We start from the raw sequence: 45,854 nt of genomic DNA, 5'->3' as shown, positions 1-45,854 counted from the left end.
CACCCGTCCGCCGCTCGTCGGCAAAGTAGCAAGCTACTCCCCGTTACCGCTCGACTTGCATGTGTTAAGCCTGCCGCCAGCGTTCAATCTGAGCCATGATCAAACTCTTCAATTCAAGTTCAATCGCTCAATGAATTTCTGACTATAATTTTGAAACTCCAAAAAGTTTCATTATGAATTTACTATCAGCACTCATTAAGACTTTAGTTTATTTTTTACGTCCTACTGAAACTCAGTAAGACTTCACCAATGTCTTGCACAAGTGCCCACACAGATTGTCTGATATATTGTTAAAGAACAGTTTTCCACATTTCCATTTTGAAAAGCGGAAAGGATTGATATTCTACCGAATCCTTATTTTTCGTCAAGAAGTTTTTGCAAACTTTTTGCTAAAATTTTCTGACTTAAACCATGTATTCACATTGTCGTTGTCAGTGGGTGCGCATTATAGGGGGCTTATATTTTTTCGCAAGATCTTTTTTCCGAAAAAGGGATCTTTTTTAAAAAAAGTAACCCACATGGTAACTAATTAAGCAAGTTGTTTATTTTATTCGCTATTTTAGCGCTTTTTATATACCAGCATTTAGTCAAGATATTTTAGTTCACTGAAGCCGTAACGTTGCATCATATTATTAAATCCAAAAATATTTCCGATGGCTGCGGTTGCAAAAATAAGATTTTGCTGATTATGGTTCATTTCTGCCGTTGTAGGATAGGCTTTTTCTTCCAGCAAAAATTTGACCCGCTTCGCAACTGCTTTCCCCGAATCAACAAAATATTTTACATGTGGTAAACAAAGTTTCAGTTCATTTTCTAGTAGGGGGAAATGTGTACAGCCCCAAATCACAGTATCCAACTGTTTCAGTTCAATCCATGGTTTGATGATATTACGCAATTTGCCCAAATCCACCGAATCACCGCGCAATTTGTTTTCAGCCAACTCTACCAATTCGGTAGTGCCTATTTTTTCCACTTGGCAATCTGTGGCATAAGCCTTGATCAACGCTTCGGTATAGGCGCGTTTCACCGTACCTTTGGTTGCCAACAGCCCGATATGTTTAGTTTGTGAAATTTTTGCTGCCGGTTTTATTGCCGGTACGGTGCCGACAATGCTGATATGTGATGGCAAATGCTGGCGTAATGTCGGCAGCACTACAGTACTTGCGGTATTGCAAGCTATCACCACCAAATCTATCGGGTATTGTTCAACCAATTTGCGACAAATTAACAAAGTGCGGTCAATAATCTGCTGTTCGGTTTTTTCTGAGTACGGAAAAAACGCATTATCCAAACAATAAAAATAGTGGTTATTCGGCAGTAATTGCTTGATTTCATGGTAAACCGTCAGTCCGCCGACACCTGAATCAAATACTAAAATAGTGGGTAATTTTGTTGCTTTATTCATGTAAATAACCAAAATCCTTTAAAAACAGCTCTGTCACCAACAATCCCAATGGTGGCTGAATGATATTGGTTTCACCACCGGTTTGGGCGTAAAACAAAGAGCGCCTGGCGGATAAATTTTTGCTTTTGCTCCATTGTAATCCGCTACGCCCGAGCTGTTGCTCGAACAGAAATTCACCTAACGGCTTTGCTCCCAATTGCATTAATTGCGGAAATTGGCGACAAAGCTGCTGTGGAATCACTGTGCGGGCGAACACCCAACGCTGCCGATCACCGTGCAAAAACACTTCACGAATTAAATATGATTGATCTGCCGGCAAAACCGCACTTTCATTTGTTGCTAAATCTTGCTGCCAATTTTGAGATAACAATTCGACCTCAAATTGCTGACACTTTGCTTTCAGTTTTGCCGTCAGCGAATCCGAACACAACAGCCACTCCTGCTCGGCGGTCGTCAATGGTGCGATTAATGCTTCATCTTGCCAGACCGCACTTTGGATGAAAGTGCGGTATTGTTGCACCACATCAAGCATTGCCATACATCGTCCGTTGATCTAACCAGCGCTTAATCAAGCCATCGACGCAGCTCGGATAGTCTTCAATAATTTTACGTGCATTATGTTGCACCAGCGGAATCAGTTTACGATCACGCATTAGGCTGGCAATTTTAAATTCGGCAATTCCGGTCTGTTTCGTGCCTAGCACTTCGCCCGGTCCACGAATCTGCAAATCTTTTTCGGCAATCACAAATCCGTCCTGACTGTCGCGCAACACTTGCAAGCGCTGACGCGAAACCTTGCCGAGCGGCGGTTTATACATCAGCACACAGTAAGAATCGATACTGCCGCGCCCGACCCGACCACGCAATTGGTGCAGTTGCGACAATCCTAAACGTTCGGCATTTTCAATAATCATTAAGCTGGCATTGGGGACATCAACCCCGACTTCAATTACCGTGGTTGCTACCAACAAATTTAGCTCTCCGTCCTTAAACAGCTGCATAATCTGTTGTTTTTCTTGCGGTTTCATTCGCCCATGCACCAATCCGATGGCTAAGTGCGGTAACGCCCGCTGTAGATCCTGCATGATCGCTTCCGCTGCCTGTGCTTCCAACACTTCGGATTCCTCAATCAGGGTACACACCCAATATGCCTGACGGTTTTCATTATGACATGCCTGATCGATACGCTGCACAATTTCATCACGCCGTTCTTCCGATACCACAATCGTTTGGATTGGGGTCCGTCCCGGCGGCAATTCATCAATAATCGAAGTATCCAAATCTGCATAAACCGTCATCGCCAAGGTTCTGGGAATTGGCGTTGCGGTCATAATTAATTGGTGTGGATAGTAACCGTTTTTCAACCCTTTTTCACGCAACATTAGCCGTTGATGCACACCAAACCGGTGTTGTTCGTCGATAATCACCAGAGCCAGGTCGTGAAACTCAACTTCCTCTTGAAATAATGCATGAGTGCCGACAATCATTTTTACGTGACCGCACTTGATCCGCTCCAGCTCAGTTTGCCGCGCTTTGCCTTTGACTTTGCCCGCCAGCCAGCCGACCTCAATTCGCAAAGGTTCAAACCAACTGCGGAAATTTTGCGCATGCTGTTCTGCCAGAATTTCGGTCGGCGCCATCAAAGCCACCTGTTTCTGATTGCCGATTGCCACCAGCGCCGCCAGTGCAGCAACCAGCGTTTTGCCGGATCCAACATCGCCCTGCACCAAGCGCATCATCGGTTCATGTTGCCTTAAATCTTGCTCAATTTCGGCACTCACCCGTTGTTGTGCTGCGGTAGGACTAAATGGCAGCTGCGCTAAAAAATCTTGCAACAAAGCCGCTTTTTGATGCAGGCTGAGCGCCGTTAAACGACGGGTTTCGATGCGGCTTTTTTGTATCGCCAGATTATGCGCCAGCAGCTCTTCATAAATAAGCCGTAATTGTGCCGGATGGTTGCCCTGTTGCAGTTGCTCGGAAGAGATTGTCGGCGGTGGTCGATGCAGAAAAATCAATGCCTCTTTCAGGCTGATTTTATGCGGATTGTATGGCAATGGTAATAATTCGTTGACCGGCGTGCTCTGCAATAATTTTAACGCCTGGTCGGTTAAATTGCGAAGTGCGGTCTGACGCAGCCCTTCGGTAGTCGGGTAAATCGGGGTCAGATTTTCTTCCAACTGCAACGGCTGATCATTACGAATAATTTGATATTGCGGATGATGCATTTCCGCCATAAAACGCCCGCGTTTAATTTCGCCAAAAGCTTTGACCCGAACGCCATTTTGCAGGCTGTTTTTCATACCAGCATTAAAATTAAAAAAGCGTAACCCGATTTTACTGCTGCCGTCCGATAGGGTAACAGTTAAAATCGGACGTTTACCGAAAGTCACCTCACAGCTCTGCACCACGCCTTCGATGGTGGAGTAGCTGTCAGGGCGAATATCGATTAGCGGAGTAATCCGAGTGCGGTCTTCATAACGGCTAGGTAGATGAAACAACAGATCTTGTACATTATTGATATTGATCTTCGCCAATTTGGCGGCAACCACTGCTCCGACACCGGCAAGTGCGGTAAGCGGAATAGCGTCCAGCAGTTGCTCTTTCATATTATGCAGCCTTATTCGTTGATATTGCGAACGATCTCAATCACACCGGAAACCGAACTGAGTTTTTTGATGATACTGTTAAGCTGCGTAAGATTGTGGGTTGCAATCAGTAGTGTGACAAAATAGACGCGCCCCTCACGCTCTTCTGTGACAATACTTTTGATATTACTGCCAGTGGTGGCGATTGCCGACGTCAAATTGGCCAGAATGCCTTGTTTATTCACCACTTCAATCCGCAATTCCGCATCAAATTCCGCCGTATTTTCACTTTTTTCCCACTCGACCGAGGTAAAATGTTCCGGTTGATTTTGGCTCTCACGCACGATATTGGAGCAGGACGCATGGTGTACTACCAAACCTTTGCCGGGACTGACAAAAGCAATAATTGGATCACCCGGCACCGGATGACAACATTTGGCGCAACTGGTCAGCAGACCTTCCGCCCCTTTAATCACCAAGTTATTTGAATCACGTTGATTATTCGGAATGCCGTCGGTATCAATCGCAATCTTTTCGCCGAGTAGCGCATGCGCAATTACCGCACTCATATGATTACCCAGACCAATTTCTGCTAACAAATCATCAAACGTATCCAACTTCATTTCCGCCAGCATGCGTTGCAGTCGCAGCTGATCGATATCATCTAATTTATATGGCGAAAGCGAATGAATTAACTGGCGCTTACCGAGCACTACCGACTCGTCACGGCGCAGGCTTTTCAAAGTCTGACGGATTTTAGAACGCGCCTTGGCTGTAACCACAAAATTCAACCAACCCGCACTTGGACGCGCGGATGGTGCTGTGATCACTTCCACCGTTTGCCCGCTTTCCAGCGGTTGCGACAATGGATAGGGCACGCGATCAACTCGGGCGCCAATGCAGGTTTGACCGATATCAGAATGTACCGCATAAGCAAAATCAATCGCAGTTGCTCCGGTCGGTAACTCGACGATTCGCCCTTTCGGCGTAAACACATAAATTTCGTCCGGGAACATATCCGATTTTACGCTTTCGATAAACTCCAACGAATTACCGGAACTTTGCTGCAATTCAATCAAACTTTGCAGCCAACGTTGGGCGCGAATTTGTGCGGTGGTATTTTTAACTTCGCTGCCTTGTTTATATGCCCAGTGTGCCGCCACCCCCATTTCCGCCATCTGATCCATATCTTCGGTTCGGATCTGCACTTCAACCGGCACGCCGTGTGGCCCGATCATCGAAGTGTGCAACGATTGGTAACCGTTGGCTTTCGGAATCGCAATATAATCTTTCACGCGTCCCGGGCGCGGTTTATACAAACCGTGCATCTGCCCAAGCACACGGTAGCAGGTGTCCACGTCATGCACTATTGATCGAAAGGCATAAATATCCATAATCGAGTGAAAACGCTGCTCTTTTAAGCGCATTTTCTGGTAAATCGAATACAGATGTTTCTCACGCCCGAACACCCGTGCCTGAATACCGACATCGTCCAAGCGTCCTTTAATTTCGTCAGCGATTCGTTGAATCATCTCTTTGCGGTTGCCACGTGCAGCTTGGATCACTTTTTGCAGCACTTGATAACGATTGGGATGCAATGCCTCAAAGCCAAGATCTTCCAATTCGTTTTTAATGTGTTCGATCCCCAAGCGATGTGCCAGCGGGCTGTAGATTTCTAAGGTCTCTTTGGCAATACGTCGCCGCTTGTCGGGACGCAATGATCCCAACGTTCGCATATTGTGAGTGCGGTCGGCGAGTTTGATCAATACCACCCGAATATCTTTAGTCATCGCCAAAATCATTTTGCGGAAATTTTCGGTTTCGGCTTCTTTACGGGTTCTGAATTTCAGTTTATCCAGCTTCGAAACGCCTTCGACAATCTCCGCCACACTACGCCCAAACGATTGAGTTAGTTGCTCTTCAGTGTAAGGCGTATCTTCGATCACATCATGCAGCAACGCCGCCATCACCGCTTCGTGATCCAATTTCATCTCGGCGATAATCGACGCCACCGCCACAGGGTGGGTAATATACGGCTCGCCGCTGGAGCGAGTCACGCCCTCATGGGCATCACGAGCAACAACATATGCCTGCTTGACCAACTCAATCTGTTCCGGCGGCAAATAGCCTTCAATGATGCGATTTAAGCTTTCGAATAGATACAAATGACACCTGCCCGTTAATTAAGGATTAACAAACTGCAATAAACTCTCTTAAAGTGCGGTTGGCGTGGAATCCGACAGTAGCGAAACCGCATGGATTTCAGCTGTTTCTTGTTCCAATTGTTCAAAACGATCTTGTTTGTCCATAATCTCATTATTGATCAAGCCTTTTTCGATTTCTCTCAAGGCAATCACGGTCGGCTTGTCATTTTCAGGCTCAACCAACGGCTCACGCACATTAGACTGTAATTGTCTTGCACGACGGGAAGCCGTCAAAATCAAATCAAAACGGTTACCGATTTTTTCTACTGCATCTTGCACTGTCACTCGTGCCATAATTATTTCTCCACTGATCGAACGCCCTGAATAGTTGCCTGGCGAATTTATTGTTAAAAACGTTATATGATACTAAAGCTGCTATGATTTCGCCAGTAATTGCTGAATTAATAATTGGTGATTTTGCTGCTGCGCTTTCAGGCTGACCTTTTCCGCCAGCAAAATTGCCTTGATCTCTTCGACGGAATCCTCAAAATTATCATTAATAATCAAATAATCATACTCGTGATAATGCTCCATCTCACTAATCGCTTTCGCCATCCGCTCGGCAATCACCGCAGCAGAGTCCTGCCCGCGTCCGACCAAGCGACGTTCCAGCTCTTGCAAAGACGGTGGCAAAATAAAAATACTTTTACAGTCCGGCATTTTTGACCGCACTTGCTGTGCGCCTTGCCAGTCAATGTCTAAAAATACATCAATGCCCTGTGCTAAATTTTGCTCGATCATCGGAATCGATGTGCCGTAGTAGTTGCCGAACACATTGGCGTATTCCAAAAACAGCCCTTGTGTAATCAAGTTTTCAAATTCATCCACACCACTAAAATAATAATGTGTGCCGTGCTGCTCACCGGGGCGTGGTTGGCGGGTGGTATGCGACACCGAAACCCGTGCTTTGCCGGGAGGGAGCTGTTGCAACAACGCTGAAATCAGCGACGACTTTCCCGCGCCACTTGGCGCCGACACGATATAGAGATGACCTTTTTGCATAAATTTCCTTAAAACAAAATCATATCGGAATTATGCCGTGAAATAAGAAAAAAAGCAGTAGAAAAATAACTGGCAAAACAAAAGTGCGGTCTGCCGAACCGCACTTGCTGTGAAAATAGTCAGTGGTGCAATCTTATGATGACGGGGGTTGAATACTGCGGTAATTCAACCACACCATCAAACCGACGATCACCACCCCGATTAAATCGGTGATAGGCTCCGGTACGATCAACATTAAAGATCCCACTGCCAGAATTATCCGCTGCCAGCTTACGATCGGATTTTTGAAATAGCCTTCGACTGCGGCCGATAACCCCAGAACCCCAATGATTCCCGTTGCGACTACACTGACAATCACCCAAATATCCGGCAACGGGAAAGTGCGGGCAGTTACAGCAACATCGGTGACATCAATCATCAGCATATTCGGGTTATACACGAACATAAACGGCACAATAAATCCCGCCAATGCCAAACGCAACGACTGCCAGCCGGTTTTCATCGGATCACCGCCAGCAATCCCGGCACCGGCAAAGGCCGCCAGTGCAACCGGTGGGGTGATATTGGCGAAAATACCAAAATAGAACACAAACATGTGCGCCACCAACACCGGCACATCAAACACTGCCAATGCTGGCGCCGCCATGGTAGCGGTGATGATATAGGCCGGAATCGACGGCAAACCCATGCCCAGTACCATCGATGCCAGCATGGTTAAAATCAGGGTCAGCAATAACGATCCGGCTCCTAAGGTCACAATCGAGGAGGTCATCACCGTGCCGAAGCTGGTCAGATTGACCACACCGATCACAATACCGACCACCGCACAAGCTGCCATCACCGGCAGCGCCTGTTTGGCACCGTCTTCCAGTGCCGCCCAAATATCTTTCAGCCCCATTCGGGTCTCTTGGCGTAACTGGCTGACTAATACGGTAATGCCGATAGTATAGGTCGCTGCATAGCCGATGGGTACCGATTGAATCAGGAAATAGACCAAGGCAAAAATCGGCAGCAACATATGCCCGCGTGCTTTCATCACGGCTTTCAGGCGTGGTAATTGATCTTTGGAAAGTCCTTTCAAATTGCGTTTTCCGGCACGAAAATGCACTTGCGCTATCACCCCGATATAATACAGCAATGCCGGAAATAGGGCCGCTAACGCAATCGTACCGTAACTAACCCCCGTGGTTTCCGCCATAATAAACGCACTCGCCCCCATAATCGGCGGTAAGATTTGTCCGCCGACCGAAGCACTGGCTTCCACCGCCCCGGCAAAGTTTTTGTGATAGCCAATCTTTTTCATCAATGGAATCGTAAACGCCCCGGTGCTGACCACATTCGCCACCGCAGCGCCGTTGATACTGCCCATAAAACCACTGGAAATCACCGCTACTTTTGCCGGTCCACCCTGCTTATCACCGGCAATCGCCAACGCTAAATCGTTAAACAACTGCCCCATACCCGACTTGCCCAAAAACGCCCCGAACAGGATAAACAGGAAAATAAAGGTCACCGAAGCACCGGTAGCCGAAGAGTAAAGCCCCTCCGTTTTCAAATACAATTGCCCGAAAATATCACCGATATCATACGGTCGGGTGAGTAATCTGTCCGGCATAAAACCCATTGAGCTGATGAACGGGTAAAGCAGAAAAATCAACGCAAAAATCACCAGCACCCAACCGGTGATCCGTCGTGCGGCTTCCAGCACTACAATCACGGTCAAAATAGCAAAAATAATATCTTCAGTATTCGGAATACCACCACGCACCGTCATAATTGCTTGATATTGATAAATTAAATATCCTGCTCCGGCTAGTGCCGCAACAAGCCACAGCCATTCATACCACGCCACTTGATCACGACGGCTGTTTTTGCCTGCCGGATAAATCAAAAAAATCAGCGCACATCCGACCGCCACGTGAATTGCACGCTGTAGCAGGGTCGGCATCGGATAAAAGGTGATATACAGATGAAATAAAGAATAAAAAACCGCCAACAGGCTGATAAATTGCTTATTCCAACCGCACTTTAACTGTCGGGTCACCGACTCGCGATCATATTTTTCTAAAATCTGCTGCTCTTTGCTACCTAATGTAGCCGCATTTTGGCTAACTTGCCCAGTCATAACACGACGTCCCCCATAAAAAATCAATAAATGCTATCCGAGAAGGTTCTATCCGAACCACAGTGTAATCCGGAACTAACTGATACAACGGAATATCCTGCCGTTGTGTACTCAGGCTGCCCTGCATATTGTTAGAGACCACCCAATTAATTTCATGCAAATAAATATGCTGTCGATAGCCCACATAGTCATGTGTTGTCGGCAGCAGTTCCCCTTGTGACGGCGTGCCGGCACCAAAGGTTTGGAATAGGGTTTGATCAAGTAAAATTCCCTCACCATCACGCCGATAATGCTCACGCCACCACTGATGCTCCACCGAGTGACGCCAACGCAATTCAAAATCCGGACTGTCCAAATAACATTGCCGCTCAACAGCACTTACCCAAAACACTTTTTTTAGCGGCAAAAAACAGGCAAGTGCGGTCAAGATCAATAACAGAATCTTTGCGCCTTTGCCTGTGATTACGGTCTGCATTAGTGTCTATTTGGCATTCACTTCATCATAGTATTTCTTTGCGCCCGGATGCAGTGGTGCAACCAATCCTTGTTGCGCACTTTGCAAATTGATGTCTTTGGCTGCCTGATGTGCGGTTTGCAATTGCGGCAGGCTCTCAAAAAACGTTTTGGTTAATTTATATACATCCTCTTCGCTCAAATCAGAACGTACCGCCAACGCATTTTTAATCGCTGCGGTTGCAATCGGATCGGTATTGCCATAAGTCCCTGCGGGGATCTCCATTGCATTAAAATACGGTTTTGTTTTGATTACTTCTGCCAAACCATCCGCCGGAATGCTGACAATTTGCAGATCAAAACCTTGTTGCAATTCCATCAAGGAAGAGTTTGGCAGGCCGCTGGTCAAGAATGCCGCATCAATCTTACCGGATTTCAATGCATCCGCCGCTTCGGCATAACCCAGATAATCCACGGTGATATCATTGTAACTAATGCCAAATCCTTCCAACAAATTCCGTGCATTGACCTCCACCCCGGAATTCTGTGCCCCGGTTGCCACACGTTTGCCTTTCAGATCGCTGATGGTTTCAATTCCTGTACGTTTTGAAGTTACAATCTGCACATAGTTCGGGTAAAGTGCGGCAATTTGACTAACATTATCAATTTTATTCGGAAAATTGCCGACACCGTTCACCGCATCACTGAGCACATCGCTCATCAAAAATGCCATTTCCACTTTTTTCTGATTCAGCAAGTTGATGTTCTCAACTGAAGCACCCGTGGTTTGTGTTTTGGAGTTGGTGTTTAAGTCTTTGCTATAAACTTCCGCCAACGTGGTGGCAATAATATTGTAAGGACCTGATGCCCCACCGGTTGCAATCGTGATAAATTTACTCTGCACCCCCGTTGTCTCGGCTGTCGATGGTGCTTGTTTCTCACCACAGGCACTCAACAATAATCCCAATGCTGCCGTTGCGACAAGCATAAATGATGCTTTCATTTTTTTCATAATTTTCCCCTTATCGATAAGATAAAATTTACCCAAAAATAACCGTAAAACCGCTCTTAACCATTCAATATTTTACACCACAACACGAAATGAAGCCGACTTGACAATAACCATTAAGGCTATTGCCTGTCAATCTGTTCGTGACAAGAATTTTATAAAATTCACATTTTTATTACATTTCTAATAAAAAAGCAGTGAATAAAATCCTGTTTTTCTTTAATCATTATCCGGGCTGTTATATGCTATAACCTTATGTTTTATCGGTTATAGAAGGATATGTATGCAATCATTTATCGGAAAATTTTTGAAGCTGGAGTCTGCCGGTGGGATCACACTCTTGGCCACATCAGCATTGGCATTGATTTTTGCCAACAGTTTTTTATCCCCTTATTATTTCGAATTGTTGAATACCCCAGTTGTCGTGCAATTTGGTGAACAAGGCATTGCCAAGCCGTTTTTATTGTGGGTCAACGACGGGCTAATGGCCGTTTTCTTCGTTTTAGTTGGCTTGGAGGTGAAGCGTGAAATTGTTTTAGGTTCGCTTTCTTCCTATCAACAAGCAATTTTACCGGTCTTAGCCGCACTGGGCGGCATGGTTGTCCCGGCGTTAGTGTTTACTTTTTTCAATTTTAATGATCCGGTTGCGATGGAAGGTTGGGCTATTCCAATGGCGACCGATATCGCCTTTGCACTGGGAATTATGGCACTACTAGGCAAACGGGTTCCGCTACCCCTTAAAATATTCTTGCTGGCATTAGCCATTATTGACGACTTAGGGGCGATTATCGTGATCGCATTGTTCTTCGCCCATGGTTTGAGCACCGAAGCGATGCTCGGCGCCGGGCTCTCAGTGATTATTTTAATCATCATGAACAGAATGCGAATCAGTGCGCTGTGCGCCTATCTGTTTGTGGGTATGGTGTTGTGGATTTGCGTACTGAAATCAGGGGTACATGCTACGCTTGCCGGAGTCATTCTCGGTTTCACCATTCCGATTACCGCCAAAGACGGCAGCAGCCCGCTAGAGAGTCTGGAACATGCCCTAAACCCCTGGTCGGCATTTTTTATCCTACCGATTTTTGCCTTCGCTAATGCCGGCGTACCGCTAGGCGGGGTAAATTTGGAAACGCTCGCGGGCGCCTTGCCATTAGGTATCATGCTTGGTTTACTGATCGGCAAGCCGTTGGGCGTGTTTAGTTTCTGCTTTATCGCTATCAAACTGAAAATTGCCAAACTGCCATTATTAGTGAATTTGAAACATATTTTTGCCGTCTCGGTGCTGTGCGGAATCGGCTTTACCATGTCGATGTTCTTATCAGGGCTGGCATTTGAAGAGGCCGGCGAGAGTATCAATACGCTATCACGCATCGGTATTTTGCTAGGCTCAACCATCTCCGCCGTTTTGGGACTGGTTTTGCTGCGTGCCAGCACCAATACCTCAAGTGCGGTTACCCAGAAAAATCTTTAACAGCAATCTAAAAGTAAGGGCGGATTAACTATCCACCCTTTAGACTGCTGACAAAGGTTAAAATACACGATTAATGTTGTAACAGTAGGGGGCGATTATATATCGCCCCGAACCGCACTTTGCATTTTTCCTTTATTGATTAAGCGCTTATACCGCCCTTCTTTGTCTTATTAAATTTCTTTATTCATCAGTATATTACTAAGCATAAACCGGAAAACGTTTACAGATTGCAATCGCTTTTTGTTTAATACCCTCGATAACGGCTTCGTCTTCAATGTTATCCAGCACATCGCACATCCAACCGGCAAGTTCTTTGGCTTCTGCTTCTTTGAAACCACGACGGGTGATGGCAGGCGTACCGACACGGATACCTGACGTGACAAACGGGCTTTTCGGATCATTTGGCACTGCATTTTTGTTGACGGTAATATTGGCACGTCCTAACGCTGCGTCAGCCGCTTTTCCGGTCAAGCCTTTATTCACCAAATCTACCAAGAACAGGTGGTTTTCCGTGCCATTAGATACGATGTTGAAACCACGTTGTTTGAACACCTCCACCATCGCTTGCGCATTTTTCACCACTTGCTGCTGGAAGATTTTGAATTCCGGCTCCATCGCTTCTTTAAAACACACCGCTTTTGCCGCAATCACGTGTACCAATGGGCCGCCTTGACCTGCCGGGAATACCGCACTATTCAGTTTTTTGTACAGCTCTTCATCGCCACCTTTCACCAAAATCAAACCACCACGTGGGCCGGCTAAGGTTTTATGTGTTGTGGTCGTCACAACGTGGGCGTGTTCCATCGGGCTAGGATAGACTCCGGCGGCAATCAAACCGGCAACGTGCGCCATATCCACAAACAGATAAGCCCCGACTTCATCTGCGATTTCACGCATTTTTTTCCAGTCAACCACTTGTGAATACGCCGAAAAACCACCAACGATCATTTTAGGTTTCACCGCCAACGCTTGCGCACGCAACGCATCGTAATCGATAAAACCTTCATCGGTGATACCGTATTGTTCTGCATGATAAATTTTGCCGGAGAAACTGACCGTTGCGCCATGGGTCAAGTGACCACCGTGCGCCAAACTCATCCCTAAAATGGTATCGCCCGGATTTAACAACGCCATATACACTGCGGCATTGGCTTGTGACCCAGAGTGCGGTTGCACGTTAGCATAATCTGCGCCAAACAGCGCTTTGGCACGGTCAATAGCCAGTTGTTCGATAATATCTACGTATTCACAACCACCGTAATAACGCTTGCCCGGATAGCCTTCGGCATATTTATTGGTCAATTGCGAACCTTGCGCTTCCATCACTCGCGGGCTGGCATAGTTTTCTGAAGCGATCAGTTCGATATGCTCATCTTGACGACGATCTTCGTCTTGGATGGCTTGCCATAATACCGGATCATAATCAGCGATATTCATGTCACGTCTTAACATTGTTCTATTCCTCATTTTAGGTGGTCATTTTGGATAGTTGATAACTTACTGCCTAAGTCTAAGACTTTTTAGTATTTCGATACAGCCTTTTTTACAAAAATTGCCGTCGTTAATTTCATAGCCAAGATTAAATTTTTTCATTTTCGCCGTTCAAAAGCGCAATTATTTTCCTTGTTCCCGTGCCACGGCACGATAGCCGATATCACGGCGGTAGAAGCGCCCTGCCCATTGCACTTGTTCCGCCAGTTGCAGCGCTTGTTGCTGTGCAGCGGCAACCGTGTCTCCCAGTGCAGTGACGCACAACACCCGTCCGCCGTTGCTGACCAATTGATCACCTTTTTGCTCAACGCCTGCCAAGAACACTTTTTGTGCGGCAAGTGCGGTTTGCCCTATTCTACTAGATGGAATTCCGCTGATCACATCGCCTTTGCGATAATCGCCCGGATAGCCTTCTGCCGCCAACACGATGCCTAATGCCGCTTGTACGCACCATTCAGACCGCACTTGATCCAACTTACCGTCGCATGCTGCCAAGCACAGTTCGACCAAATCCGATTGCAAACGCATCATAATCGGCTGCGTTTCCGGATCACCAAAGCGGCAGTTGAATTCAATCACTTTCGGTTGTCCGTTCGGCATAATCATCAGACCGGCGTACAAGAAACCGGTGTAAATATTGCCTTCTGCCGCCATACCGTTCACCGTCGGGTAGATCACCTCTTGCATAATCCGTTGGTGAATCTCCGGGGTGACCACCGGCGCCGGCGAATATGCGCCCATGCCGCCGGTGTTTAAACCGCTATCCTTTTCGCCAACCCGTTTGTGATCCTGACTGGTTGCCATCGGTTCAACGTTCTTGCCGTCCACCATCACAATAAAGCTGGCCTCTTCGCCGTCTAAAAACTCTTCAATCACAATCCGATGTCCGGCATTACCAAAGGCATTGCTGGCCAGCATATCCTGAACCGCACTTTCAGCCTCTTCTAAGGTCATTGCCACAATCACGCCTTTGCCTGCCGCCAGCCCATCGGCTTTGATCACAATCGGTGCGCCTTTTTGTTGCAGGTAGGCCAGCGCAGGCTCCACTTCAGTAAAGTTTTGGTATTCTGCGGTCGGAATATTATGCCGTGCGAGAAAATCTTTGGTAAAGGCTTTCGAGCCTTCCAGTTGCGCCGCCGCTTGGGTCGGGCCGAAAATTTTCAATCCGGCGGCACGGAATGCGTCCACCACCCCGATCACTAACGGCGCTTCCGGTCCGACAATCGTCAAACCGATTTCGTTTTTCTGGGCAAATTCGACCAAACCGGCAATATCGGTGACCGCAATCGCGACATTTTCCACCTTAGGCTCAAGTGCGGTGCCCGCATTGCCCGGTGCCACAAAAATTTTCTGCGCCAATGGCGATTGTGATACTTTCCAAGCTAAAGCGTGTTCACGACCGCCATTGCCGATAATTAAAATATTCATTTGAGATCCTTACGCTAAATGGGAAAAACAAAAGTGCGGTCGCCACCGTTGGCTGACCGCACTTTGCAGATTAATGACGGAAATGGCGCATGTTGGTCAGCACCATCGCCATGCCGTGTTCATCGGCAGCGTCGATCACTTCTTGATCGCGCATTGAACCACCGGGATGGATCACACAACTGACCCCTGCCGCAGCTGCCGCATCGATACCATCACGGAACGGAAAGAAAGCGTCGGATGCCATCACCGTGCCTTTGACTTCCAAGCCTTCGTCGGCGGCTTTGATACCGGCGATTTTGGCGGAATAGACCCGGCTCATTTGTCCGGCGCCGATCCCGATCGTTTGGTTATTTTTGGCATAGACAATCGCATTGGATTTAACATATTTCGCCACTTTCCAGCAGAACAACAAATCCCTCAACTCGGCTTCGGTCGGTTGGCGTTTGCTCACCACTTGTAAGTCATTTAATCCCACCATGCCCAAGTCTTTGTCTTGCACCAACAAACCGCCGTTGACCCGTTTAAAGTCCAAGTGCGCTTGCCGCTCGCCCCACTCGCCACAGGCTAAAACACGTACATTCTTTTTGCTTTTCAAAATAGCCTGGGCGTCTCCTGCAACCGACGGTGCGATAATCACTTCGACGAATTGACGATCAATAATAGCTTTAGCCGTTTTTGAATCCAAAGTGCGGTTAAAGGCAATTATGCCGCCAAAGGCGGAGGTCGGATCGGTTTGATAGGCGCGGTCGTAGGCTTGCAGAATATCAGTACCCAAGGCTACACCACACGGATTGGCGTGTTTAACAATCACACACGCCGGTTCAGCGAACTCTTTGACACATTCCAATGCCGCATCGGTGTCGGCAATGTTGTTATACGACAATGCCTTGCCCTGCAACTGTTCTGCAGTGGCAACACTAGCTTCATGCAATTGATTTTCGACATAAAACGCTGCATTTTGATGGCTGTTTTCGCCGTAACGCATGGTTTGTTTACGGGTAAAATTCAGGTTCAATGTGCGTGGGAATTGTCCGCTCGACTGGTTTAATTCCTCTTTTTCTGCACCTTGGTAAGGCTGTACTAACTGACCAAAATAGTTGGCAATCATGCAGTCATATTGCGCAGTATGTTCAAAAGCTTTAATTGCCAGATTAAAACGGGTCTGTGGCGTAAGCGCATTCTGGTTTTCGTCCATCTCTTGCAACACACGCTCATAATCACTGCTATCGACCACAATGGTCACATCTTTATAATTTTTTGCTGCCGAACGCACCATCGCCGGACCACCAATGTCGATATTCTCAACGGCCTCTTCCAAGGTGCAATCGGCACTGGCAACAGTTTGTGCAAACGGATAAAGATTGACCACCACAATATCAATCGTCTGAATACCGTGAATCGTCATCACCGCATCATCAATCCCACGCCGCCCCAAAATACCACCGTGAATTTTCGGGTGCAGGGTTTTCACCCGCCCACTCATCATTTCCGGAAATTGAGTATAGCTCGACACTTCGCTGACTGTCAGCCCTGCATCGCTCAACAATTTGGCGGTTCCGCCAGTGGAAAGCAGCTTAACGCCGCGCTCGACAAGACCTCGAGCAAATTCTACAACGCCAGTTTTGTCAGAGACACTCAACAAGGCTTGGCGAATAGGACGATTAGATTGCATGGTAATTTCCTTTACAGATTAAGATGAAAGTGAGTGAAATTCGAGCACTAATTATAGCCTAATTTACATTTTTTCTGTAGCGGAAAAGTACACTGCAAAGATCATAGGGATAAATTTGGAAGGTTGTTTAGGTGCAAAATAAAATTACTTAACTTGCGCTTAGCCCAAGCCCTAACATCCCCAGCAATAATGGTGAAGTGAACAACCCGATAATGGTAAGAATCCATGCTAAAACACTAACACCAATTCCTGCAATATTTTTATTTTTTACTGCTGTAACTGTTGCAAAGATAGCCACAATTGCGGCTAAAGGTATAAAAATCACACCCAAGAATAAAATTCCCAGAACCGCTAACACACAGGCAATAATGCCTGCAACCATACCTGAATTTGTTTTTTCAATCATATATAACTCCTTAAATCACTTTTGCACCTAAAACAGGTTCAACTATATATTAAACCTAAAATAGGTGCAATGAAAAAATTTAGATCATCAATCCATTCCGAACAGCAGCTATGGCTAAGACAACGCTTTATTGAACAACGTAAAGCGTTAGGTCTATCGCAACGTGCGTTATCAGAACGTTTAGGCGTGATTTATTCATTGATTGGAAAAATTGAAACCGGTGACCGCCGTCTAGATATTTTGGAATTTATTGATTATTGCCAAGCTTTAGAACTAGATCCTGTCGAGTTGCTGCAGCAATTATCACAATAATCTTTATCCAAAATTAAACCGCACTTTGTACGAAATCCAACAGCTGGGGATCGGCGATTCGACGGTAGTCTTCAGTGTTGAGAATAATCGAGCTTTCCAGCGTGCCGGCGTTAAATGCCAGCTCGCTATAACGCTCAAACAAGCTGCGGTCGGCAACCAGTTTTAATTCCGGGTGAAAGCTGAAGGGGGGAATCGCACCAAAGACACAATCGGTCAGTTCGCTAACTTCTTTCGGGCTGGCAAGTGCCGCACGCGAACCACCAAGTGCGGTTGCCAAGCGAGATAAATCCGCCTGCTTATCCGCCGGTAAAATGGCTAAAACCCACTGCTTTGTACCTTGCCCTTTCACCACACACAATAACGCTTTTGCGCCTTGTCCTAATTCAGTACCACGCACCTTGGCGACCTCTCCCGACTTGCCACAGGCTGGGTGCTCAACCACGCGATAACGTGCTTGTTGTTGATCCAGAAGTGCAGTCAGTTGTTGAAAAGTGGCTAATGACATATTCTCTCTCCATCGTTGCAATTCAGTTGCTGACCTGACTATAACAAAAAACCCGCTCGGCGTTAACCGAACGGGTGGCTTGAACATCAACAAGCAATTATTTTTTATAAATTTTATTGTCCAATGCTAATGCGCCCGGGCCGGCAAACACAAAGTACAAAAACACTAGCGAATACAATGCCGCTAATTCACCTTGATTCAACAACGGCATCAAAATATTGCCTGCGGCACCGTGCACCATGAAATAGGCTACTGCCATTTGGCCGGACAGCAAGAATGCCACCGGGCGAGTGAACAGTCCCAACGCCAACAAAATGCCACCACCGATTTCCAACACCCCGGCCAAACCATATTGGGAAAACAGCGCCACGCCGCCGTTACCGCCGGTCATCGAAACCGGATATTCGAAAAACTTCGCCGTACCGTGCCAAATAAATATATAGGCGGCGATAATGCGTAATAGTGCCAAAGCGTATGGCGCGAATGAATTTAATTTGTTGTTCATAAATTTCTCTCTGATAAACGTTAAAATGTAAAAAGGGTGTTACTAGCAAAAGTGCGGTCATTATAGTTTTCCAAATGAATCAAACAACCCAAGAAAAAGAAACGTATTATCAACCCAAAAGAAATCATCCGATGTGACACTGCTGCAAAACCCCCTTTTTACATAATAGGGGATGTTGAGCTTTGTTTATCGCAATTGTCGCTGAAATTATTGCGACCTCGATGCTGAAAGCCTCACAGCAATTCACTCATTTCGCGCCGAGCATGATCGTGGCGATCAACCTTTTTTCGAAAACAGTGAGGCATTAAAAGATAAAAATCGGCATCTTAGCGGTGCCGATGATAGCGCAAAGTGCGGTCAGACTTAGCCGTAAGTACAGAAATAGGCGGTTTCGACTGCGACTTTCAGATCAAACGATTGGTTGGAATCGACGGTAAAGGTTTCCCCGGCTGTGAACGTTTGCCATTCATCGCTTTGCGGCAGTTTGACGGTTAGGGCGCCGCTGATCACTGTCACGGTTTCAAACTGGCTGGTGCCGAAGGTGTATTCACCGACCGCCATCACCCCGACCGTTGCCGGTAAGGTTTCAGTTTGCAACCCGATTGAGGCTACTTTGCCGTCGAAATATTGATTGATTTTTAACATATTGCTTTCCTTTTGTTGATAAATGATATTTAGCATTCTATGTGATAACTTAATTAAAAATCAATAATCTTTTTAATTTTCAAGATAAAAACTAAATTTAAGCACAAAGTGCGCTATAAACCGCACTTTGACATCAACTTGATATTAGCCGACTTGAACGCAGGTCATATCCAACGAACCGCCAACAAAATCGGTATTGAAAATATTCAGCTTGTCGTCAGGATCTTGCAGCGCCAAAATATACAGCAACGGCAGATAGTGCTCCGGTGTCGGAATGGCTTTTTGCACGTCTTCGCCTAACGAGCGGTAGTTCGCCAATGAATCCAAATCACCTAAACGAATCAAATCCAACAGCGTTTGTTGTGCGCTGTGTGCCCAGTCATAGCCGAACAGTTGATCCGGGCGCTGCCAGTCGATTAGGCGCAAATTGTGGATCAAATTGCCGCTGCCTAGAATCAACACTCCCTGTTCCCGCAGCGGTTTTAGCTGTCGTGCCAGTTCGAGATGCTGCTGCATTGTCAAACGTCTGCCCAAACTGAGTTGCACCACCGGAATGTCCGCCGCCGGATACATCTGTTTCAACACCGCCCAAGTGCCGTGATCCAAGCCTTGTTCCATATCAAGACTGATATTCGGGTTGTCCACCAAATCTTTCACTTGTGCCGCCAACGCCGGAGCGCCCGGCACCGGATATTGCACTTGATACAGCGCCTCCGGAAAACCGTAAAAATCATAGATCAGCTCTGGATTGGGGGCAGCGGTTTCTGCCACCCCCATCGAGATCCAGTGGGCAGAGATCACCAAAATCGCTTTCGGTTTCGGCATTGCCTGTGCCGCTTGACGCCATTTCGGGGTGAATGGGTTGTCTTGAATCGCCAACATGGGCGAACCGTGACCGATAAAAATCGCCGGCATTTTGTTGTTCATATTAACTCCTTGTGAATTTGTATCTTTGAAGTATATGAATCAACCAATAGGAAATAAAGTGCGGTTTTGTTGATGGATGATTTTCTATCGGGAAATAATAGATAATGTCATTGTTTACGCTATGGATATTTTTTCAGACTGTGTAACACGGTCAAAATGAATACGTTATTTTCCACCTCATTGTATTCATAAACAATCCGATAGCGTTGACAAAAAGCGTATCGGCTACCGTCAGACTGCACTTTATAGGCTTTCGGGAATTCTGAAATAAAATCAAATTTTTCAAAAAAAAGTGACCGTAATTTTGCAACACTTCGAGCAGAATTGGTATATTCACCAACGCTAGTGAGAATATCCTCTAATTCAGTTAATGCTCGAACAGAAAAATTAAGCGAACGCTTTGATATTTTGTTCAAACTCTACTTCCTCGTTCGCAATCCGTTCAACAATCTCAAGTGTTAGTAATTCTGCCTCTTCAAGTGTAACAATACGACCAGCTGCAATATCCGCCCGCCCCGCTGCAATGTTTTCAGCCAGATATTCATCATATCCTTTTTCTTTTATCAGCATACAAGCCTCCGTTTTTAATTATAGTAACTGTGTTGCCACAGAAACACAGTTACTATTCATTTTATTTCCAATATTAATCAGTGACTACACTTCATAAGTCGTAGAAGCGATATCACCGCCTTTGCCGGTCCAGTTAGTGTGGAAAAACTCGCCGCGTGGTCGGTCGGTGCGTTCGTAAGTGTGCGCGCCGAAGTAGTCACGCTGCGCTTGTAGCAGGTTGGCCGGCAAACGGGCGCTGGTGTAACCGTCTAAGAACGTGATGGCGGACGCCATGCACGGCATTGGCAAGCCGATTTCAATCGATTTCGCCACCACTTTACGCCATTCCGGCAGCGCATTTTCCAAAATGGTTTTGAAATAGCGGTCGGCACCCAAGAATTGCAGATTCGGATTAGTCTCGTAAGCATCACGGATATTGCCCAAGAACGCACTGCGGATAATACAGCCCTCGCGCCATAAAAGTGCGGTGTTGCCGTAGTTCAGATCCCAATGGTTGTTTTCTGACGCTTCACGAATCAGCATAAAGCCTTGCGCATAAGAGATGATTTTTGAAGCCAGCAGCGCTTTGCGTACCGCTTCGATCCATTGCGCTTTGTCGCCTGTAACCGTGCCGATCTGCTTATTGAACAACGCTTGGTTTTCTACCCGCTGTTCTTTAAAGGCAGAAACACAGCGGGCAAATACCGCTTCGCTGATCAAGGTCAACGGAATGCCTAAGTCCAATGCGTTGATGCCGGTCCATTTGCCGGTGCCTTTTTGCCCGGCAGTATCCAGAATTTTTTCTACCAACGGTTCGCCGTTTTCATCACGATAACCGAGAATATCGGCAGTGATTTCGATCAGGTAGCTGTCCAATTCGGTTTTGTTCCACTCACTGAACACCTGATGCAATTCGTCATAACTTAAGCCCAGCCCTTCTTTCAAGAATTGGTAGGCTTCGCAAATCAACTGCATATCGCCGTATTCGATACCGTTGTGTACCATTTTCACAAAATGCCCGGCGCCTTCTTTACCGACCCAGTCACAGCATGGCTCACCGTCTTTGGTTTTGGCGGAAATCGCTTGCAGGATTGGTTTCACATACGGCCACGCTTCGGCATTGCCGCCCGGCATGATGGACGGTCCGAAACGCGCGCCTTCTTCGCCGCCGGATACGCCGGCGCCGATAAAGCGAATGCCTTTTGCCGCTAAATCTTTTACGCGGCGGTTGGTGTCCGGATAATTGGAGTTGCCGCCGTCAATGATGATATCGCCCTGCTCCAAGTGCGGTAACAGGCTGTCGATAAATTGATCGACCACTTCACCGGCACGCACCATCAACATCACTTTACGCGGTTTTTCCAGTTTATCGGCTAAATCCTGCAATGAATAAGCGCCGATAATATTGGTGCCTTTTGCCGCCCCTTGCAAAAATTCGTCCACTTTGCTGGTGGTGCGGTTGTAAGCCACCACCTTGAAGCCGTGGTCGTTCATATTCAGAATCAGATTTTGCCCCATGACCGCAAGTCCGATTACACCGATATCACCTTTCATGTTTGTTTCCTTTTAGTTTGCTAAAATTGTTGATTAATATGTTATACCGCACTTTGTAAATGGGTAGATGCAATCCACCCCTACCATCATTTCAATATATCTCGGTTAAATTACTGCAACTGCGACGCCGCATCGGCATCTAAATACCATTCGGTATTGCCGTTATTCGCCTTGATCCGTGCCGCTGGATAGGGCAACTCGTTCTCGCCTGCCTGTTGAATTTCATGCAACAGATCAGCTTTACTGGCGCCGGTGACCAAATAGGTCAGGCGTTTCGCATTTTCGATAAGGTAAGCAGATTTGGACACCCGTAGTTGGCCCGATTGCGGCTGCTTCGCCACGATGGTCAACGTTGTTGTGGCAAAATCCACTTGCAGCGGAAACAGTGAGGCGGTGTGACCGTCCGGCCCCATACCTAAAATAATCCAATCAAACTCCGGCACACCAGCACTGTTTTTTGGCACGACGGCCAACATTTCAGCGGCAAAGCGTTTGGCTTCGGCTTCCGGCTCGTCTTCGCCACGAATGCGGTGGATATTCTCCGCCGGAATCTGAATATGATCGAACAGTAAACGCTGCACTTCACCGTAGTTGCTCTCTTCATCATCCGGCGCAACGCAACGTTCGTCACCCCACCAGAAATGCAGGTTTTGCCAATTAATTTTGTCGGCATACTGTTCTGCCAGCGTTTTAAACAACAACTTCGGGGTGCTGCCGCCGGACAGCGAAATATGCACCGGCTTGGCTTGTTGACTATAGGTTAAAAATGCTTCGGCTATCTTCTCTACCGCACTTTGTGCGTCTGCAAAAGTAATATAATTCATGTTATAACTCACAATATTCCGTATTCGTTAAATTTTTACACGGGAAACGCCAACTGCGGTTTTTGGATTCCATCATAAAATCTGCTTCTTGTGGCCCCCAAGTTCCGCTGGCGTATCCATATAGTTTTGGGTTATTGGCTTTATAATCCAATATCGGTTGGACAAATTTCCAACAGGCTCGTACCGCATCACTGCGAGAAAACAGGGTTGCATCTCCCAACAGTGAATCCAGCAGCAAGCGTTCGTAAGCATCCAGAATATTCTTATCCGCCAAGTCCTGATAATGAAAATCCATCGATACCTCTTTGGCTTCAAATCCGGAACCCGGATTTTTCAAGCCGAAACTCATCACGATTCCTTCATTCGGTTGAATGCGGATAATCAATTTATTCTCCGGTGCATTGGTGCTGAATACCGGATGTGGGGTTTTCTTAAAGTGAATGACGACTTCAGTCACCCGAGTCGGCAGCCGTTTGCCGGTGCGGATATAAAACGGCACGCCGCTCCAACGCCAGTTGTCGATCTTCAATTTCAGTGCCATATAGGTTTCGGTGCGCGATTGCGGATCAACGCCTTTTTCTTCGCGATAACCGTTCTGGTATTCGCCACGCACTTTAGCACCGGTATATTGCCCCAGCACCAGATATTTTTCCAAGTCTTCATCACTCAGCGGATGCAGGCTCTGCAGCACTTTCACCACTTCATTACGCATCGCATCAGCATTGATCACCGCCGGTGATTCCATCGCGATCATCGCCAACACTTGCAGCAAATGGTTTTGGAACATATCGCGCATTGCGCCGGAGCCGTCGTAATAGCCGCCGCGTTCTTCCACACCAAGCGATTCTGCCCCGGTAATTTCCACATAATCGATGTAATTACGATTCCACAGCGGCTCAAACAAACCATTAGAAAAGCGCAGCACTAAAATATTCTGTACGGTTTCTTTGCCTAAATAATGGTCGATCCGATAGATTTGCGATTCGTCAAAATCCTCATGCAGTTTGCTGTCGAGGCTGATTGCCGATGCCAAATCGTAGCCGAACGGTTTTTCCACCACTAGGCGTTTCCAACCGTGATTCTGGTGGTTCAGCCCATGCGCCGCCAGACATGCCGGGATCACCGGATACAGGCTCGGTGGCGTGGAAAGATAGAACAGCGTGTTGCCGCCGGTATGGTGCGCTTGCTCCAACTGCTGCAACCGCACTTTGACTTTGGCATAATCGGCTTCGTTCGAGGTATCAATCGCTTGGTAATAAACATGCGAAAAAAACTCATCCATCTCAGCCGCTGCAATGTTTTCGCTCTTTGCCAAAATTTCACTCAATTTTTCACGATATTGTGCGTCACTGTATTCGGTTCTGCTCACGCCTAAAATCGCAAAATCATCTGCTAGACGACCATTTTTAAACAAATGATATAAGGCAGGAATCAATTTACGGTGGGTCAAATCTCCCGAAGCGCCAAAAATAACAAGGCTGTTGTTGTCCGGTTTTTTCATTTTTTATCCTTTCAGGTCCACGACCTTTTTGATCAGCAATCATTGCAGTCTAATAAGATGAATTCTTGCCGTCAATCGCTTATTATACGCTTATCGTCTATTTTAGGCTCAGCATTTGATCATTTACGGTTTATTACACTGTTTTTCTGCATTCGGTTTAAGATGCTGTTGAAAACGCACCACCTTTCGCCACGGAAACGCCGCATTGCCTAGCATAATAAAATCAGGATTGATCAAGGTATTGCGCCGATTATAGCTCAGAGGTTCGCCGTATAAATCCACGATTTTGCCGCCGGTTTCACGCAAGATACATTCAACCGCAGCGGTGTCCCACTCACCGGTTTTGCCCAAACGAATATAACAATCGCTACGTCCTTCCGCCACCAGCGCACCTTTTAGACCACTGGATCCGTAACGCAACAGTTGGTATTCAAACTGATCTCGAAAACACGCCAACACCTGATCTTGCGCCACATTCTGTCCAACAACGATTCGAATCACTTCATCACTTGGGGGGCAAGTTTGTAAACGACTAATCACGCCGTTTTGCTGCTTATAGGCGCCAAATTTATCCATTGCGTAAAATGCCAATCTTGGCACCGGGGAATAGACAATGCCCAACGTTGGCTGATGATCTTGCACCAAGGCGACCAGTACTGAAAATTGATCGGTCTTTTGCAAAAACTGTTGTGTGCCGTCCAACGGATCGACCAACCAATATTGTTGCCAATGGCGACGCTCGCTGAACTCAATGGTTTGACTCTCTTCCGACAGCACCGGCACACCGGGTGTCAACGCTTGCAATTCATCCACCAAAAAACGACTGGCTGCCAAATCTGCGGCGGTAACCGGCGTATTGTCCTGCTTCAATTCACTGTCGATATCCTGATAATAAAAAGTCAACAGCAGCTCGCCTGCCCGTTTGGCAATCGACAAGGCGGCGTTCAGCAGTTCGTTGGTCAAGATAATTTTATTCATAACAACCGCCGTTTATGCTTCTGATTGCGCCGCTAGATGATCGCGCAGCAGGTAAAGTGCGGTCAGATTACGCGCCTCACAAAAATCCTGTTGAGACAACAGCTGATCCAACTCACTGAGCGGATACGCCACCAGCTCCAGCGGCTCCGGCTCGTCGCCGACCAAGCACGATGGCGTTAACTGTTCGGCAAGAAAAATGTGCATCGGGTTATGCATAAAACCAGGGGAGGTGATCACGGTGCGCAGTAGTGTCAATTTATCGGCTTTGAAGCCAATCTCTTCCTGCAATTCACGGTTGGCGCTTTGTTGCGGCGTTTCGCCCGGATCCATCAGCCCTTTGGCAAAACCCAGTTCATAACGTTCGGTACCGACCGCATACTCTCGTACCAATAATAAGTTGTCTTGGTGAATTGCCATCACCAAGACCGCACTTCGCTGGCTGGGTTTAAAACGTTCGAATGTTCGCCGCTCACCGTTGGCAAATTCCAAGTCTACCGCTTGGATTTCAAAAATTTTTGATTTGGCAGCAACAGAGAGAGAAAGGATTTTGGGTTTTTGCCGAGTTTCACACATGCTGGCTCCTGCGGATTAACTATAAATCCCGGTAACAATAGCATATAATCAGGCTTCGTGACCAGAAGATGTTGATAGCGACAGCATCATTTTGGAGTATTTCCGCTGCACTTTCACGACAGCGTGCGGTCACATTGTCCGTGGCATTTAGCGGCCAATAACCCATGATAACAAAAACCATAAACAAGGATTAAGCGTGAAAATCATCGATTGGGACAACATCGATACCATATTATTTGACCTGGACGGCACCTTGATCGACCTGCATTTAGATGCCTATTTTTGGAAACAGCTGGTGCCGCAAACCTATGCCGACAAAGAGGGCTTGGACGCACAAACTTGCCACGCCCGGATTCAACAGCTTTACCGCGATATTGAACACAGTATGCAGTGGTACGATATCGATCATTGGGCGAAAACATTGGATTTGCCGATTCGCGAAATGCAGCGGCAGCACGCTCTCAATACCCAAGTGCGTTCGGGTGTTTACCCGCTGTTGGAATCACTACAAAAATTAGACAAGCAATTGATTTTATTGACAGATTCACATCCTTTTAGCCTGCAGGTAAAAATGGACAACTGCAATCTGAGCGGTTACTTCGAGCAACTACTCTCGTCTCACCAATTCCAAAGACCAAAAATGCACAGCGCACTGTGGCAATCGGTGTATCAACACTGTCAGCTCAATCCCGACCGCACTTTGTTAATTGACGATATGGAGCCGGTGTTAGATCAGGCTAAAAGCAATCAAATGGCGTACACGTTAGGCATCACAACACCCGACTCGCAACAACCGCCAAAGCAATTTAACAACCACCCAAGTATCGCCGATTTTCAGACTTTATTAGGCTCGTTATCAGGATAAAAAATGGAACAGGTCAGATTGGACAAATGGCTGTGGGCAGCCCGTTTTTATAAAACCCGCTCGATTGCCCGCGAGATGATCGACGGCGGCAAGGTGCATTATAACGGACAGCGAAGCAAACCCAGCAAAATCGTCGAAATCGGTGCAATGCTGAAGTTGCGTCAAGGCAGTGATGAAAAAGAGGTGGAAATTCTAGCCATCTCCGACAAACGCAACGGCGCAGCACAGGCACAGTTGCTGTATCAAGAAACCACCGCCAGCATCACCAAACGCGAACAAATCGCCGCCGCCCGCAAAGCCAACGCCCTTTCAATGCCCAACCCCGAACGGCGCCCGAATAAAAAAGAACGACGCGATCTGATTCGGTTTAAGTATCAAGAGTAGCCAATTCTTGCTTGAGTGTAATGCTATTTTGCATTACAATTTATGCTGATAATAAAACGAAAGGAGCTAATATGGCAACGTTAAATATCCGTTTAGATGATCAGTTGAAGCAAGATGCCTACCACGCATTACAAAAAATGAATATGACTCCGACCGAAGCCGTTCGAATCTTGTTTCAATATGTAGCACAAAATGAAAAATTTCCCATTCAGACCGTTATGCTCAACGACGAGGATTTAGCATTACTTGAAACCGTACGCTATCGACTAAATAATCCTGAGCAAGGTATCAAGGTAACTTTAGATGAGCTATGAACTGGTTTTTGATCCAAGAGCATTAAAAGAGTGGCGAAAATTAGGGGAAACAATCAAAGTTCAACTTAAAAAGAAACTTTTTGAAGTCCTAAAAAATCCTAAAATTGAAGCCAATCGATTACGGGAATTTCCAAATTGTTACAAAATTAAATTACGCACTTCTGGGTATCGCTTGATCTATCAAGTACAAGATGAAAAAGTAACAGTTTTTGTGATTGCTATTGGTCAGCGTGACAGTGAGAAAGTCTATAAAAATACGCAAAAACGAATCGGCACATATTAGACTAGGAAATGAGATCAACCCATTATTTGTTCCCCTTGCAAATCCACAAAACACCCATATATACAAGCCAAACATAAATACATCACAATGGACAAAATATGACCGAATTTAACGCTTACCAACCAGACAATGACACCCTGCACCGCTACCTGTTTCAGCAAAAAGCGGTGCGTGGCGAGTGGGTGCGCTTGAACCGCACTTTTGAAGAAACCTTGAATACCCATCATTATCCGAAAGCCGTGCAGAATCTACTGGGCGAGATGCTGGTAGCAACCGGTTTATTGACCGCCACGCTGAAATTCGAAGGTGATATTACCGTTCAAATTCAAGGAGACGGTCCGTTAAAGCTGGCGTTGGTCAACGGTAATCATCAGCTGCAATTGCGTGCCTTGGCACGGGTAGAAGGTGAGATTGCTGATGACAGCAGCTTGCAGCAGATGATCGGCAAAGCGGTGTTAGTGATTTCCATCAACCCAAAACAGGGCGAGCGTTATCAAGGGATTGTCGAATTGAGCAAAGCAACCATCAGCGAATGCCTACAGGACTATTTCGAACGCTCCGAACAACTGAAAACCGCACTTTTCATCAAAACCGGTGAGTTTGAAGGCAAACCGGTTGCCGCCGGTATGCTGCTGCAAATTATGCCGGATGGCAGCGGTTCGGTTGATGATTTAGACCATTTGCAGATGCTGACCCACACGGTTAAAGCGCAGGAATTGTTTGCTTTGCCGGCAGAAGAGTTGTTGTATCGGCTGTATCACGAAGAAACCGTCGAGTTGTTTGCTCCAAGTGCGGTCAGCTTCCACTGCGGTTGCTCTGCAGAGCGCTCCGGGGCAGCGCTATTATTGATTGATGATGCCGAAATTGATGAAATTTTGCACGAACATAATGGCAGTATTGATATGCAATGCGAATGTTGTGGCACCCACTATTTTTTCAACAAACAGACTATCGAACAACTTAAACAAAATTCGAACCGTGCCTAAACAATTCCTTAACAGGAATAGCTAATTCTATTAAAAAGCGCGACGCCACAAGGTTCGCGCTTACTTTTTTTCTGACAGCTATGTTGAATAGTTTGATCCAGCTAACATTTTTATTTCTGTTTTTCTTCTACAATAACTGCGGAATTTGATTTTTAATAACTTACTAAAAAACAGAGGTAATAAAGATGACAGATGTAGCTTCAGTAGTAAAAGAATTGTCCGTATTGGGAATCCACGATGTGAAAGAAGTGGTGTATAACCCAAGTTATGAATTCTTGTTTGAAGAAGAAACCAAAGCAGATTTACAAGGTTACGAAAAAGGCACATTAACCACCACCGGTGCAGTAGCGGTCGATACCGGCATTTTCACCGGACGCTCACCGAAAGACAAATATATCGTCTTGGACGAAAAAACCAAAGACAGCGTGTGGTGGACCAGCGACAAGGCCAAAAACGATAACAAAACCATGACCCAAGAGACTTGGGGCAGCCTGAAAAAATTAGTGGCAGATCAACTTTCCAGCAAACGCTTGTTTGTGATCGATGCGTTCTGCGGCACCAACCCGGACACCCGTTTAGCAGTGCGGATCGTGACCGAAGTGGCATGGCAGGCGCACTTTGTGAAAAACATGTTTATCCGTCCAAGTGACGAAGAGCTGAAAGGCTTCAAGCCGGATTTCACGGTATTAAACGGATCAAAAACCACTAATCCGAACTGGAAAGCGCAAGGCTTGAACTCGGAAAACTTTGTGGCATTCAACCTGACCGAAGGCGTGCAACTGATCGGTGGAACTTGGTACGGCGGCGAGATGAAAAAAGGCATGTTCTCAATGATGAACTACTTCCTGCCGTTAAAAGGGGTGGCTTCCATGCACTGTTCTGCCAACGTTGGCGAAGATGGCGATGTTGCGGTCTTCTTCGGCTTGTCCGGCACCGGCAAAACCACCCTTTCTACCGATCCGAAACGCCGTCTGATTGGTGATGACGAACACGGTTGGGACGATGAAGGCGTATTCAACTACGAAGGCGGTTGCTATGCCAAAACCATCAATCTGTCTGAAGAAGCTGAGCCGGATATTTACCGTGCGATTAAACGCGATGCGCTGTTAGAAAACGTAGTGGTGTTAGAGGATGGCACTATTGATTTCAACGACGGTTCGAAAACCGAAAATACACGGGTTTCTTATCCGATCTACCACATCCAAAATATCGTTAAACCAGTTTCTAAAGCCGGTCATGCGAAAAAAGTGATCTTCTTGACGGCTGATGCCTTCGGCGTGTTGCCACCGGTTTCCAAACTGACCCCGGAGCAAACCCAGTATTACTTCCTGTCTGGTTTCACCGCCAAACTGGCCGGTACTGAGCGTGGTATCACTGAACCTACCCCAACCTTCTCTGCCTGTTTCGGTGCAGCATTCCTGTCATTACATCCGACACAATACGCAGAAGTACTGGTAAAACGCATGCAAGCCTCCGGTGCGGAAGCCTATTTGGTTAACACCGGTTGGAACGGAACAGGCAAACGGATCTCTATTAAAGATACTCGTGGTATCATTGATGCGATCTTAGACGGTTCAATTGAAAAAGCAGAAATGAATCAATTACCTATCTTTAACTTAGCCATTCCGACAGCGCTTCCTGGCGTTGATCCGGCGATTTTGGATCCGCGTGATACTTATGCCGATAAAGCACAGTGGCAAGCCAAAGCAGAAGATTTGGCAGGTCGTTTTGCGAAAAACTTCGACAAATATACCGACAACGACGAAGGCAAAGCTTTAGTCGCCGCCGGTCCAAAAGCCTAAGTTTAATCAATCATAATGACAAACCGCACTTTGAACAAACCGCACTTTGAACAAAGTGCGGTTTTTTTATGATGGCGAGTAAAGTAATTTCGTTAGGGTTGCTTATTTAGCTGCGCTCACGGTATTGGAAAGCAACTTTTCAGCCCCCGCTAATTTTTGTGAGAGTTCTTGCGGCACTTCATGGCGATTGCCCAGAAATTCCGCTTGATTTAATGAAACAAATACCTTACCGGCTTTGTCTTCCCACACCAACGCTTTCAGCGGCAAATCAATTGCGATTGTTGGATGTTCGATCATAATCGGTGTGCCGACTTTCGGGCTACCAAATAAAACCACCGTCGCCGCAGGCATGGTCAAGCCATTGTCTTGCGCCGCTTTTTGATGGTCAACTACGCCGAAAACCGTCATACCTTTGTCAATAACCGTTTTTTCAATCAACTCTACGGTTTCTGTCGCATTATATTGACTCGGCACGGTTAATAAACCGTTAGCATTAGGCGCTGCTTGAGCTAAAAAAGGTAACATGGCGATAATCAATCCTGCTGTTTTGCTTAAGTTCATACAATATCCTTGTTTAGTGAAGAACGTGAGTAATGCAGATAAGGATAAAGAGATTGATTGTATAAAAATTGTCATAAAAACTACATAATTTAAGATTTGATCGCATTTTTAACGATAGCCTTTTGCCCTGAAATCAGTGTAGAATCAAGACGACTTATCCATGCTAAAAAGAGAAAACCATGACAATACATTGCCAATACCCACTGATGACAGAAACCCATCCCAACATGGTTTGTGAATTGAGCCACTACCAATTAATTGAAGTGAGCGGTGAGGACAGTGAAAAATTTTTACAAGGTCAGTTAACCACTGATATCAGCAAATTGGCGGTCGGAAATTCAACGTTAACCGCACATTGTGATCCCAAAGGCAAAGTTTGGTCAGTGTTCCGCCTGGTTCGTGTTCGCTCGCAGCAATTTTATTTTATTATCCGCAACGCATTGATGCCAACGGCATTGGAACAACTGAAAAAATATGCCGTCTTTTCAAAAGTCAGTTTTAAGCTGGTGCAAGACCGCACTTTAATCGGCTTTGCCGGCAGACAAGCGCCGCAAACCATCACAACCCTCAGCGAGCAACTGCCGAATGCCGAAACGCCGCTGATTCATGCTGATGGGCATTGTTTATTATATATTGAACACCCTCAGCCACGTTGGATCTTGATCAGTGAAAGTGCGGTTTTGATCACCCCAACCGTCACCACAACCGCTTGGAATCTGTTGGATATTCAAGACGGCATACCGTTACTAACGGCAGAAAGCCAGAATCAATTTATTCCTCAAGCCATTAATTTACAACTGCTGGAACAAACCGTCTCTTTCCATAAAGGTTGCTATATCGGGCAAGAAACCATTGCCAGAGCCAAATATCGCGGTGCCAACAAAAGAGCACTATTCACGTTGGTAGGTCAATCTGATACCGATCCGAGCCTCGGACAAGCTGTTGAACTGCTGCTGGATAGCAACTGGCGCAAAACCGGCTCCATTTTAAATTATGTGCGACAGGACGGTGTGTTGTGGCTACAAGTGGTTTTGGCCAATGATACTGAATCAAGTCAACGTTTCCGCTTAAGCGAGGACAGTGCGCAACCACTGTGCTTATATCCGCTGCCTTATACCTTAGAAGGCTAAGCCCTTGAGCTTTCGGGTGGTACTCACCACCCGATTAGCTTACGCTATTTTATCACTACAGTGTTTTGCTAAACTGCTGCAAAAACTGCTTAAATTCGCCACCCAATTTAGGGTGTTGCGTACCGTATTCAACAATCGCTTGCAAATACCCCAGCTTATCACCGCAATCAAAGGTTTTGCCGCTCATATGAAATGCTTCCACGGTTTCTTGCTCGATAAGCATATCAATTGCATCAGTTAACTGAATTTCATCCCCAACACCGACCGGTGTTTTTGCCAATAAATTCCAAATCGCACTCGAGAACACATAGCGCCCGACGACAGAAAGATTTGATGGGGCTTCTTCTTGAGCTGGTTTTTCTACAATGTTATTGATCACCGCACTTTGCCCGGCTTCCAACACCGCGTCACCGCAATCGACAATACCGTAGTTGCTGACATCTTCCACCGCTACCGGCGCCACCATAATTTGGCTGATTTTGGTTTGTTTGAAACGTTGCAGCATGGCGGCTAAATTCTCTTTTTTCTGATCGGCACTGAACTCTGCCAAAATCACATCCGGCAGCACCACCGCAAAAGGCTCATCGCCAACGAGCGGTTTGGCACACAACACAGCGTGCCCTAAGCCCTTGGCATTGCCCTGCCGCACATGCATAATCGTAACACCCTGCGGAATAATTGACCGCACTTCTTCCAGCAACTGGCGCTTCACTCGTTTTTCGAGCATAGATTCCAATTCATACGAAGTATCAAAATGGTTCTCAATTGAATTTTTAGAGGAGTGAGTGACTAAGATAATCTCTTTGACGCCTGCATTGACACATTCACTGACCACATATTGAATCAACGGTTTATCTACAATCGTCAACATCTCTTTCGGAATAGCTTTGGTCGCAGGCAACATTCGAGTGCCTAATCCGGCAACGGGAATAATAACTTTCATGTAATATCCTTTTATCATCAGTTTGGTCATTAAAGAAATAGCAAAATCCGCTTTCAGTGGCAACCTGAAAGCGGATAGTATTTTACGCTAAAGCTACTGTCTGAGTAAGGCTAAAATCTCAGTGGTTTTCTCTTCCATCAGCGCTTTGTCACCCCGCGTTTCCAAGTTTAGACGTACCACCGGTTCAGTATTGGAACTACGCAGGTTGAAACGCCAGGTCGGATATTCAATGCTGATACCGTCCATTTCATCGACTCCAATGGCATCTTTCTCATAGAAGTCACGCACACGGGCAATCGCTACTTGGGCATCTTCCAGCTTGCTGTTGATTTCTCCCGGAGATGGGTAAGCATTCAAACGATCACCAACCAATTGTCCCAAGGTTTTACCGGTGGTACACAACAATTCCGCCGCCAATAGCCATGGGATCATTCCGCTATCACAATAGAAGAAGTCACGGAAATAGTGGTGTGCACTCATTTCGCCGCCATAAATTGCATCAACCGCGCGCATTTTTTCTTTGATAAACGAGTGTCCGGATTTAGACACCACCGCTTCACCGCCCATTTCTTCAACCAACTCAACGGTGTTCCACATCAAACGTGGATCGAGGATAATTTTAGCACCCGGATTTTTCGCCAAGAACGCCTGTCCTAATAGACCGACAATATAGTAGCCTTCGATAAAAGTGGCGTTTTCATCAAACAAGAAACAACGGTCAAAGTCACCGTCAAAAGCAATCCCCATATCTGCCTTGTTTGCCAGCACTGCATCAATGGTATCTTGACGGTTTTCATGCAAAATCGGGTTAGGGATCCCGTGTGGGAAGTTGCCGTCCGGCTCGTTGTGGACTTTGATAAAGCTGACCAACGGCGCATGCTGTTTAAAACGCGCCTCCAGCTCGTCAACTACATGACCAGCTGCCCCGTTTCCGGAATTGATTACCAGTTTTAACGGTTTATTGAAATTTTCTAAATTAACATAGGTTAACAAGTGATCGACATATTCTTGCAACACAGAAAGCTGCTTATACTCGCCACGTTTTGCCACATCCGGAAAATTATTCTCTTCAGCTAATTTCTGGATATCGCCTAAACCACTATCAGCACTGATTGGGCGCGAACCGGCTTTTACAAACTTTAATCCATTGTAATTCATTGGATTATGGCTGGCTGTGACTTCAATCCCGCCATCAACTTTCAGGAACGACGTCGCAAAATAGACCTCTTCAGTGCCGGTCAATCCCAAATCAATCACATCAACCCCGGAATCAAGCAAACCGTTGGTTAAGGCACTTTTCAGCTCTTTACTGCTTAAGCGAACATCACCACCGACAACCACTTGCTTAGGCTGTAGAAACTGTCCGAAGGCACGACCAATACGATAGGCGATATCGGTATTTAATTCATCGCCTAAACGACCACGAACATCATAAGCTTTGAAACATGTTAATTTTGTCATCTGAAAACTCCAATTACTATTGATCTACTTTTTTATCATCTGCTTCTTTAAGACGCTGATATATTTCCTCTCGATGTACCGCAACCTCTTTTGGAGCGTCAACTCCAATTTTCACTTGATTACCGCGCACGCTGAGTACGGAGATCGAAATATCTTCCCCGATTAGCAAACTTTCACCGATTTTTCTCGTCAGAATCAGCATATATCCCTCTTTGATAGCAATAAAGGTATTATCTGTGGTAAAAAATATTTATTACCGAAAAATAACACATATTGATAATACTTTATTTCATAAAAAAAAGTGAATGGAAAAACCACAAAATGTGCAGTGGCACACAAAAATAAAAACAGGGTCAAAACCCTGTTTTTCATTTGCATTGATTTAATTACAATTTATTTTCCAGCCATGTCTTGGCGCTGGCGAGTGCAATCGCAACATTCTCAAGCTGTGTGCCGCCTGCCATCGCCAGATCCGGACGCCCACCGCCTTTGCCGCCGACCTGCTCTGCCATCAAGTTCACCAACTCACCGGCTTTCACTGTTGCGGTTAAATCCGCTGTAACCCCGACAATCAAATTCACTTTACCGTCTGCCACCGAGGCAAATGCAATCACGGCTGAACCCAATTGGTTTTTCAGGTCGTCAACCATCATCCGCAAGGATTTCGCTTCAACGCCATCCAGTTTTTGCAGCACCACTTGCACCCCGTTAATGGTTTGGGTCTGCTTCGCCAAATCATTACCAGCCTGTTGTGCGACTTTCTCCTTCAACAGTTGCAACTCTTTTTCCGCTCGTTTATTGCGTTCTTGCAATTGATTAATCTTGTCGAGCAAACTGTTGCCATCGGTTTTCAGCAAATCTGCACTTTGCTGTAACACCGCTTGTTGCTGATGCAGCCAATCCATCGCATTTTGCCCTGTCACCGCTTCAATTCGGCGAATTCCGGCTGCAATTGCCCCTTCCGAGGTGATTTTGAACAACCCGATGTCTCCGGTACGCTTAGCGTGAATCCCACCGCACAATTCAGTTGAAAAATCACCCATCGACAACACCCGCACTTGCTCGCTGTATTTTTCACCGAACAACGCCATCGCACCTTTAGCTTTAGCTGCGTCTAAATCCATAATTTCGGTTACCACCGGATAGTTGGCACGAATATGTTGGTTGACCAAATTTTCAATGTCCGTTAATTGTGCTTTGCTGATCGCTTCCGGTTGCGCAAAATCAAACCGCAATAGGCTATCGGACACCAACGATCCTTTTTGACTGACATGAGTACCCAGAATCTGGCGCAACGCCGCGTGCAGCAAGTGTGTTGCCGAGTGATTTAACGAGATTTCGGCACGGCGTTGGCCATCTACTACTGCGTTCAAGCTCTGCCCTACCACCAGTTCACCTTGCTGCAATTCCCCGATATGCCCGAACACTTTGCCATATTTTTGCGTATCTTTGACCGTGAAAACCGCACTTTGACTTTCCAAACGTCCAGTGTCGCCGATTTGTCCGCCGGATTCGCCGTAAAATGGCGTATTATCCAGCACCACCACCGCACTTTGTCCGGCTTGAATGCGTTCGACTTCTTTGCCGTCATGGAAAATTGCCACCACTTTGCCCAAACTTTCCGATTCGGTATAGCCTTCGAAACAAGTTTCACCGTCAACGGAAATAACATTACTATAGTCAATTCCAAACTGGCTGGCAGCTTGTGCCTGCTGACGCTGTGCTTCCATAGCACGGTCAAAGCCCGCTTGATCAATGGTAATCGCTTTTTCACGGCAAATATCCGCCGTTAAATCATAAGGGAAGCCATAGGTATCATACAGTTTGAACACCACTTCGCCAGGCAACAGATTATCTTCTACTTTCGCCAACGCTTCGTCTAGCAGCACCAAACCACGCTCTAACGTGCGGGCAAACTGCTCTTCTTCTTGGCGCAACAATTTTTCGATTAGCGCTTGATTCTCTTTCAATTCGTTGCCGGCTTCCGCCATCACCTCGATCAAGGTCGACACCAAGCGGTAGAAAAATGCTTGTTTTGCGCCCAGCAAATGTCCGTGGCGCACTGCACGACGGATAATCCGACGTAATACATAACCACGCCCTTCATTGGACGGAATCACGCCGTCGGCAATCAAATACGCACAAGAGCGGATATGATCGGCAATCACGTTTAAAGATTTATTTTTCAAATCAGCAGTGTCCGTGATCTCGGCGGCTTTCGTGACCAAACGACGGAAAATATCAATCTCATAGTTGGAATTCACATGCTGCAACACCGCTGTAATCCGCTCCAAGCCCATACCGGTATCCACCGACGGTTTCGGCAACGGTAACATCGCACCATCTGCTTGACGGTTGAATTGCATAAAGACCACATTCCAAATTTCGATGTAACGGTCGCCATCTTCTTCAGCCGATCCTGGAGGTCCGCCCCAGATGTGGTCTCCGTGATCGTAGAAAATCTCGGTGCAAGGGCCGCAAGGACCGGTGTCGCCCATTTGCCAGAAATTATCTGACGCATAAGGCGCGCCTTTGTTATCGCCGATGCGCACGATCCGTTCTGCCGGTACACCAACGATTTTATTCCAAATATCATAGGCTTCCTGATCAGTTGCATACACCGTGACCCACAATTTTTCTTTCGGCAGGTTCAACCAAGCGGCAGAAGTCAGAAATTCCCACGCATATTGAATTGCATCTTGTTTGAAATAGTCGCCGAAGCTGAAATTGCCCAGCATTTCGAAAAAGGTGTGGTGACGCGCGGTGTAGCCGACATTTTCTAAATCGTTATGCTTGCCACCGGCACGTACACAACGTTGTGCGGTGGTAGCACGTTTATAGCTGCGTTGATCTTGTCCGAGAAACACTTCTTTAAACTGGTTCATACCGGCATTGGTAAACAATAGTGTCGGATCATTTTCCGGCACTAACGAGCTGCTGGCGACAATTTGGTGTCCTTTGGTTTCAAAAAAACGCAAAAAATCGCGTCTGATATCTGCTGTTGTTTTCATTCATTTAATCCTGTGCAATAACGTCGCCGTGCTTTGCGCCAAGCTCAGCACCACGACTTAACAAATTCTGTAAACTGTGCATTTTCGCATAAAAAATAGGCTTGGGGAATGGCTTTAGGTAGGATTGCCGGCAATTGCAACGGATTTTAAAGCAAATAGACCGCACTTTATGCTTTCACCGATAGTTCGTCGGTTAAAGTGCGGTCAAACGACTAAAAATTATCGATTAATCCTGCTCTTTTAACGGCACGACCAGCATATCAATCGTCACTGAGTTCATCACTTGGCGAGTAGAGGAGATCAACTTGCTCCAAAAATCCTGATGATGCCCTGTCACCAGCAAATCCACCTGATATTTGCCAATCGCCTCTTTCAGCACTTGTTCCAAATCACCGGTGCCGCTCAGTTTCTCCGTAATCGGAAAATCTACCGATTCGGCCAATTTATTCAACGCTTCTTGTGTTTCAACCGAAATACGATCCTGCATCGTCGCCATATTAATATCAATTAAGCCGGTATAGAGATCGGAAAAATTGACATCCACATGAATCAACGACAGCTTTGCTTCGTGCCGTGTAGCGATATCCACCGCTTTATTTAACAGTATCGGACTGTCTTCAGATAGATCCACAGCGACTAAAACGTGCTTGTACATAACTGCCTCCTTTTTGCCCCTTTATGATAAGTAAATGTTTATTATAGAGATACTGCCTAACTTCTTACTAAATCATACCATTACAAAATAAAAAAGAGCATGTGCCAGATCACATATTATTATTTTTGTTATGCAAATTTTCTGCAATTTATTTATTTTGGAGTGCTGATCAAAATTTTGTTTGCTCAATCGCAACCAATAGTAACCATAATCTGCCGCTGAGCTACCACGGAGAGAATGACTTGACCTTTATGGCTCGAAAGCGTAAGATTCGCACGATTTAATAATATGAGGACACACACTTTGGACAGTCACAGTCGATACTGGTTTAATTCTCACGCTTGATTCTTCGCCCTCATCTCAACCTGCTTGTCGGCGAAACTCTCGCAGATAGGTATAAACAATCTTTGCTTTCCCTATTGCTGAAATTTACCGGCGTCTTATCCTTGTTCATTGCGTGTTCATCACTCACCGGGGAGTATGAAATATGATTGGTGCTTTTGCCTTGGACAATGCCCGCTTGGTTCGAATCGATGAAACCAGCGAAAATTTAGACAGCGCCATTTGGATTGATCTGATTGATCCAAGCAGCGAAGAACGTGACATTTTACAACAAGGCCTCGGACAAAGCCTTGCCAGCTATCTTGAACTGGAAGATTTAGAAGCCTCCGCCCGTTTCTTTGAAGATGAAGACGGGCTACACCTGCACTCCTTTTTCTATTGTGAAGACGAAGATGATTACGCCGACATTTCCACTGTCGCTTTCACCCTGCGCGACGGCCGCCTGTTCACGCTACGCGATCGCGAACTGCCGGCATTCCGCCTGTATCGTATGCGTTCACGCATTCAAAAATTGGAAGCCTGTAATGCCTATGAACTGCTGTTAGATCTGTTTGAAACCAAAATCGAGCAACTAGCCGATGTTATTGAAACCATTTATGCCGATTTGGAACAATTAAGCCGAGTTATCCTGGACGGCAAGCAAGGCGAAGCCTTTGACCGAGCCCTTTCTACCCTGACAGAGCAAGAAGATGCCAGCTCGAAAGTGCGGTTGTGCTTGATGGATACCCAGCGGGCACTGAGCTTTTTGGTGCGTAAAACTCGTCTGCCCGCAAGCCAGTTGGAACAGGCTCGCGAAGTGCTGCGCGATATTGAATCTCTGCAACCGCACAACGAATCGCTGTTCCAAAAAGTCAACTTCTTGATGCAGGCGGCAATGGGCTTTATCAATATTGAACAGAACCGAATTATCAAAATCTTCTCGGTGGTCTCGGTAATCTTCCTGCCACCAACGCTAGTTGCCTCCAATTACGGCATGAACTTTAAAGAGATGCCGGAACTCGGCTTTGAGTTTGGTTATCCGATGGCGCTCGGCTTGATGCTGCTCGCTGCGTTTGCACCGTATATCTATTTTAAACGCAAAGGCTGGCTATAGTTTTTAGTTATACTTGAAACTGACAGAAAACCGTGCTGCAAAGTGCGGTTTTTATATTTGGTGAGTACAAAAAGAAATAATATAGGAATACAAAATAGATGGCGGTGAGAGAGGGATTCGAACCCTCGATGCACTTTCGCGCATACACACTTTCCAGGCGTGCTCCTTCAGCCTCTCGGACATCTCACCGTTGAGTATGGGTACTGCTATTTGAGAACTGACAGGGCGCAAACTATAGGGAGTTATCCGCTTTTCGTCAAGTATTTTTTCAGCAATGCCACCATATTCGATGATTAATACCGCACTTTGCTTATTTTTTAACAAAGTGCGGTCAAAGTGCGGTCAAGGGATAGGCTCCCTGCCTATCCCTGTTCAGCTTGCCCTCAGCGATTGCAACTGGCAAACATATCCATTTTCGGGTCGTAAAGTGCGGTTTTAATCTGCATTAAGCCCAAGATCGAATGGAAGTAGTTGTCTTGCGAATAAGCAGTAGCATTTGCGTTTTGTTGCAAACATGACAGATCCAAATTGCGCTGTGCTTGCCAACCTTGCGATGCCCAGAAAACTGCCGGCACATGGGTTTGTTCATCTGGGGCAATCGAGTACGGCGTGCCGTGCAGATATATACCGTTTTCGCCCAACGATTCACCGTGATCCGACACATATAACAGTGCACTATTTAAATTCGGCTGTTTTTTCAACGTGTTAATCACGCGATCCAAAAATTGGTCAATATATAAAATCGTATTATCGTAAGTATTGACTAGCTGCTCTTTTGAACATTTAGCAATATCTTGCATATCACAAGTCGGCGTAAAGTGACGGTATTCTGAGGTGTAACGCTCAAAATAGGTTGGTCCGTGACTGCCCATGGTGTGCAGCACCACAATCAAATCTTTGTTTGGATCGGCTTGCAAGCGCTGCTCGAAATTTTGCAGCAAGATATCGTCCAAACATTCGCCGTTATGACAAAACTCCGCTGAGTTTGTGCCCGTCAGATTTTCAGTCGGCACCCGCTCGCATACACCTTTACAGCCGGTATCGTTGTCCAACCATAAAATATTGATACCGCTGCGTTGAGCAATATCCAATAGATTATCCTGCTTTTGCGCCACTGAGCTGTTGAAATTACTACGATCCATCACTGAAAACATACACGGCACCGACACTGCGGTTGCCGTGCCGCAGCTGGTCACTTGCGGATAATTGATCAATTCACTGCCCAACGCCGCCAGTTTAGGTGTGGTTTGTCGCAGCTGTCCGTTGACTTGATAACCGTTCAAGCCCCAATTTTGCGCACGAGTTGTTTCGCCGACCACCAACACCAACACACGTCTTTTTTGTCCATCTTGTTTGACCTGTTGTGCATCTAAACCGATCTGTTCAAACGGGCGATTAGCTTGCTGAATCCGTTTGACTTCATTAATTCCAGCGCCGATGAAATTGCTTGGTACGATTAAGTTGACGACTTGTTTATTATTACGGAAAAATGAGGCGTAATCCTGATAATAAAATTTCGCGATGCCGCCGATCACCGCTGCCGACAACGCTATCAGCAACAGCCGTACACCGATCTCTTTATACCAAGTGCGGTAGTTCACTTTCACTATCACATACAGTATTGACGGCACGACCCCGAAAACAACAACCCACAAGATATAAGAGAAGGTAATCAATTTGCTCGCCTCAGTAAACGAGGTTTGCAACACGTTTTCCAACATATTGGTATCAAAATATACATTATAAAACAGTGCGTTATAACCAATTGAGGCACTAAGCAACAGCAACAGCGGTATCAAAATTTTATGCAGGTAAGGCAGGGCTAGAATTTGGAATGCGGCGTATAAAATAAAAAACATCGCAAACGGTAAGCTCAGCGCAAACATATCGATGTTTGGATACAATGCCAATACGGTTTTATAAAATGCATAGTTCATCACAACCGTGAAAAACAGCGTCAACAACAGCAACAATTTGCTGCTGCTCATGCCTTTGCTTAGAAAGCGGGGGGATAACAAGGCCATTAGATTCTTCCTCAACTAATTAATATATAATGAATTTTTAACTACTTTAACCCATAAAGTTTAAAGTAGCGCTTCTATATTAAAATTATAAAAAGGAAGAATTAGCTAAAAATTAGGGATATTTACCAGCCCTGTCGTTCTGTGGTTAATCGTCACGCCCCATTCTGCGCATATCATAGCCACTCGGTGCCTGATAAATCCGCAGTTTAAACTCCTTTGCGACTGCATAAATATGATCAAAAATATCTGCTTGAATCCCTTCATATTCGCCCCACAACACCGTGTTAGTGAAACAGTAAATTTCAAGCGGAATCCCTTTATCACTCGCATCCAGCTGGCGCACCATCAAGGTCATATCCTTGCGAATATGCCGATTGGTGTGGAGATATTGCTGCAAATAAACACGAAAAGTCCCTAAATTGGTGAGATGTCTACCGTTAAGATAGCTATTGTGGTCAATGTGATTCGTTTGATGAAATTCACGAATATCTTGTTGGCGTTTATCCAAATAATCATTCAGCAGACGACTTTGTTGCAAATGAGCGATCTCTTCAGCATTTAGAAAATGAACACTGTTACTGTCTAAATAGACCGCACGTTTAATCCGCCGCCCGCCGGATTCACTCATCGCGCGCCAGTTTTTAAAGGAATCGGAAATCAACGCATAGGTCGGCAGCGTGGTTACGGTGTTATCCCAATTCCGCACTTTGACGGTGGTCAACCCAATATCCACCACGCTACCGTCAGCACCATATTTCGGCATTTCCAGCCAATCACCGACATTCAACATGCGGTTGGCAGAAAGTTGAATACCGGCTACCAATCCCAAAATTGGATCTTTAAACACTAACATCAGCACCGCGGTCATCGCCCCTAAACCGCTGAGCAGAATCAACGGAGATTGCCCCAGAATCAGTGAAATTAACAGAATTCCGATGGCGATCGATGCCAACAGCTTGATGGTTTGTACTAAGCCGCGCACCGGGAAATGCTGCGCTAGATTGCGTCGGAATAGATAGGTTTGCAGTGTATCCAGCAAAGAGAAAACCGAAAAAAGCGCAAAAATCAGACACCAGATGTGGGTGACAGCAATAAATCCTTCACGCCAAACATTCTCCGGCAGCCAAATCCGTAATTGCACCACTAATAATAGCCCCTGAATCGTCAATGCCAGATTATTGAACAATCGGTGTTCCGCCAAAATATTCAGAAACAGTAATCTTGATGTGCGCAATTTATTGATCAGTACACGAAATAAAACATAGTGAATCAGGGTATGCAACAATAGCGTCGTCAGGACAATTAAACTGATCATCACCAAATTGACCACCAGCTCAGAATTTGGGTAGTTTTGACCCGATAGCCACTGAAGTAGTTGTTCTCGCATCGGAAAATATCCTCCTAAATTGGTTTTCAAGAGGACAAATTGTAACATAAATGCAACACTCTGCCAAAAACCCCCAATTCTATGGCTGACCGCACTTTACACGATACTTTTCAATTGGTGGCTGAACATAACCCTATCGGCAAATAAACAGTACTGTTTAAGCCATGCGCAAAGCGTTTCGAATCGCTTAATATGATTTTACCGTGATAACGTTTGACAATACTGTTGGCGATTGCTAATCCCAATCCGGTGCCCTGCTGTCCGCTGCCCAACACTCGATAAAACGGATCCAGTACGCGCAACCGCTCTTCTGGCGGAATACCGTTGCCGTTGTCATCAACTTCCAGCATCAGCCACTCGCCGTCACTGTCCTGAAACAGACAGACTGCCAGATCCACTTGTCCGCCTGGCGGCACATAAGTCACAGAATTTTCACATAAGGTTTTGAGCAAAATATAAATATCACTTTGATCAGCGCAGATACTGACATCAACATCGCTAACCAGCCCGATATCAATCGCTTTTTCATCAGCTAACGGCAATAAGTCTGCCAATACTTGTCGATAAACGGCCAAAATCGAAACCGCACTTTGTCGACTGTCGGACTGCGCTGCGCCTGCTTGAAGCCTCGCCAGTGAAAGCAACTGCTCCAGCAGATGCCGAATCCGCTGTATGCCTTGACTCAAAGCATTTGCCTGTTCCAACACGCCGGTCTGTTCCGAGCCGTGGTTTTGTAACTGCTGCAATTTGATCAAACGCTCGGCTTGCAGTGAAAGTGCGGTCATCGGGCTGCGTAGCTCATGAGAAGCATCGGCAATAAAGCGTTTTTGCTGTCGCATACTGGCTGCGACTTTATCCAGCATTTGGTTGATGGAATGGATAAACCCTCGCAATTCTTGCGGAACATTGTCGGTTTCAAGTGCGGTTAAATCGTTTTCTGAACGCGCTTGCAGCGTTTTTGCCAGCCGATCAATCGGCGCAATGCTACACCCGATAATCCAAATTGCCAACGGTAACATCAACAATATAAACAGTAGTACTGGCACAGTACTAAGCCATATTGAATGCACAATAATCTCATCACGAAATTCCGACTCATCAAAAATCACCGCTATTTTTTGCTGATTCAGCGTTTTTAAATAAAAGCGATATTTGATATTGCCTTTGCTAATCGTGTGGAATCCTTCCTCATATTGATCTAAATCAGCAATAAAATAGTCCTGCTGCGGATCCGTGTTGTGGTTTTGAATCAGAATACGGTTATCATGATTGTTCAGTAACACTTCTGGCGTTTGGCTGTGTTCATCAACCAAATAGGCGGTTTGCTGCAAAATATCATCTTGCAGGCTATATGCCGATTTGAAGCTATAGAAAAAAGTGAAAAGTGCGGTCAGCAGGCTGGCACTCAGCGCCAAAACCATTAAACCGACGCTCAATTTTTTGCGAATTGAGGTGATCTTCATATTATGTCGACCCGCCTTTACTCACACTCCAACCAGCACCACGAATATTACGAATGCTCTCTTTGCCCAGTTTTTTACGCAGTGAATGGATTAAATAGTCAATTGCATTGCTCTCCACTTCTTCGCCCCAGGCATAAATTTTGTCTTCCAATTCCGCCCGAGAATAAATTCTGCCCTGATGCTGCATTAAGGTTTGCAATAAGGAAAACTCCTTGTGTGTCAAGCTGATCGCCTCCGAATTTCCGCACAGCCACACTTGATAACTCGACGGATCGAGGGTAAGCAAACCATTACTGAGCTGCAACTGCCCATGGTGATGTTTACGCCGCACCACCGCTCGCAAACGAGCTAACAACTCCTCCATTTGGAAAGGCTTCACCACATAATCATCTGCTCCGCCATCTAAGCCTTGCAAGCGACTGTTCAGATCATCTCTTGCAGTGGCAATCACAATCGGCAGCTGTTGATCTTGGCGACGAATCTCTGCCAACACCGCCAAACCATCTTTCTTTGGCAAGCCAAGATCGAGCAGCAGCAGATCGTAATTCTGTACTGCCAATGCCGAAAGTGCGGTTTGCCCATCTTGCACCCAATCGACTGCATAACCAGCATCTTTTAGGCTGGCTTGCATCACCTCGCCGATCATCACATCATCTTCTACTAATAATATTCGCATGCTGTTATCCGTTTTATTCGTTCTTATTTCATCGATTAGTGCATTATTAATGCCATTATCACCCAACATTTCGCCCATAAAAATAGCAAAATGATCTACTATCGAAAAAAATTCTAACAGCGTAGAATTAGCCGGAAATGAGGCTAGGGTCTGTTGATCTTTGTTTATATTTTGAGTTGTCGTTTAAAATGAGCACAATCTAGGCGTAAGCCGAAATCAATAGTGGGACTATTGATGAGGATTACAACGACGAGTGTGCTCATTTTAAACACAATCCGCAGGACTATGACTGTTTTTCGCCACTACTTTTCGCTACTACAGCGGCGTTAAAAGCCGTTCGTTTAGAATCA

General features: G+C 46.0%; 45 protein-coding genes, 1 tRNA gene and 1 rRNA gene. 11 read left to right on the top strand and 36 right to left on the bottom strand.

Annotation, left to right across the window (positions count from 1 at the left end; translation table 11 throughout):
• The 10 genes from FHQ30_RS01890 to FHQ30_RS01845 all read right to left on the bottom strand — a co-directional run.
• A 16S ribosomal RNA gene (locus tag FHQ30_RS01890) occupies positions 1-115 on the bottom strand; the annotation flags it as partial.
• A gap of 468 nt (positions 116-583) precedes the next feature.
• Complete coding sequence (gene murI, locus FHQ30_RS01885; RefSeq protein WP_139611632.1) at positions 584-1,405, bottom strand: glutamate racemase; 822 nt, start codon at positions 1,403-1,405, stop codon at positions 584-586.
• Positions 1,398-1,943, bottom strand: a complete 546-nt coding sequence (locus tag FHQ30_RS01880) for a chorismate--pyruvate lyase family protein (protein ID WP_139611631.1) — start codon at positions 1,941-1,943, stop codon at positions 1,398-1,400. Before FHQ30_RS01880 ends, murI begins: the two co-directional genes overlap by 8 nt.
• Entirely contained in the window at positions 1,930-4,011 is a 2,082-nt protein-coding gene (gene recG, locus FHQ30_RS01875; RefSeq protein WP_139611630.1) for an ATP-dependent DNA helicase RecG, read from the bottom strand. The genes FHQ30_RS01880 and recG overlap by 14 nt, the downstream gene beginning before the upstream one ends.
• A gap of 11 nt (positions 4,012-4,022) precedes the next feature.
• Complete coding sequence (spoT, locus tag FHQ30_RS01870; RefSeq protein ID WP_139611629.1) at positions 4,023-6,155, bottom strand: bifunctional GTP diphosphokinase/guanosine-3',5'-bis pyrophosphate 3'-pyrophosphohydrolase; 2,133 nt, start codon at positions 6,153-6,155, stop codon at positions 4,023-4,025.
• Between the two features lie 48 nt (positions 6,156-6,203).
• Positions 6,204-6,488 (bottom strand): DNA-directed RNA polymerase subunit omega, encoded by a 285-nt coding sequence (gene rpoZ / locus FHQ30_RS01865; RefSeq protein WP_132967809.1) that lies wholly within the window; start codon positions 6,486-6,488, stop codon positions 6,204-6,206.
• 81 nt (positions 6,489-6,569) lie between these two features.
• Positions 6,570-7,196: a guanylate kinase gene (gene gmk, locus FHQ30_RS01860; RefSeq protein WP_139611627.1), complete on the bottom strand. Its 627-nt coding sequence runs from the start codon at positions 7,194-7,196 to the stop codon at positions 6,570-6,572.
• 133 nt (positions 7,197-7,329) lie between these two features.
• The gene (locus FHQ30_RS01855; protein WP_139611626.1) at positions 7,330-9,321 is read right to left on the bottom strand and encodes a TRAP transporter permease; all 1,992 of its coding nucleotides are present in this window, start codon (positions 9,319-9,321) and stop codon (positions 7,330-7,332) included.
• Positions 9,305-9,796: a DUF1850 domain-containing protein gene (locus tag FHQ30_RS01850; RefSeq protein WP_139611624.1), complete on the bottom strand. Its 492-nt coding sequence runs from the start codon at positions 9,794-9,796 to the stop codon at positions 9,305-9,307. The genes FHQ30_RS01855 and FHQ30_RS01850 overlap by 17 nt, the downstream gene beginning before the upstream one ends.
• A gap of 6 nt (positions 9,797-9,802) precedes the next feature.
• On the bottom strand, positions 9,803-10,786 hold the full coding sequence (locus FHQ30_RS01845; protein WP_139611623.1) for a TAXI family TRAP transporter solute-binding subunit: 984 nt from the start codon (positions 10,784-10,786) through the stop codon (positions 9,803-9,805).
• Between the two features lie 280 nt (positions 10,787-11,066).
• Between FHQ30_RS01845 and nhaA the strand changes: the two genes are divergently transcribed.
• Positions 11,067-12,254 carry a Na+/H+ antiporter NhaA gene (gene nhaA / locus FHQ30_RS01840; RefSeq protein ID WP_139611621.1) on the top strand — a complete coding sequence of 396 codons (1,188 nt, stop codon included), beginning with the start codon at positions 11,067-11,069 and terminating at the stop codon, positions 12,252-12,254.
• 198 nt (positions 12,255-12,452) lie between these two features.
• Here nhaA and glyA read toward each other — a convergent pair whose 3' ends face one another.
• From glyA to FHQ30_RS01820, 4 genes are all read right to left on the bottom strand, one after another.
• Positions 12,453-13,706: a serine hydroxymethyltransferase gene (gene glyA, locus FHQ30_RS01835; protein ID WP_139609714.1), complete on the bottom strand. Its 1,254-nt coding sequence runs from the start codon at positions 13,704-13,706 to the stop codon at positions 12,453-12,455.
• Between the two features lie 162 nt (positions 13,707-13,868).
• Positions 13,869-15,173: a phosphoribosylamine--glycine ligase gene (gene purD, locus FHQ30_RS01830; protein WP_139610646.1), complete on the bottom strand. Its 1,305-nt coding sequence runs from the start codon at positions 15,171-15,173 to the stop codon at positions 13,869-13,871.
• A gap of 70 nt (positions 15,174-15,243) precedes the next feature.
• On the bottom strand, positions 15,244-16,845 hold the full coding sequence (gene purH, locus FHQ30_RS01825) for a bifunctional phosphoribosylaminoimidazolecarboxamide formyltransferase/IMP cyclohydrolase (protein ID WP_139610645.1): 1,602 nt from the start codon (positions 16,843-16,845) through the stop codon (positions 15,244-15,246).
• Positions 16,846-16,993: 148 nt separating this feature from the next.
• Positions 16,994-17,251: a hypothetical protein gene (locus FHQ30_RS01820; protein WP_139610644.1), complete on the bottom strand. Its 258-nt coding sequence runs from the start codon at positions 17,249-17,251 to the stop codon at positions 16,994-16,996.
• Positions 17,252-17,320: 69 nt separating this feature from the next.
• On the opposite strand from FHQ30_RS01820, the gene FHQ30_RS01815 reads away from it, so the two are divergent.
• Positions 17,321-17,563, top strand: a complete 243-nt coding sequence (locus FHQ30_RS01815; RefSeq protein ID WP_139610643.1) for a helix-turn-helix domain-containing protein — start codon at positions 17,321-17,323, stop codon at positions 17,561-17,563.
• 13 nt (positions 17,564-17,576) lie between these two features.
• Here the strand turns inward: FHQ30_RS01815 and FHQ30_RS01810 are convergent, their stop codons facing one another.
• A complete protein-coding gene (locus FHQ30_RS01810; RefSeq protein WP_139610642.1) occupies positions 17,577-18,068 on the bottom strand; it encodes a YbaK/prolyl-tRNA synthetase associated domain-containing protein in 492 nt (163 codons plus the stop codon).
• Between the two features lie 97 nt (positions 18,069-18,165).
• Entirely contained in the window at positions 18,166-18,573 is a 408-nt protein-coding gene (locus FHQ30_RS01805) for a DoxX family protein (protein WP_139610641.1), read from the bottom strand.
• A 182-nt stretch (positions 18,574-18,755) separates the two neighbouring features.
• Here FHQ30_RS01805 and FHQ30_RS01800 point away from each other — a divergent pair, with 182 nt between their 5' ends.
• Positions 18,756-18,881: an SMR family transporter gene (locus FHQ30_RS01800; protein ID WP_139610640.1), complete on the top strand. Its 126-nt coding sequence runs from the start codon at positions 18,756-18,758 to the stop codon at positions 18,879-18,881.
• 55 nt (positions 18,882-18,936) lie between these two features.
• Here the strand turns inward: FHQ30_RS01800 and ppnP are convergent, their stop codons facing one another.
• The 9 genes from ppnP to nudE form a co-directional block, all read right to left on the bottom strand.
• Positions 18,937-19,218, bottom strand: coding sequence for a pyrimidine/purine nucleoside phosphorylase (gene ppnP, locus FHQ30_RS01795; RefSeq protein WP_139610639.1), 282 nt, complete (start codon positions 19,216-19,218; stop codon positions 18,937-18,939).
• 144 nt (positions 19,219-19,362) lie between these two features.
• Positions 19,363-20,145 carry a 4,5-DOPA-extradiol-dioxygenase gene (gene ygiD / locus FHQ30_RS01790; protein ID WP_139610638.1) on the bottom strand — a complete coding sequence of 261 codons (783 nt, stop codon included), beginning with the start codon at positions 20,143-20,145 and terminating at the stop codon, positions 19,363-19,365.
• Positions 20,146-20,264: 119 nt separating this feature from the next.
• Complete coding sequence (locus FHQ30_RS01785; protein ID WP_139610637.1) at positions 20,265-20,561, bottom strand: type II toxin-antitoxin system RelE/ParE family toxin; 297 nt, start codon at positions 20,559-20,561, stop codon at positions 20,265-20,267.
• Positions 20,533-20,715, bottom strand: coding sequence for a hypothetical protein (locus FHQ30_RS01780; protein ID WP_139610636.1), 183 nt, complete (start codon positions 20,713-20,715; stop codon positions 20,533-20,535). Before FHQ30_RS01780 ends, FHQ30_RS01785 begins: the two co-directional genes overlap by 29 nt.
• A gap of 84 nt (positions 20,716-20,799) precedes the next feature.
• On the bottom strand, positions 20,800-22,248 hold the full coding sequence (gene gnd, locus FHQ30_RS01775) for a decarboxylating NADP(+)-dependent phosphogluconate dehydrogenase (protein WP_139610635.1): 1,449 nt from the start codon (positions 22,246-22,248) through the stop codon (positions 20,800-20,802).
• Positions 22,249-22,358: 110 nt separating this feature from the next.
• On the bottom strand, positions 22,359-23,072 hold the full coding sequence (gene pgl, locus FHQ30_RS01770; protein ID WP_139610634.1) for a 6-phosphogluconolactonase: 714 nt from the start codon (positions 23,070-23,072) through the stop codon (positions 22,359-22,361).
• A 1-nt stretch (position 23,073) separates the two neighbouring features.
• Positions 23,074-24,573 carry a glucose-6-phosphate dehydrogenase gene (gene zwf, locus FHQ30_RS01765; RefSeq protein WP_139610633.1) on the bottom strand — a complete coding sequence of 500 codons (1,500 nt, stop codon included), beginning with the start codon at positions 24,571-24,573 and terminating at the stop codon, positions 23,074-23,076.
• 123 nt (positions 24,574-24,696) lie between these two features.
• Positions 24,697-25,551 carry a 3'(2'),5'-bisphosphate nucleotidase CysQ gene (gene cysQ, locus FHQ30_RS01760; protein ID WP_139609024.1) on the bottom strand — a complete coding sequence of 285 codons (855 nt, stop codon included), beginning with the start codon at positions 25,549-25,551 and terminating at the stop codon, positions 24,697-24,699.
• A gap of 12 nt (positions 25,552-25,563) precedes the next feature.
• A complete protein-coding gene (gene nudE, locus FHQ30_RS01755; RefSeq protein WP_139610632.1) occupies positions 25,564-26,124 on the bottom strand; it encodes an ADP compounds hydrolase NudE in 561 nt (186 codons plus the stop codon).
• Between the two features lie 196 nt (positions 26,125-26,320).
• On the opposite strand from nudE, the gene yrfG reads away from it, so the two are divergent.
• From yrfG to pckA, 6 genes are all read left to right on the top strand, one after another.
• The gene (yrfG, locus tag FHQ30_RS01750) at positions 26,321-26,989 is read left to right on the top strand and encodes a GMP/IMP nucleotidase (protein WP_267963767.1); all 669 of its coding nucleotides are present in this window, start codon (positions 26,321-26,323) and stop codon (positions 26,987-26,989) included.
• A gap of 3 nt (positions 26,990-26,992) precedes the next feature.
• Complete coding sequence (gene hslR, locus FHQ30_RS01745; protein ID WP_139610631.1) at positions 26,993-27,373, top strand: ribosome-associated heat shock protein Hsp15; 381 nt, start codon at positions 26,993-26,995, stop codon at positions 27,371-27,373.
• Positions 27,374-27,444: 71 nt separating this feature from the next.
• The gene (locus tag FHQ30_RS01740; RefSeq protein WP_139609021.1) at positions 27,445-27,687 is read left to right on the top strand and encodes a type II toxin-antitoxin system RelB/DinJ family antitoxin; all 243 of its coding nucleotides are present in this window, start codon (positions 27,445-27,447) and stop codon (positions 27,685-27,687) included.
• On the top strand, positions 27,677-27,970 hold the full coding sequence (locus FHQ30_RS01735; RefSeq protein ID WP_139609020.1) for a type II toxin-antitoxin system RelE family toxin: 294 nt from the start codon (positions 27,677-27,679) through the stop codon (positions 27,968-27,970). The genes FHQ30_RS01740 and FHQ30_RS01735 overlap by 11 nt, the downstream gene beginning before the upstream one ends.
• A 98-nt stretch (positions 27,971-28,068) precedes the next feature.
• The gene (gene hslO, locus FHQ30_RS01730; protein WP_139610630.1) at positions 28,069-28,956 is read left to right on the top strand and encodes an Hsp33 family molecular chaperone HslO; all 888 of its coding nucleotides are present in this window, start codon (positions 28,069-28,071) and stop codon (positions 28,954-28,956) included.
• A gap of 185 nt (positions 28,957-29,141) precedes the next feature.
• Positions 29,142-30,758, top strand: a complete 1,617-nt coding sequence (pckA, locus tag FHQ30_RS01725; protein WP_139610629.1) for a phosphoenolpyruvate carboxykinase (ATP) — start codon at positions 29,142-29,144, stop codon at positions 30,756-30,758.
• Positions 30,759-30,860: 102 nt separating this feature from the next.
• Here pckA and FHQ30_RS01720 read toward each other — a convergent pair whose 3' ends face one another.
• Positions 30,861-31,319: a DUF302 domain-containing protein gene (locus FHQ30_RS01720; protein ID WP_267963766.1), complete on the bottom strand. Its 459-nt coding sequence runs from the start codon at positions 31,317-31,319 to the stop codon at positions 30,861-30,863.
• A gap of 179 nt (positions 31,320-31,498) precedes the next feature.
• On the opposite strand from FHQ30_RS01720, the gene ygfZ reads away from it, so the two are divergent.
• Positions 31,499-32,449, top strand: coding sequence for a tRNA-modifying protein YgfZ (gene ygfZ / locus FHQ30_RS01715; RefSeq protein WP_139610628.1), 951 nt, complete (start codon positions 31,499-31,501; stop codon positions 32,447-32,449).
• A 55-nt stretch (positions 32,450-32,504) separates the two neighbouring features.
• Here ygfZ and galU read toward each other — a convergent pair whose 3' ends face one another.
• The 5 genes from galU to uspA form a co-directional block, all read right to left on the bottom strand.
• A complete protein-coding gene (galU, locus tag FHQ30_RS01710; protein WP_139610627.1) occupies positions 32,505-33,392 on the bottom strand; it encodes a UTP--glucose-1-phosphate uridylyltransferase GalU in 888 nt (295 codons plus the stop codon).
• Between the two features lie 93 nt (positions 33,393-33,485).
• Positions 33,486-34,853 (bottom strand): phosphohexomutase domain-containing protein, encoded by a 1,368-nt coding sequence (locus tag FHQ30_RS01705; RefSeq protein WP_139610626.1) that lies wholly within the window; start codon positions 34,851-34,853, stop codon positions 33,486-33,488.
• Positions 34,854-34,869: 16 nt separating this feature from the next.
• Positions 34,870-35,055: a carbon storage regulator CsrA gene (gene csrA / locus FHQ30_RS01700; RefSeq protein ID WP_132967782.1), complete on the bottom strand. Its 186-nt coding sequence runs from the start codon at positions 35,053-35,055 to the stop codon at positions 34,870-34,872.
• A gap of 184 nt (positions 35,056-35,239) precedes the next feature.
• Positions 35,240-37,864: an alanine--tRNA ligase gene (gene alaS / locus FHQ30_RS01695; protein ID WP_139610625.1), complete on the bottom strand. Its 2,625-nt coding sequence runs from the start codon at positions 37,862-37,864 to the stop codon at positions 35,240-35,242.
• A 226-nt stretch (positions 37,865-38,090) separates the two neighbouring features.
• The gene (gene uspA / locus FHQ30_RS01690) at positions 38,091-38,519 is read right to left on the bottom strand and encodes a universal stress protein UspA (RefSeq protein ID WP_139609556.1); all 429 of its coding nucleotides are present in this window, start codon (positions 38,517-38,519) and stop codon (positions 38,091-38,093) included.
• A gap of 487 nt (positions 38,520-39,006) precedes the next feature.
• Between uspA and corA the strand changes: the two genes are divergently transcribed.
• Positions 39,007-39,954: a magnesium/cobalt transporter CorA gene (corA, locus tag FHQ30_RS01685; protein ID WP_139610624.1), complete on the top strand. Its 948-nt coding sequence runs from the start codon at positions 39,007-39,009 to the stop codon at positions 39,952-39,954.
• A 99-nt stretch (positions 39,955-40,053) separates the two neighbouring features.
• On the opposite strand, the gene FHQ30_RS01680 is transcribed toward corA, so the two are convergent.
• The 5 genes from FHQ30_RS01680 to FHQ30_RS01660 all read right to left on the bottom strand — a co-directional run bounded on the left by FHQ30_RS01680 (position 40,054) and on the right by FHQ30_RS01660 (position 45,504).
• Positions 40,054-40,143 (bottom strand) — tRNA-Ser (locus FHQ30_RS01680).
• Between the two features lie 194 nt (positions 40,144-40,337).
• Positions 40,338-41,942 carry a phosphoethanolamine transferase gene (locus FHQ30_RS01675; protein ID WP_267963765.1) on the bottom strand — a complete coding sequence of 535 codons (1,605 nt, stop codon included), beginning with the start codon at positions 41,940-41,942 and terminating at the stop codon, positions 40,338-40,340.
• A 181-nt stretch (positions 41,943-42,123) separates the two neighbouring features.
• Positions 42,124-43,365, bottom strand: coding sequence for a mechanosensitive ion channel family protein (locus FHQ30_RS01670; protein WP_139610622.1), 1,242 nt, complete (start codon positions 43,363-43,365; stop codon positions 42,124-42,126).
• Positions 43,366-43,475: 110 nt separating this feature from the next.
• On the bottom strand, positions 43,476-44,828 hold the full coding sequence (locus FHQ30_RS01665; RefSeq protein ID WP_139610621.1) for an ATP-binding protein: 1,353 nt from the start codon (positions 44,826-44,828) through the stop codon (positions 43,476-43,478).
• 1 nt (position 44,829) lies between these two features.
• The gene (locus tag FHQ30_RS01660) at positions 44,830-45,504 is read right to left on the bottom strand and encodes a response regulator transcription factor (protein WP_139610620.1); all 675 of its coding nucleotides are present in this window, start codon (positions 45,502-45,504) and stop codon (positions 44,830-44,832) included.
• Positions 45,505-45,854 lie beyond the last annotated feature (350 nt).

This window comes from Testudinibacter sp. 'clade 2' (assembly GCF_006227735.1).
Lineage (GTDB): Bacteria > Pseudomonadota > Gammaproteobacteria > Enterobacterales > Pasteurellaceae > Chelonobacter.
Note: the sequence above shows the minus strand (reverse complement) of the source record. Positions and strands in the feature narration are given on the sequence as shown.

Excerpts from the sequence above, each read along its gene's own strand:
- FHQ30_RS01780 (WP_139610636.1), bottom strand. The coding sequence starts at position 20,715 with ATGCTGATAAAAGAAAAAGGATATGATGAATATCTGGCTGAAAACATT.
- nudE (WP_139610632.1), bottom strand. The coding sequence starts at position 26,124 with ATGTGTGAAACTCGGCAAAAACCCAAAATCCTTTCTCTCTCTGTTGCT.
- glyA (WP_139609714.1), bottom strand. The coding sequence starts at position 13,706 with ATGTTAAGACGTGACATGAATATCGCTGATTATGATCCGGTATTATGG.
- cysQ (WP_139609024.1), bottom strand. The coding sequence starts at position 25,551 with ATGAATAAAATTATCTTGACCAACGAACTGCTGAACGCCGCCTTGTCG.
- nhaA (WP_139611621.1), top strand. The coding sequence starts at position 11,067 with ATGCAATCATTTATCGGAAAATTTTTGAAGCTGGAGTCTGCCGGTGGG.
- alaS (WP_139610625.1), bottom strand. The coding sequence starts at position 37,864 with ATGAAAACAACAGCAGATATCAGACGCGATTTTTTGCGTTTTTTTGAA.
- FHQ30_RS01675 (WP_267963765.1), bottom strand. The coding sequence starts at position 41,942 with ATGAGCAGCAGCAAATTGTTGCTGTTGTTGACGCTGTTTTTCACGGTT.
- FHQ30_RS01805 (WP_139610641.1), bottom strand. The coding sequence starts at position 18,573 with ATGAACAACAAATTAAATTCATTCGCGCCATACGCTTTGGCACTATTA.
- FHQ30_RS01660 (WP_139610620.1), bottom strand. The coding sequence starts at position 45,504 with ATGCGAATATTATTAGTAGAAGATGATGTGATGATCGGCGAGGTGATG.
- pgl (WP_139610634.1), bottom strand. The coding sequence starts at position 23,072 with ATGAATTATATTACTTTTGCAGACGCACAAAGTGCGGTAGAGAAGATA.
- FHQ30_RS01845 (WP_139611623.1), bottom strand. The coding sequence starts at position 10,786 with ATGAAAAAAATGAAAGCATCATTTATGCTTGTCGCAACGGCAGCATTG.
- galU (WP_139610627.1), bottom strand. The coding sequence starts at position 33,392 with ATGAAAGTTATTATTCCCGTTGCCGGATTAGGCACTCGAATGTTGCCT.
- FHQ30_RS01815 (WP_139610643.1), top strand. The coding sequence starts at position 17,321 with ATGAAAAAATTTAGATCATCAATCCATTCCGAACAGCAGCTATGGCTA.
- csrA (WP_132967782.1), bottom strand. The coding sequence starts at position 35,055 with ATGCTGATTCTGACGAGAAAAATCGGTGAAAGTTTGCTAATCGGGGAA.
- hslO (WP_139610630.1), top strand. The coding sequence starts at position 28,069 with ATGACCGAATTTAACGCTTACCAACCAGACAATGACACCCTGCACCGC.
- zwf (WP_139610633.1), bottom strand. The coding sequence starts at position 24,573 with ATGAAAAAACCGGACAACAACAGCCTTGTTATTTTTGGCGCTTCGGGA.
- FHQ30_RS01705 (WP_139610626.1), bottom strand. The coding sequence starts at position 34,853 with ATGACAAAATTAACATGTTTCAAAGCTTATGATGTTCGTGGTCGTTTA.
- purH (WP_139610645.1), bottom strand. The coding sequence starts at position 16,845 with ATGCAATCTAATCGTCCTATTCGCCAAGCCTTGTTGAGTGTCTCTGAC.
- gmk (WP_139611627.1), bottom strand. The coding sequence starts at position 7,196 with ATGCAAAAAGGTCATCTCTATATCGTGTCGGCGCCAAGTGGCGCGGGA.
- FHQ30_RS01740 (WP_139609021.1), top strand. The coding sequence starts at position 27,445 with ATGGCAACGTTAAATATCCGTTTAGATGATCAGTTGAAGCAAGATGCC.
- FHQ30_RS01855 (WP_139611626.1), bottom strand. The coding sequence starts at position 9,321 with ATGACTGGGCAAGTTAGCCAAAATGCGGCTACATTAGGTAGCAAAGAG.
- FHQ30_RS01810 (WP_139610642.1), bottom strand. The coding sequence starts at position 18,068 with ATGTCATTAGCCACTTTTCAACAACTGACTGCACTTCTGGATCAACAA.
- pckA (WP_139610629.1), top strand. The coding sequence starts at position 29,142 with ATGACAGATGTAGCTTCAGTAGTAAAAGAATTGTCCGTATTGGGAATC.
- murI (WP_139611632.1), bottom strand. The coding sequence starts at position 1,405 with ATGAATAAAGCAACAAAATTACCCACTATTTTAGTATTTGATTCAGGT.
- ppnP (WP_139610639.1), bottom strand. The coding sequence starts at position 19,218 with ATGTTAAAAATCAATCAATATTTCGACGGCAAAGTAGCCTCAATCGGG.
- FHQ30_RS01820 (WP_139610644.1), bottom strand. The coding sequence starts at position 17,251 with ATGATTGAAAAAACAAATTCAGGTATGGTTGCAGGCATTATTGCCTGT.
- FHQ30_RS01665 (WP_139610621.1), bottom strand. The coding sequence starts at position 44,828 with ATGAAGATCACCTCAATTCGCAAAAAATTGAGCGTCGGTTTAATGGTT.
- corA (WP_139610624.1), top strand. The coding sequence starts at position 39,007 with ATGATTGGTGCTTTTGCCTTGGACAATGCCCGCTTGGTTCGAATCGAT.
- recG (WP_139611630.1), bottom strand. The coding sequence starts at position 4,011 with ATGAAAGAGCAACTGCTGGACGCTATTCCGCTTACCGCACTTGCCGGT.
- hslR (WP_139610631.1), top strand. The coding sequence starts at position 26,993 with ATGGAACAGGTCAGATTGGACAAATGGCTGTGGGCAGCCCGTTTTTAT.
- FHQ30_RS01880 (WP_139611631.1), bottom strand. The coding sequence starts at position 1,943 with ATGGCAATGCTTGATGTGGTGCAACAATACCGCACTTTCATCCAAAGT.
- FHQ30_RS01850 (WP_139611624.1), bottom strand. The coding sequence starts at position 9,796 with ATGCAGACCGTAATCACAGGCAAAGGCGCAAAGATTCTGTTATTGATC.
- purD (WP_139610646.1), bottom strand. The coding sequence starts at position 15,173 with ATGAATATTTTAATTATCGGCAATGGCGGTCGTGAACACGCTTTAGCT.
- rpoZ (WP_132967809.1), bottom strand. The coding sequence starts at position 6,488 with ATGGCACGAGTGACAGTGCAAGATGCAGTAGAAAAAATCGGTAACCGT.
- uspA (WP_139609556.1), bottom strand. The coding sequence starts at position 38,519 with ATGTACAAGCACGTTTTAGTCGCTGTGGATCTATCTGAAGACAGTCCG.
- ygiD (WP_139610638.1), bottom strand. The coding sequence starts at position 20,145 with ATGAACAACAAAATGCCGGCGATTTTTATCGGTCACGGTTCGCCCATG.
- FHQ30_RS01735 (WP_139609020.1), top strand. The coding sequence starts at position 27,677 with ATGAGCTATGAACTGGTTTTTGATCCAAGAGCATTAAAAGAGTGGCGA.
- FHQ30_RS01670 (WP_139610622.1), bottom strand. The coding sequence starts at position 43,365 with ATGCGAGAACAACTACTTCAGTGGCTATCGGGTCAAAACTACCCAAAT.
- gnd (WP_139610635.1), bottom strand. The coding sequence starts at position 22,248 with ATGAAAGGTGATATCGGTGTAATCGGACTTGCGGTCATGGGGCAAAAT.
- ygfZ (WP_139610628.1), top strand. The coding sequence starts at position 31,499 with ATGACAATACATTGCCAATACCCACTGATGACAGAAACCCATCCCAAC.
- FHQ30_RS01720 (WP_267963766.1), bottom strand. The coding sequence starts at position 31,319 with ATGAACTTAAGCAAAACAGCAGGATTGATTATCGCCATGTTACCTTTT.